This is a genomic window from Microbacterium mangrovi, assembly GCF_000802305.1.
Classification (GTDB): domain Bacteria; phylum Actinomycetota; class Actinomycetes; order Actinomycetales; family Microbacteriaceae; genus Microbacterium; species Microbacterium mangrovi.
This window is the reverse complement of record NZ_JTDK01000011.1, coordinates 169,076-212,789: the sequence shown is the minus strand read 5'-3', so window position 1 is coordinate 212,789 and position 43,714 is coordinate 169,076. Positions and strand designations below refer to the sequence as shown.

At 71.4% G+C, this 43,714-nt stretch carries 33 protein-coding genes and 1 riboswitch (1 of these 34 only partly in view); of the genes, 22 read left to right on the top strand and 11 right to left on the bottom strand.

Annotation, left to right across the window (positions count from 1 at the left end; genetic code table 11):
• The first annotated feature begins 459 nt into the window (after positions 1-459).
• A riboswitch (TPP riboswitch) is annotated at positions 460-549 on the top strand.
• The 4 genes from thiM (at position 540) to LK09_RS13330 (ending at position 4,436) form a co-directional block, all read left to right on the top strand.
• Positions 540-1,403: a hydroxyethylthiazole kinase gene (thiM, locus tag LK09_RS13345; protein ID WP_052226759.1), complete on the top strand. Its 864-nt coding sequence runs from the start codon at positions 540-542 to the stop codon at positions 1,401-1,403. Its footprint overlaps the riboswitch before it by 10 nt.
• Positions 1,400-2,065 carry a thiamine phosphate synthase gene (gene thiE, locus LK09_RS22185; protein WP_039400198.1) on the top strand — a complete coding sequence of 222 codons (666 nt, stop codon included), beginning with the start codon at positions 1,400-1,402 and terminating at the stop codon, positions 2,063-2,065. The genes thiM and thiE overlap by 4 nt, the downstream gene beginning before the upstream one ends.
• Positions 2,062-3,603 carry a bifunctional hydroxymethylpyrimidine kinase/phosphomethylpyrimidine kinase gene (locus LK09_RS13335; protein WP_052226758.1) on the top strand — a complete coding sequence of 514 codons (1,542 nt, stop codon included), beginning with the start codon at positions 2,062-2,064 and terminating at the stop codon, positions 3,601-3,603. The genes thiE and LK09_RS13335 overlap by 4 nt, the downstream gene beginning before the upstream one ends.
• Complete coding sequence (locus LK09_RS13330) at positions 3,603-4,436, top strand: mechanosensitive ion channel domain-containing protein (RefSeq protein WP_039400195.1); 834 nt, start codon at positions 3,603-3,605, stop codon at positions 4,434-4,436. Before LK09_RS13335 ends, LK09_RS13330 begins: the two co-directional genes overlap by 1 nt.
• 1 nt (position 4,437) lies before the next feature.
• Here LK09_RS13330 and LK09_RS13325 read toward each other — a convergent pair whose 3' ends face one another.
• On the bottom strand, positions 4,438-6,111 hold the full coding sequence (locus LK09_RS13325) for a SulP family inorganic anion transporter (protein WP_039400192.1): 1,674 nt from the start codon (positions 6,109-6,111) through the stop codon (positions 4,438-4,440).
• 19 nt (positions 6,112-6,130) lie between these two features.
• Complete coding sequence (locus tag LK09_RS13320; protein WP_039400189.1) at positions 6,131-8,473, bottom strand: arylsulfatase; 2,343 nt, start codon at positions 8,471-8,473, stop codon at positions 6,131-6,133.
• A 153-nt stretch (positions 8,474-8,626) separates the two neighbouring features.
• On the opposite strand from LK09_RS13320, the gene LK09_RS13315 reads away from it, so the two are divergent.
• Positions 8,627-8,848, top strand: a complete 222-nt coding sequence (locus tag LK09_RS13315) for a hypothetical protein (protein WP_039400186.1) — start codon at positions 8,627-8,629, stop codon at positions 8,846-8,848.
• 18 nt (positions 8,849-8,866) lie between these two features.
• Here LK09_RS13315 and LK09_RS13310 read toward each other — a convergent pair whose 3' ends face one another.
• The 3 genes from LK09_RS13310 to LK09_RS20825 are packed head-to-tail and all read right to left on the bottom strand — an operon-like array spanning position 8,867 to position 11,279.
• A complete protein-coding gene (locus LK09_RS13310) occupies positions 8,867-9,370 on the bottom strand; it encodes a hypothetical protein (RefSeq protein WP_052226757.1) in 504 nt (167 codons plus the stop codon).
• Positions 9,371-9,408: 38 nt separating this feature from the next.
• The gene (locus LK09_RS13305) at positions 9,409-10,341 is read right to left on the bottom strand and encodes a formylglycine-generating enzyme family protein (protein ID WP_269430939.1); all 933 of its coding nucleotides are present in this window, start codon (positions 10,339-10,341) and stop codon (positions 9,409-9,411) included.
• Positions 10,338-11,279, bottom strand: coding sequence for a DUF4190 domain-containing protein (locus LK09_RS20825; protein ID WP_156138809.1), 942 nt, complete (start codon positions 11,277-11,279; stop codon positions 10,338-10,340). The genes LK09_RS13305 and LK09_RS20825 overlap by 4 nt, the downstream gene beginning before the upstream one ends.
• A gap of 58 nt (positions 11,280-11,337) precedes the next feature.
• Here LK09_RS20825 and LK09_RS13295 point away from each other — a divergent pair, with 58 nt between their 5' ends.
• The 6 genes from LK09_RS13295 to LK09_RS13270 are packed head-to-tail and all read left to right on the top strand — an operon-like array spanning position 11,338 to position 20,250.
• Positions 11,338-12,033 carry a potassium channel family protein gene (locus LK09_RS13295; protein WP_052226755.1) on the top strand — a complete coding sequence of 232 codons (696 nt, stop codon included), beginning with the start codon at positions 11,338-11,340 and terminating at the stop codon, positions 12,031-12,033.
• Between the two features lie 52 nt (positions 12,034-12,085).
• Positions 12,086-13,357 (top strand): ion channel protein, encoded by a 1,272-nt coding sequence (locus LK09_RS13290; protein ID WP_039400180.1) that lies wholly within the window; start codon positions 12,086-12,088, stop codon positions 13,355-13,357.
• A complete protein-coding gene (locus tag LK09_RS13285) occupies positions 13,354-14,274 on the top strand; it encodes an HAD family hydrolase (RefSeq protein ID WP_039400177.1) in 921 nt (306 codons plus the stop codon). The genes LK09_RS13290 and LK09_RS13285 overlap by 4 nt, the downstream gene beginning before the upstream one ends.
• The gene (locus tag LK09_RS13280; RefSeq protein ID WP_052226754.1) at positions 14,271-15,911 is read left to right on the top strand and encodes a SulP family inorganic anion transporter; all 1,641 of its coding nucleotides are present in this window, start codon (positions 14,271-14,273) and stop codon (positions 15,909-15,911) included. The genes LK09_RS13285 and LK09_RS13280 overlap by 4 nt, the downstream gene beginning before the upstream one ends.
• A 47-nt stretch (positions 15,912-15,958) precedes the next feature.
• Positions 15,959-16,429 carry a MarR family winged helix-turn-helix transcriptional regulator gene (locus LK09_RS13275; RefSeq protein WP_052226753.1) on the top strand — a complete coding sequence of 157 codons (471 nt, stop codon included), beginning with the start codon at positions 15,959-15,961 and terminating at the stop codon, positions 16,427-16,429.
• Positions 16,426-20,250: an ABC transporter ATP-binding protein gene (locus LK09_RS13270; protein ID WP_039400174.1), complete on the top strand. Its 3,825-nt coding sequence runs from the start codon at positions 16,426-16,428 to the stop codon at positions 20,248-20,250. Before LK09_RS13275 ends, LK09_RS13270 begins: the two co-directional genes overlap by 4 nt.
• 51 nt (positions 20,251-20,301) lie before the next feature.
• On the opposite strand, the gene LK09_RS13265 is transcribed toward LK09_RS13270, so the two are convergent.
• Entirely contained in the window at positions 20,302-21,438 is a 1,137-nt protein-coding gene (locus LK09_RS13265) for a glycosyltransferase (RefSeq protein ID WP_039400171.1), read from the bottom strand.
• Positions 21,439-21,630: 192 nt separating this feature from the next.
• Between LK09_RS13265 and LK09_RS13260 the strand changes: the two genes are divergently transcribed.
• Positions 21,631-21,885 carry a glutaredoxin family protein gene (locus LK09_RS13260; RefSeq protein WP_039400170.1) on the top strand — a complete coding sequence of 85 codons (255 nt, stop codon included), beginning with the start codon at positions 21,631-21,633 and terminating at the stop codon, positions 21,883-21,885.
• Between the two features lie 27 nt (positions 21,886-21,912).
• Here LK09_RS13260 and LK09_RS13255 read toward each other — a convergent pair whose 3' ends face one another.
• Positions 21,913-22,290 (bottom strand): hypothetical protein, encoded by a 378-nt coding sequence (locus tag LK09_RS13255; protein WP_156138807.1) that lies wholly within the window; start codon positions 22,288-22,290, stop codon positions 21,913-21,915.
• Here LK09_RS13255 and LK09_RS20820 point away from each other — a divergent pair.
• From LK09_RS20820 to LK09_RS13225, 6 genes are all read left to right on the top strand, one after another.
• Positions 22,283-24,067, top strand: a complete 1,785-nt coding sequence (locus LK09_RS20820; protein ID WP_156138805.1) for a sensor histidine kinase — start codon at positions 22,283-22,285, stop codon at positions 24,065-24,067. The two genes, LK09_RS13255 and LK09_RS20820, sit on opposite strands and share 8 nt — an antisense overlap.
• The gene (locus tag LK09_RS13245) at positions 24,051-24,737 is read left to right on the top strand and encodes a response regulator transcription factor (RefSeq protein WP_039400163.1); all 687 of its coding nucleotides are present in this window, start codon (positions 24,051-24,053) and stop codon (positions 24,735-24,737) included. Before LK09_RS20820 ends, LK09_RS13245 begins: the two co-directional genes overlap by 17 nt.
• Before the next feature lie 9 nt (positions 24,738-24,746).
• Positions 24,747-25,622 carry a tryptophan 2,3-dioxygenase gene (kynA, locus tag LK09_RS13240; protein WP_039400160.1) on the top strand — a complete coding sequence of 292 codons (876 nt, stop codon included), beginning with the start codon at positions 24,747-24,749 and terminating at the stop codon, positions 25,620-25,622.
• Positions 25,619-26,590: an amidohydrolase family protein gene (locus LK09_RS13235; RefSeq protein ID WP_039400157.1), complete on the top strand. Its 972-nt coding sequence runs from the start codon at positions 25,619-25,621 to the stop codon at positions 26,588-26,590. The genes kynA and LK09_RS13235 overlap by 4 nt, the downstream gene beginning before the upstream one ends.
• Before the next feature lie 112 nt (positions 26,591-26,702).
• A complete protein-coding gene (locus LK09_RS13230) occupies positions 26,703-28,481 on the top strand; it encodes an aldehyde dehydrogenase family protein (protein WP_052226751.1) in 1,779 nt (592 codons plus the stop codon).
• Positions 28,478-30,109, top strand: coding sequence for a GMC family oxidoreductase (locus LK09_RS13225; protein ID WP_039400155.1), 1,632 nt, complete (start codon positions 28,478-28,480; stop codon positions 30,107-30,109). The genes LK09_RS13230 and LK09_RS13225 overlap by 4 nt, the downstream gene beginning before the upstream one ends.
• Positions 30,110-30,370: 261 nt before the next feature.
• Here the strand turns inward: LK09_RS13225 and LK09_RS13220 are convergent, their stop codons facing one another.
• The 3 genes from LK09_RS13220 to pip form a co-directional block, all read right to left on the bottom strand.
• On the bottom strand, positions 30,371-31,996 hold the full coding sequence (locus LK09_RS13220) for an HNH endonuclease (RefSeq protein ID WP_082008242.1): 1,626 nt from the start codon (positions 31,994-31,996) through the stop codon (positions 30,371-30,373).
• Positions 31,997-32,467: 471 nt separating this feature from the next.
• Entirely contained in the window at positions 32,468-33,832 is a 1,365-nt protein-coding gene (locus LK09_RS13215) for a glutamate decarboxylase (RefSeq protein WP_039400153.1), read from the bottom strand.
• Between the two features lie 118 nt (positions 33,833-33,950).
• A complete protein-coding gene (gene pip / locus LK09_RS13210; protein ID WP_039400151.1) occupies positions 33,951-34,925 on the bottom strand; it encodes a prolyl aminopeptidase in 975 nt (324 codons plus the stop codon).
• Between the two features lie 177 nt (positions 34,926-35,102).
• Here pip and LK09_RS13205 point away from each other — a divergent pair, with 177 nt between their 5' ends.
• The 4 genes from LK09_RS13205 to LK09_RS13190 all read left to right on the top strand — a co-directional run bounded on the left by LK09_RS13205 (position 35,103) and on the right by LK09_RS13190 (position 40,481).
• Positions 35,103-36,779 carry a sigma-70 family RNA polymerase sigma factor gene (locus tag LK09_RS13205; RefSeq protein WP_052226749.1) on the top strand — a complete coding sequence of 559 codons (1,677 nt, stop codon included), beginning with the start codon at positions 35,103-35,105 and terminating at the stop codon, positions 36,777-36,779.
• A gap of 414 nt (positions 36,780-37,193) precedes the next feature.
• Positions 37,194-38,207 (top strand): malate dehydrogenase, encoded by a 1,014-nt coding sequence (locus LK09_RS13200; RefSeq protein WP_039400150.1) that lies wholly within the window; start codon positions 37,194-37,196, stop codon positions 38,205-38,207.
• A gap of 4 nt (positions 38,208-38,211) precedes the next feature.
• A complete protein-coding gene (locus tag LK09_RS13195) occupies positions 38,212-39,942 on the top strand; it encodes a cation:proton antiporter (RefSeq protein WP_039400147.1) in 1,731 nt (576 codons plus the stop codon).
• Between the two features lie 89 nt (positions 39,943-40,031).
• Positions 40,032-40,481, top strand: a complete 450-nt coding sequence (locus LK09_RS13190) for a recombinase family protein (protein ID WP_052226748.1) — start codon at positions 40,032-40,034, stop codon at positions 40,479-40,481.
• A gap of 13 nt (positions 40,482-40,494) precedes the next feature.
• Here LK09_RS13190 and LK09_RS13185 read toward each other — a convergent pair whose 3' ends face one another.
• Positions 40,495-43,714, bottom strand: the 3' portion of a protein-coding gene (locus LK09_RS13185; RefSeq protein WP_039400145.1) for a type VII secretion protein EccC. Its footprint extends 770 nt past the window's final position; only the last 3,220 of its 3,990 coding nucleotides appear in the window; its start codon lies beyond the right edge, outside the window; the stop codon is at positions 40,495-40,497.

Below are 43,714 nucleotides of genomic sequence, written 5' to 3'. Positions count from 1 at the left end.
TCTCCGCACCGAACGCGACCGCCACCCGCGCCCGCGCACCACCGAGACCATCGACCAGCACGTCCAGGTCGGACAGCACCGGAGAGAGCCCACCGTGCGACGTGTCGGCCATGGCATCCCCCCTGGCTTCGTTGCAATGTTCGAACTGATACCTCCACACTATCGAACACGCATCCATAATGCAAGTGGATTGCAATGCGTCTTGGTTGCTCAGCCCGGGGCGAGCGTTTCGTCTCGCTACGCTCACTCAACGACCGGAGGTGTGTGGGCCTGCCCAAACCCGGGCGAGCGTTTCGTCTCGCTGCGCTCGCTCAACGACCGGGGGTGGGATACAACGTTTCGACTGGCTGCGCGGTTGCTGAGCGCCCGTGGGGATGCGGGGCGCTCGGCGAACGCGGGGACCGCGCCTCTTGCGACGACGCCGGCCGCGCACGTCGGGGAGGGTCCGCTAGGCTCGGCGGCAGTGACACGGGGTGCCGCACGGCTGAGAACAGACCCGTCGAACCTGATCTAGTTAGAACTAGCGAAGGGATGTCGCAATGCGCGATCGTCTTTCCATCGACCCTGCCCGCACGCCGGAGCTGCTGCAGCGGCTCCGCGACACGACCCCGCTGACGCACTGCATCACCAATGCGGTCGTCACGAACTTCACCGCCAACGCGCTGCTCGCGATCGGCGCCGCGCCCGCCATGGTCGACCTCCCGGGCGAGGCCGGCCTGTTCGCGGGCATCGCCGGCGGCCTGCTCGTGAACCTCGGCACGCCCCACCGGGAGCAGCGGGATGCCGCCCTCGAGGCGGCCCGGGCGGCATCCGAGGCGGGCACGCCGTGGGTGCTCGACCCGGTCGCGATCGGGGTGCTCCCGGTCCGCACCTCCCTCGCTCACGACCTGGCCGAGCTCCGCCCGACGGCGATCCGCGGCAACGCGTCGGAGGTCCTCGCCCTCGCCGGAACGGGTTCCGGCGGACGCGGGGTGGATGCCGCCGACACCACCGACGCCGCGGAGCCGGCCGCGGTCGACCTCGCCCGCCGCCTCGGATCGGTGGTCGCCGTCTCGGGCGCCGTGGACCTCATCACCGACGGCGACCGCGTCGCCCGGGTCGCGGGCGGGAGCGCCCTGCTCACGCGGGTCACCGGCGGCGGCTGCGCGCTCGGCGCGCTCACCGCCGCATTCCTGGGAGCGGCCCGCGGGTCGGAGCACGACGCCTTCGCCGCCGTCGTCGCCGCCCACGACGTCTACAGCGCCGCAGCCGAGGTCGCGGCATCCGGATCCCCCGGCCCCGGCACGTTCGCGGTGCGTCTGCTCGACGCGCTGCACGCCGTCGCCCCCGCCGACCTCGCAGGCCGCGACCGGGTACGGCTCGGCGGCACCCACGACCCGCGGCTCGCGGAGGCCGTCCGGTGACCGCCCTCGACCTGTCCCTCTTGCTCGTCACCGACGCCCGGCTCTGCGGCGAGCGCGGGGTGGCTGCCGTGGTCGCCGAGGCCGTCGCGGGCGGCGTGACCGCGGTCCAGGTGCGCGAGAAGCACGCGGACGACCGGGCCGTCCTCGCACTCGTCGAACAGGTCGCGGAGGCGATCGACGGCCGCGCGCTGCTGACGGTGAACGACCGGCTCGACGTCGCCGTGAAGGCGCGCGAGCGCGGCATCCGCATCGACGGCGTGCACCTCGGACAGAACGACCCGTCCGCCACCCGTGCCCGGACCGAGCTCGGGCCCGACGCGGTCGTGGGCCTCACCGCGAATCGTCCCGAGCACTTCGCCGCGGTCTCCGCGCTGCCGCCCGGGACCGTCGACTACTTCGGCGTCGGAGTGATCCGTCCCACCGCGACGAAGCCCGACCATCCCGAACCGCTCGGCATCGCCGGATTCGCCGCGCTGGCCGGCGCGTCGCCGCTGCCGTGCGTCGCGATCGGCGGGATCACCGCGTCGGACGCCCGCGCGCTGCGGGATGCCGGAGCCGCCGGGATCGCGGTGGTCTCGGCGATCTGCGCGGCCTCCGACCCGCGCACAGCCGCGGCGGGGTTCGTCCGCGCGTGGTCGGGTGCCGAGGCGGTGCGGCGATGATCCCGAACGTGCTGAGCATCGCCGGCAGCGATCCGTCCGGCGGGGCCGGCATCCAGGCCGACCTCAAGTCGATCGCCGCGAACGGCGGCTACGGGATGGCGGTGGTCACGGCGCTGACCGCCCAGAACACCCGCGGCGTGCGGGCGGTGCACGTGCCGCCCGCCGCGTTCGTCGGCGAGCAGCTGGATGCCGTGGCCTCGGACATCCGGGTGGACGCGGTGAAGATCGGGATGCTGGCGAACGCCGAGGTCGTGCGCGTCGTCACCGAGGCGCTGCCGCGTCTGGGCGCGCCGGTGGTCGTGCTCGACCCGGTGATGGTCGCCACGAGCGGCGACCGGCTGCTGGATGCCGTGGCCGTCGAGGCCCTCGGCGACCTGCTGCGACTCGCCGATCTCGTGACGCCGAATCTCCCCGAGCTCGCGATCCTCGACCGGCTGGCCGGCGGCACCGGGACTCCGGCCGCCGACTGGGCGGAGGCGATCGCGCAGGCCGAGACCGTGTCGGCCTTCTTCGGCGTGCGCGTGCTCGCCAAGGGCGGTCATCTCACCGGACCGGACGCCCCGGACGCCCTGGTGGATGCCGCGTCCGCCCGCGTCGTCGGGTTCGGCGGCGACCGCATCCCCACGACCGCGACGCACGGGACCGGCTGCTCCCTGTCGTCGGCGATCGCGACGCGCCGTGCGCACGCCGACGACTGGGAGACGGCCGTCGCGGATGCCCGCCGCTGGCTGCGCGAATCGCTGCGGCACGGCGACGACCTCGCCGTCGGCGGCGGCCACGGGCCCGTGCACCACTTCGCCGGGCTGTGGTCGCGCGGCGGCCTCGACACCCGGCCGACGCCCGCGGAGGTCGAGGCGCAGTGGTGGGACGACATCGCCGACGTCCGCACCGGCATCGACGACCTGCCCTTCATCCGCGGGCTCGTCGACGGCACCCTGCACGAGGCCGCGTTCCTCGGGTACCTCGAGCAGGATGCCGCCTACCTCGGCGAGTACGCGCGGGCGCTCGCCGTGGCGGCATCCCTCGCTCCGGATGCCGCGGGGCAGGCGTTCTGGGCGCAGTCCGCGCACGGGGCGATCGCGGTCGAGCTCGACCTGCACCGGTCCTGGCTCGCGCCGCTCGGGCGCGACGACGCCGACGCCATCGAGCGGTGGCCGACAACCGTCGCGTACCTCGACCACCTCCTCGCAACCGCGGCCCGTGGCGACCACGCCGTGCTCGCCGCCGCGCTGCTGCCCTGCTTCTGGCTCTACGCGGACCTCGGCGAGCGGATCGCGGCGGGCGCGTTCGGCGAGGTGACCGGCATCCCCGGGCACCCGTACGCGACGTGGCTGGCGACCTACGGCGATCCGGGGTTCGCGGCCGCGAACCGGGACGCGATCGACCTGGTCACCCGGATCGCGGCGAGCGCGACCGCCGACGTGCGGGAGCGGATGCGGCGCGCGTTCCGGGTGTCGGCGGAGCACGAGCTCGCGTTCTTCGCGGCGCCCCTGCTGCGCTCCCCCGGCGCACCGGCCGCCGCCACTACCGTGGGGTGATGGACCTCAGCAAGATCCTGCCGCAGGGCACGTCGTGGCTGCAGCTGCTCGCCGCCGTCATCGCGATCGTGGTGGCCTGGGTGATCTCGCACTACGCACGGCGCGGCGTGCTCGCCCTGGCCGCGCGGACGCCGGGCATCTCGAAGACGCTCGGCGACACCGCTGCCCGGGTGACGGGACTCACGATCCTCCTGCTCGGCATCGGGGTCGCGCTGGCGGTCATGGGCGCGAACGTGCAGCCCCTGCTCGCGTTCGTCGTGGTGGTGGGCGTGGTGGTCGTGCTGGTGCTGCGCGGCGTCGCCGACAATTTCGCCGCCGGGGTGATCATCCAGTCGCGGCATCCGGTGTCGCTCGGCGACGAGGTGCAGATCGAGGGCGTCGACGGCAAGGTGCTCGTCGGCACCGTGCTCGAGACGGAGTCGCGCGCGGTCATCATCCGCACGTACGACGGCCTGACGGTCCACGTGCCCAACAGCAAGTTCCTCAGCGACGTGATCGTCAACGACACGACGTTCGGAGCGCGGCGGAGCGCCGTCCGGGTGGGGATCGAGCGTGGGGACGCCCCGGTCGCGACCCTGCTCGCCCTCGCGCGGGATGCCGCGGCCTCCGCCCCCGGCGTGCACGGCGACCCCGCGGTCGCCACCGTGCTCGAGGCCGTGTCGCCCGAGCGCGTCACCACGGTCGTGCAGTTCTGGCATGCCCCGTCGGCGGGCGTCGCGACGACGGCCGCCGTGATCGGCGCGGTCGCGGCATCCCTCGAGGATGCCGGCCACCCCGCCTCGATCGCGAGCGCGACCGCCCCCTCGACGATGCAGGCGCCCGGCGGGGTGTGAGTCAGTCGGCCTTCGCCGCGGTCCGCTCGGCCTCCGCACGCGCGTAGGCGGTCACGATGGCCTGGAAGATCGTCGCGGTCGAGACGACGACGTGGTCCTCGCCGAGCTTGTCGAGCAGCTTCGTGTGCTCGAGCAGGGCGCGTCCTTCTTTCGTGACCCCGCAGACGTAGAAGGGGATGCCGCGGCCGTGCAGCTGGTCGATGACGCCCCCGAACATCTTCAGGAACGTCGCCGACGGCACCTCCATCGAGCCGCGCAGCGACAGCACGACGGCGGCGTCGGCGGTGTCGCTCATGTCGGGCCACTCCTGCCGGAACGCGGGCACCTCCGAGAAGAAACCGGCCCCCGAGTAGTGCAGGACCGTGGTGCGGCCGGAGGCGAGGGTCGGCGCCACCTTGTCCAGGTGCCAGCCACGCTCGTCGTCGTGGACGAGTTCGAGCAGCCGCCCCACCCGCGTCACCTCGACAGCGGTCAGCAGGATGGAAAGGCCCGCGCCGAGGAAGATCGCCTGCTGCAGGGGCAGCTGCGTGGTCGCCAGGAACGTGGCGATCATCGCTACCAGCGACAGCATCGAGGTGCGCGTGACCAGCACGATGTCCCGGCGGCGCTCGGCGAGCAGCTCCCCGCCGATGACGAGCATGAGTCCGCCGATGACCGCCATCGGGATGAGGCCGGCCAGCGGCCCGACGACGAGCACGATGACCGCGAGCCACGCACCGGCGAAGATGCCGGTCCACCGGGTCTGCGCACCGGCACTGGTGGCGACCCCGGTGCGCGACATCGAGCCGCCGGTGGGCAGAGCCGAGAAGAACCCGCCGGCGATGTTCGCGAGGCCCTGCGCGGTGAAGTCCTTGGACATGTTCGGCTGGGTGCCGTCGGGGTTCGGCACCGCCGACCCGATGCCGGCGGCCTGCGCGAGGGCGACGAGGGCGATCGCGACGGCCCCGGCCGCAAGCTCCGGGATCGCCGACACCTGCGGAAGCGTGAACGGGGGCAGCGAGCGCGGCACGGCCGCGATGTCCGACACGAGCTCCACGTGGATGTGCGCCAGGGCGACGATCGCCGTGGTCACCACGAGCGAGATGATCGTCGCGAGGCTCTTGAGCGGCTTGATCAGCCGCACCGCGAACCAGATCACGATGGATGCCGCAGCGACCGCCACCGTCCAGGGATCCCACTGGCCGACGTGGAGGAGCGCGTCGACGATCTTGCCGATCGTGTTCGAAAGCTGCGACGAGTAGCCGGTGGCATCCTTGATGACCCCGGCCATGATCTGCAGCGCGATGCCCGCGGTGAAGCCGGTCATCACCGCGGTCGAGACGAACGCCATCACCGAGCCGAGTTTCAGCAGACCCAGGATCAGCATCACGATGCCGGAGAGCACCGTGAGCGTCGCGATCGCCCCGACGTCGCTCGTCTTGAGCCCTGCCGCGGTGAGCACGCTGTGCGAGGTCAGGGCGATGGCGCTGGTCAGCGTCGTCACCATCAGCACGGTGCGGGCGAAGATCGACCCGACGATCGTCGGGACGATGCCCGACCAGAGGCCGAGCGGGGCGGCGAACCCGCCGATGGACGCGTACGCCATCCCTTCCGGGATGGAGAACAGGCCCGTGACGAACCCCGAGACGACGTCGCGGCCGGTCGGCTTCGCGAATCGTCGCTTCGGGGTCGTCACGGGCCCGCCTCGCGTGTCGTCAGTCGCGCGCCATGGCCGCGGCGAGGTGCGACTCCAGGTCGACGTACGTGTCGTCGGCGATGTCGAAGACGACCTTCGCGATCTCGCCGCCCGTGAAGTCGAACCCGTGGCCGTACAGCGACGACACCGGGTCGGCGCTGTCGCGGCCGATGGTGAGGCCCTCGCCGCACAGCGAGAAGTGGCCGAGCACGGTGCGGATCTGCTTCTCGCCGACCTGCTGGTCGTCGATGTACAGCCGCACCGGGCCCTTCGGCTCGCGGTAGTCGCCGGTGCCCTCCTTGACGAACTCGACGCCGATGATGTGCTTGCCCGACACCGGCACCGGGGCCGAGACGCGGTCTTCGGGCGGGATGCCGAGGAAGTTGTACACGTAGTGCACCTGGCCGTCCTTGACCACCAGCGCGTGCCCGCCGAACCGTGATCCGTGGGCGAAGATGACACCTTCCGTGTCGGCGGTGAACTCCACCTCGGCGGCGATCTTGTAGGAGCCGCCGTGCACGTTCGCGGCGGACCGCTCGGGCACCTCGCTGGTGCCCGGATAGTAGACGAACTGCCCGGACGGCGGAGCCGGCTGGTGGAACTCCATCTTGATGAAGGTCTCGAAGTCCTTCGGGTTGCCGATGATCTGCAGGTCGTTCAGCGGGAGCACGAGGTTGGTCTTCGCCTCCTGCATCCAGATCTCCTTGAGCTCCTCGAGCTTGTCCGGGTGCTCGGCGGCGAGATCGTGCGCCTCGGAGCGGTCGACGTCGGTGTGGTACAGCTCCCACACGTCGTCCGGGAAGTCGCCCTTGCCGCTGACCGGCCCGTGCACGGTGACGGCCTTCCAGCCCTCATGCCAGATGCCGCGCTGCCCGAACATCTCGTAGTACTGCGTCTGCTTCTGCGTCGGGGCATCCGGCGCCGCGTCGAACGAGTACGCCATCGAGACGCCCGACAGCGGGGTCTGGGCGACGCCCGAGTACGTGTCGGGGAACTCGACCCCGCACGCCTCGAGGATCGTGGGCACGATGTCGGTCGAGTGGTGGTACTGGTGACGGATCTCGCCCTTGGCCTTGATGCCGGCGGGCCAGCTGATCACCAGCGGGTCGCACACGCCGCCCTGGTACGTGTACCGCTTGAACATCTTGTACGGCGACGAGAACGCGGCCGCCCACCCGGTCGGGTAGTGGTTGTACGTGTCGGGCGAGCCGAGCTTGTCGACCAGGCGCAGGTTGTCTTCGAGGCTGTCCGGGTAGCCGCCGAAGATCTTGCCCTCGTTGACCGACCCGTTGGGCGACCCCTCGCCGGAGGCCCCGTTGTCGGCGCAGTAGATGATGAGGGTGTTCTCGAGCTGGCCGGACTCCTCCAGGTAGTCGACGATGCGTCCGACCTGGGCGTCGGTGTACTCGCTGAAGCCGGCGTAGACCTCGGCCATGCGCGTGAACATGTTCTTCTGCTCGTCGGACAGCGAGTCCCACGGCAGAACCTCGTCGGACTGCGAGAAGGTGCCGTCCGGCATCGGGTTGAAGGGCGTGTTGGCGGTGTCCTCCGGGAGGATGCCCTTCTCCTTCATGCGCTCCACGACCCAGTCGCGGTACGCCTCGTAGCCGTCGTCGAAGACGCCCTTGTACTTGTCGATGTACTCCTGCGGCGCGTGGTGGGGTGCGTGGTTGGCCCCGGGGCAGAACCACAGGTACCAGGGCTTGTCGGGCTCGGTCTGCTTGACGTCGCGGATCATCTTCAGCGCCTGGTCGGCGAGGTCCTTGGACAGGTGGTAGCCGTCCTCGGGCAGGTACGGCTGGTCGATGTAGTGGTTGTCCTCGGCCAGCGACGGGTACCAGTTGTTCGTCTCGCCGCCGATGAAGCCGTAGAAGCGGTCGTAGCCCTGCGCGAGCGGCCAGTGCTTCTTCGAGGCGCCGGCGGTCCACTCGTCGATCGGCACGTTGTGGTTCTTGCCCACCCAGAACGTCGACCAGCCGGCATCCCGCAGCACGTTCGCCATCGTCGCGTTGGACTCCGGGATGTGCGAGTTGTAGCCGGGGAAGCCGGTCGACGACTCGGAGATCGTCGCGAAGCCGTTCAGGTGGTGGTTGCGGCCGGTGAGGAACGTCGAGCGCGTCGGCGAGCACAGCGCCGTGGTGTGCCACTGCGTGTAGGTCAGGCCGTTCTGCGCGAGCTTGTCCATGGTGGGCATGTTGATGCGTCCGCCGTAGGGCGACCAGGCCGCCATCCCGGTATCGTCGTACAGCACGACCAGCACGTTCGGGGCGCCCGCGGGCGCCTTGCTGGGAAGGAAGGCCTCCCAGTCGCCGACGGAGTCGCGGACGTCGAGCTCGATCTTCCCCTGGAATTCGCGTGGCATGGTGCTCCTTCAATCGCCTGGAAGGGTGTCTCCCCCTGCACCCTATCGAGTCCCTGTGACGTGCCGGAAGACCCTGCACGGACGTGCGCCGTCCAGTCCACCGAACTCGAATTGGCCTCGATGGAAGAGTCCAATCCTGCGGTTCTATGGAATATGACTGTTCAGGAGATCGAGTACCGCGGATGGTTCGGCCGCTTCACCGAGCCCCGGAGCGCCAAGGCCGGGCGCGAGGACACTCCCGCCGAGCGCAGGATCACGCTGTGGCACTGGTCACCGCGCGGGCTGCAGGACCGCGGGCGCACCGCCGGCCGCGAGCAGGAGCGGGCATACGGCGACCTGCAGGCCGCGTTCGCGGCATCCGACTGGCGGCGCTGAGCGCGACTGCCTCGGGGGTCAGTGCACGAAGGCTTTCGCGACGATCATCACGAGGCCGAAGCCGGCCGTGGTGATCGCGCCGATGATGCGCATGTACCAGGGGGCGTGGCGGCGGGTGAACGCGATGAACCCGAGCACGGCGAGAACCGCCACGCAGGTCCACAGCGCCAGCCAGATCGTCACCGTGTCGTTGATCACGTCCGTGGCGCCGAAGAGCAGGATGAGGCACGGGATCGCCGCCGAGAACAGCAGCCCGAGCGAGTGACGGAACGCGGCGAAGAACGCGTCGCCGAGCCCCACGACTTCGCCCTCGGCGATGCCGTGCCCGGCGACCGTGCCCGCGTAGAGGTGGGCGAGCCAGAACACGACGACGGTGATGAGCACCGTCCAGAACACCGAGATCGCGGTCGCACCGTGCGAGCCGGACACCACGATGAGACCCGCCACGAGGATGACGCCGTAGACGGATTCCTCGGTCGCGAAGCTCGCCCGGATGATGCGCTGCGGCGTGAGGCGTTCCATGACGCCCAGCCTAGGGCCGCTTCTGAGCGGCGTCCGGCTCAGGCATCCGTCGCGCAGCGGAATCCGATGTGCGACATGCCGGTGTCCTCCGCCTGCGGTGAGCGCGCCGCGGGCCGGAAGCGCAGGCAGTACTCCGGCGCGCACAGGAACGACCCGCCCTTGAGCACCCGGCGCGGGATCGACTCCCCCTCGCGGGCGCTCGCGGTGGCGAGGAGGTTCTGCCGCTTGCCGGCATCCACGGGCTTGTCGCTCAGGCGCAGGTGGCGCGGCGTGTAGAAGTCGGTGGTCCACTCCCACACGTTGCCGATCATGTCGAACAGCCCGTACCCGTTCGCCGGGTAGGAGCCGACGGGTGCCGTGCCGCCGACGCCCCGGTTGTCGTAGGGGAAGCGGCCGAGCCACGAGTTCGCCTGCGGGACACCGTCCGGGTACGGCTCGTCGCCCCACGCGAACCGGGCGCCGTCGACGCCGCCGCGGGCGGCGTACTCGTGCTCGGTCTCGGTGGGCAGGCGCTTGCCGGCCCACGCCGCGTAGGCGGAGGCATCCTCGAACGCCACATGCACGACCGGATGCCGCATCCGGTCCTCGATCCCGGAGCCGGGGCCGAACGGCGCCCGCCAGTGCGCGCCCGGCTCCCAGCGCCACCAGTTGCGCCAGTCGCGCAGGTCGACGGGACCCGGCGTGGGGGTGAACACCATCGACCCCGGCACCAGGTCCGCGGTCGCCACGCCCGGATACAGCGCGGGGTCCAGCGGGCGCTCGGCGACGGTGACGTACCCGGTCTCGTCGACGAAGCGCGCGAAGTCCGCGTTCGTCACCTGGTACCGGTCGATGCGGAAGGATGCCACCTCCCGTTCGTTCACCGGCTGCTCGTCCGGGTAGAACTCGGTCGATCCCATGCGGAAGCTCCCCGCCGGGATGAGGACCGTCTCGCGCCCGTCGTCGGTCCGGGCATCCACGTGAGTGCTCACCAGGCCGCCCCGATCTCGCGTTCGAGCGCCGGCATCCCGGTCTTCTCCAGGGCACCATGGTCGTCGCACTCGACCGCGGTGACCACGGCGAGTTCCTCTTCGGTGGTGCGGAACACCCGCACCCACGCCACGCCGCTTCCGCCCTGCGAGTCCTCGAACGCCGACTGCACGACGTCGTACGACCCGGCCGGCTGCTGGGATGCCCCGCCCTCCTGCGTGAAGGCGGGCGCCGAACCGGTCGTGACCGGACCGGTGAGCTTGCTCGAGCCGTCGCTTTCGACCCAGCTGTTCAGCAGGTCGACCGAGAGGTCGTACAGCGGCCCGGCGGTGGGATCCTGCGCGTACATGTCGATGAAGGCGGTGCAGGTGTCGGCGGAATCGTCGTAGGTCGGGGCGAACTGCCCGTCCTGCAGCCCGGTGAAGTGACCGAGGGGCACGAAGGCGTCGGTCCACGGCGTCTTGTCCGAGGACGACCACCCGGCTTTGCTGAGCCCCTGATGCATCCCGACCGGCTCTCCGCCCAGCGGGAGGTCGTCGTCCGTCCCGAAGGATGGCGCCTGCGGAGCCGATCCGGTGGTGACGGACGTGTGGGAGATGACGGCGGGGAGTGTCAGCACCAGGGCGATGGCGAGGACCACGTCGATCGCGAAGCGCACCGCGCCGACGACGATGCCGGCGATCGCGAGGCCACGGCCGCGCTTGCCGGTGCGGTTCGCGTCGTGCAGGCCGAAGATCGAGAGCACGAGCCCGACGAGGCTGAAGAAGAACGCCACGATGAACCCGGCGATCGCCAGCGCGCTCCACGGCGCCGGCTGCGGCGGCACGGACCCGGGTGGTCCGTACACCGGCTGGGGGTAGCCGGGCGGGACGTACCCGGGCGGCACCAGTTGCGGGTTCGTCGGCTGTCGGTCCGGCGCACCCGGCTGCGGCTCACTCACACGATTACTCTATGGGCCGCATCCCTGCACGAGACCACCCGGCTGGGATGATGGCGGCATGGACCAGCCACGTTTCCACGGGGAGATCGAGTCGGATGCCGAACGCGCCTGGCGGCGGTTCACCCGCATCCCGCTCCCGGTGGCATCCGTCACATACCTCGTCGCTTACTCATGGAAGGTCATCGCCGACCTCCACGGAAGCTCGGCCGAGGTGCTGATCGCCATCATCCTCGTCTCGTGGGCGATGTTCATCGTCAACTACCTGGTGCGGCTGTCCCTGTCCCCGCACAAGTGGCTGTGGTTCCGCACGCATCCCGCGGAGCTCGCCTTCGCCCTCATGCCGGTGCTGCGGATCGTGCTGGTCCTGCGGGTCTTCACGGATCTGCCCGGCGTCTCGCACTCCCGCTCGAGCATGCGTCGCAACCGGTTGGCGGTCTACGGCGTCGGATCGGTCATCATCCTGATCTACCTCGGCGCCCTGTTCGTGCTCGACGTCGAGCGCAACGCACCCGGCGCGACCATCGTCAGCTTCGGCGACGCGATCTGGTGGGCGTGCACGACCGCGACCACGACGGGATACGGCGACTACACGCCGGTGACCATCCCCGGCCGCACGATCGGCGTCGGCCTGATGTTCGGCGGTCTGACGCTCATCGGTATCCTGACCGCGAGCCTGTCGTCGTGGGTCGCGGAGCGCAACCGGCCCCGCGACGCCGCCGATCGCGGCGACGACCCCGACGCCGGCTCACGATAGCCTCAGGACAGGAATCCCGTAGGAACCCTCCCGGCCGGCCGAAAGGATCGCCATGAGCGACGTCAAACCTGCACGCGCCAGCGTCCGCACGCTGGTCGCCGGAGCCGTCCCGGCGCTGCTCATCGGCATCGGCAGCGCGGTGACGCTGCGCATCATCGACCTGCTCTCCGACCAGGTCAACGCCCTGTGGTGGACGACGCTCCCGCACCTGTTCGGTGCGACGAACACGACGCCGTGGTGGATCTTCACCGTCCTGACGATCACCGGTGCGCTGATCGGCCTGGTGGTGTGGCTGGTTCCGGGCCACGGCGGCTTCGACTCGGCCGTCACCGAACTCGACGGTCCGTTCCCGAAGCTGACGGCGCTCCCCTCTCTCGCCCTCGTGCTGGTGCTCTCGCTCGCCGGCGGGGTGAGCCTCGGTCCGGAGAACCCGATCATCGCGATCAACGCGGCCCTGGCGATCGCCCTCATCTCCCGCCTGACGACGAGGATGCCCGCCCCGCTGCTGGCACTGCTCGCCCTGTCCGGAACGCTCGGCGCCCTCTTCGGCACACCCGTCGCCGCCGCCCTGCTGTTCACCGGGGTCGTCGCCGGGACGAACCTGCCGGGGTCGCTGTGGGACAAGCTGTTCTTCCCGCTGGTCGCGGCCGCCGCCGGATCGATCACGATGCTGATGCTGGGCGGGAACATCCTCGCCTTCAAGATGGCCGACACCGGCCCGTTCCAGCCGATCTGGCTGCTGACCGGTTTCGTCGTCGCCGCCGCGGCCGCCGTCATCGCGATCGCGATGGCCTGGGTGTTCCCCTTCGTGCACCGTGTCTTCCACAGCCTGCGCAACCCGTTCCTGTTCACCCTGCTCGGCGGCGCCATCCTCGGTGTCCTGGGCATGCTCGGCGGTCCGATCACGCTGTTCAAGGGCGCCGACCAGACCATCGAGCTGCTGCAGCATCCCTCGGACTACTCGATCACCCAGCTGGCGTCGTTCGCGGGCATCAAGATCCTGGCCCTCCTCGTCGCCGCCAGCGCCGGTTTCCGCGGCGGACGCATCTTCCCGGCGGTGTTCATCGGGGCGGCGCTGGGACTGCTGGCCGCGTCGCTCATCCCCGGGATGCCGGTGGCCCTCGCCGTCGCGTCGAGCCTCATGGGCGTGATGCTGGTCGTCGGACGCGACGGCTGGCTGGCGATCTTCGTCGCGGTGGCGCTCACCGGCGACGTCAACCTGCTCACCGTGCTGTGCGTCATCATCATCCCGGTCTGGCTGATCGTGACGAAGGCCCCCGAGATGGTGGTCAAGGTGAAGAACCCGGCGAAGGAGTTCGCGTGACCGGGCTGCCCTCGTGGCGTGACGGCGCGGCCCGACGGGCGATCGAGGAGTTCCTCGCCGCGGTCACCACGGGTCCGGATGCCGTCCCGGTCGCCGAGCGCGTGGCCGTGTTCGACAACGACGGCACGCTGTGGAGCGAGAAGCCCATGCCCACCCAGCTGCACTACATCGTGCAGGGCTGGCAGCGGGCCGTGCGGGACGACCCGGCCCTGGCGGCCCGGCAGCCGTACAAGGCCGTGGCATCCGGCGATCTGGGGTGGATCGCGGACGCCGTCGACAAGCACTACCAGGGCGACGACGGCGACCTGAAGACCCTGATCGGCGCACTCGTCGGACAGGTCGTCGACGTGAGCGTCGACGAGTACGCGGCCTCCGTCGCCGAGTTCTTCGCGACCGCCCTCCACCCCGTGCGGGGCGTGCCGTACGCCCAGACCGTCTACCAGCCCATGGTGGAGCTGCTCCGGCACCTCGAGGCGCACGGGTTCACGTGCTACATCATCTCGGGCGGCGAGCGGGACTTCATGCGCCCGATGACCGAGGGCAACTACGGCATCCCGCCGGAGCGCGTCGTCGGATCGGCTTTCGGACTCTCGTACGACGAGGACTCGGCCACGGTGCACTACACCGACGCGCTGTCGTTCTTCGACGACGGCCCGGAGAAGCCGGTGCGCATCTGGACGCGGATCGGGAGGCGGCCGATCTTCGCCGCCGGCAACTCCAACGGCGACATCGCGATGCTCGACTACGCCGCCCGCGGCGCCCGGCCCGGCCTCGCTCTGCTCGTGCACCACGACGACGACGCCCGCGGCGACGCCCCGTACGACAAGGGCGTCGAGCAGGCGCTGGATGCCGCAGCCGACCACGGCTACACCGTCGTCAGCGTGCGCGACGACTGGGCCACGGTGTTCGCCTCGTGACCGTCGCCGAGCAGCGCGCACGGCCCGGCTGGCTGGCGCCGACCCTGCAGGGATACCGCCGCGGCTGGCTGTGGCGCGACATCCTCGCCGGACTCTCCGCCGGGGCCGTGGTGGTGCCGCAGGCGATGGCGTACGCGACCATCGCGAACATGCCCGTGCAGGTTGGTCTCTACACGTGCATGGTGCCGATGTTCGTGTACGCGATGCTCGGCGGCTCGCGGGCGATGTCGACGTCCACGACCTCGACGATCGCCACGCTGACGGCCACCACCCTCGTCTCGGCCGGGGTCGCCGCCGGATCGTCGAACGCACTCGGGTCGCTGGTCACCCTGACCTTCGTGGTCGGGGTCATCCTGCTGATCCTGCGCCTGCTGCGGCTCGGCGGCATCGTCGAGAACATCAGCCAGCCGACGATCATCGGCGTGCAGATCGGCGTCGGGGCGACGGTCGCGATCGGCCAGCTGCCGAAGCTGCTGGGCGTCAGCGCCGACCTCGCCGGCAAGGGGTTCCTGCGCGCGCTCGCGACGCTCGCGACCACGCTCGGCGAGGTCAACGTGCCGACCGTGCTGCTGTCGGCCGGGTCGATCGCGGCCCTGTTCCTGTTCAAGCGCTTCGTGCCGCGGCTGCCGGGCCCGCTGCTGGTGGTCGCGGGCGGCATCCTGCTGGCCGCCTTCACCGGGATGACCGATGCCGGCGTCGAACTGATCGCCCCGGTCAAGGAGGGACTTCCCGGCATCACCCTTCCGAAGCTGGTCGAGTTCGCGCCGTTGCTCGGCGGCGCGCTGGCGATCGCCCTGATGGCGTTCCTCGAGTCGGTTGCGGTGGCGCGCGGCATCCGCGAGCAGAACGACCCCGCCATCGACAGCAACCGGGAGCTGCTCGCCCTGTCGGCGGCGAACATCCTCGGGTCGCTCTTCACCGTGCTGCCGGTCGCGGGCGGGTTCTCGCAGAGCGCCGTCAACAAGGGCGCCGGGGCGAGGTCGCAGCTCGCGCAGCTGGTCACGGTCGTGCTCGCGGTGCTCATCGCGCTGTTCCTCGGCCCGGTGCTGTCGCTGCTGCCGCAGGCGACGCTGGCCTCCCTCGTCTTCGTGGCGGTGGTCGGGCTGATCAAGCTCGGCGACCTCTTCCGGCTGGCGCGCATCAGTCCCATCGACTTCTGGGTGGCGCTGACCACCGCGCTGGTCGGCATCACCCTCGGCCTGCTGCCGGCGGTGACGATCGGCGTGCTCATCACCCTCGTGCTCGTGCTGGCGGAACTCAACAAGCCGCGCGTGCGGGTCGGCAAGCGACGCGGGGACGCCCTGGCGATCCACATCGACCGCGGCCTGTACACGGCCAACGTCAACGGGAACCTGCGCGTGGTGTTCCAGGAGGCGGTCGCGGCTCAGCCCCCGATCACCGCCGTCGTCCTCGACCTCTACCGACTGGAGGCGGCGACGATCACGGTGGTCGACGCCCTCGCCGAACTCGACCGCAACCTCGCCGCGGAGGGGATCACCCTGCACCTCGCGGCGCTCCCCGATCGCGCGCTCACCGTCGCCCGTCGCATGGAGTGGTTCCAGGGGGTCGAGGCATCCGGACGCGCCCACCCGTCGGTGCACGACGGCCTGTGCGCTGCCGCGTCCGCCCCCGCCTGATCCCACGTTCCGGCGCCGCGGGGCGAATCCGGGCGCATAATGGTTCAGTGATCGAACCATCTTCGCCGGAGCTGACCGAGGCGCAGCGTGCCGTGCGGGCGATGGCACGCACCGCGCGCCTCATGGAGCGCACCTTGCCGGCACGCCTGAGCATGGCGGACTTCCGGATGCTGTCCGCCATCGGCGACGGCGAGGCCCGGGCATCCCGCCTCGCCCGCCGCCTGGCGCTCGGCAAGCCCGCCGTGAGCGCCACCGTCGAGTCGCTCGTCAAGCGCGGCCTGGTCACCCGCACCGCGCACGGATCGGACCAGCGCGCCGTCGACCTCGCCCTGACCGCCGAGGGCGTCGCGACGCTCGCGGATGCGGATGCCGCCCTCTGCCGCACGGTCGAGCGGATCGCCGACGCCACTGCCGGCCCGGACGCCACCGTTCGGGTCCTCGCCGACCTCGGCCCGGCGCTGGACACCCTGCTCGCCGCCCGCGAGGCCTGCACCCCCTCCCCGGCGGGTCGGGCATGACCGGGGATGCCGCCCGTCGTCCCGGATCCGGCTGGCTGCGCCGCCTCGGCGGCTACATGATGCGCCACCGCGGCGACCTGTTCCTCGGACTCGGCGCGGCCGTGCTCGGATCGGTCTGCGCCACCCTGACCCCGCTCGTCGCGCGCGCGATCATCGACGACGTCATCATCGCCGGCCACGACACGCTCGTGCCGTGGCTCACCCTGCTCCTCGCTCTCGGCGTCGCCGGATTCGGGTTCTCCTACGTGCGCCGCTACCGCGGCGGCCGGATGGGCCTGGCCGTGCAGAACGATCTGCGCGTCGACATCCACGACCACCTGCAGACCCTCGACGCCGCCACCCTGGACACGATGTCGACCGGCCAGCTGGTGTCGCGTGCGAACAGCGACACCGCCCTCGCGCAGGGGCTGCTCGGCTACGTCCCGATGCTGTCCGGCAATGTGCTCACCCTCGTGCTGTCGCTCGTGGTGATGATCGTGCTGTCGCCGCCGCTGGCGCTCATCGCGCTGCTCATCGTTCCGACGCTTCTGGTGCTCAGCATCCGGATGCGGCGTCGGGTGTTCCCGGCCAGCTGGGACGGCCAGCAGCGCGAGGCCGACCTCGCCCAGATCGTCGACGAGGACATCACCGGCGTCCGGGTCGTGAAGGCGTTCGGGCAGGAGCAGCGCGAGCTGCGCCGCCTGACCGACGCCGCCTCGGACCTGTACGGGTCGCAGATGCGCACGGTGCGCATCCAGGCGCGGTACGCCCCCCTGCTGCAGGCGGTGCCGGTCTTCGGGCAGGTCGCGGTGCTCCTGATCGGCGGATGGATGACGCTCACCGGCGCGATCACCCTCGGCACGTTCCTCGCGTTCACGACGTACCTCGGGATGCTGCTGGTGCCGGCGCGCATGCTCGCCGGCATCCTGACGATCGGCCAGCAGGCGCGGGCCGGCGTCGAGCGGATCTTCCAGCTCATCGACCTGAAGCCGGCCATCGCGGATGCCCCGGACGCGGTCGACCTCCCGGGCCGGCCGGGCGACATCGTGTTCGACGACGTGTCGTTCGCGTACGCCGGGGACGAGGACGACGAACGTCGCGGCATCCTGAAGCACTTCTCCCTGACGATCCGCGCCGGCGAGCGCGTCGCGCTGGTCGGGGCGTCCGGCAGCGGCAAGTCCACCGCGGCGCGGATGCTGACCCGCACCTACGATCCGACGGCCGGCGCAGTGACGATCGGCGGCGTCGACGTGCGCGGCATCCGGCTGACGTCCCTTCGCCGCACGGTCGGAGTCGCGTTCGAGGACGCGTTCCTGTTCAGCGAGAGCGTGCGTGACAACATCGCGTACGGGATGCCGGATGCCACCGACGACCAGATCGAGACGGCCGCGCGCCAGGCTCACGCCCACGCGTTCATCGAGGCGCTCCCCCACGGCTACGACACGGTCGTCGGCGAGCGCGGGCTGAGCCTTTCCGGCGGCCAGCGGCAGCGCATCGCGCTGGCCCGGGCGCTGCTGCGCGACCCCGGCATCCTGGTGCTCGACGACGCGACCAGCGCCATCGACGCGCGCACCGAGCAGGGCATCCACGACGAGCTGCGCTCCGTGTTCGCGGACCGCACGGTGCTGATCGTGGCGCAGCGGCACTCCACCCTGCGCCTCGCCGATCGCATCGTGGTGCTCGACGCCGGGCGCATCGCGGCGGAGGGGACCCACGACGAGCTCATCGACTCCAGCGCCGTGTACCGGGCCCTGTTCGGCGACGACGAGACGCGCCTCGAAGCGCAGCGGCGCGGCGAGGTGGACGCCCTCGCGAACGGGCGCGGGGCGAACGGGGGCGATGCAGCGCGCGGCCGCGACGGGGCAGGACGAGACGCGCTTCGTCTCGCTTCGCGACCGGGATCAGCTCCGTCGCTCGGGATGGGACTCGGCGGCCGGGCCGGCATGCGCAACATGCTCGCCCCCACCCCGGAACTGCTCGCCCAGGTCGAGGCGCTGCCGCCGATCGTGGACCGGGCCGGGGTCGACCTCGAGACGGAGGCGCGGCCGCAGCCGGGGTTCTCGCTGCCCGGCGTGCTCCGCGAGTTCCGGAGGCCGCTGCTGATCGCGCTCGTCTTCGTGGTGATCGACGCGATCGCGGGCCTCCTCGGCCCGGCGGTGGTCAAGGCCGGCATCGACCAGGGAGTGGTGGCCGGGAGCGCCACCGTGCTGGTTGCGGCATCCGGACTGTACCTGGTGATCACGATCGCCGGGATGTTCGTCGACATGGGCGAGGCTCGGGTCACCGGCCGTGCCGCGCAGCGGATCATGCTGTCGCTGCGGGTGCGGATCTTCGCCCAGCTGCAGCGCCTGTCGCTCGACTACTACGAGCGCGAGATGTCGGGGCGCATCCTCACCCGGATGACGACCGACGTCGACCAGTTCGAGTCGCTCCTGCAGAACGGGCTGCTGGGCGCGCTCGTCGCATTCGTCACGTTCGTGGGGGTCGGGGTGGCGCTCATCGTGATCGACCCGCCGCTCGGTCTGGCGGTGATGACCGTCATCATCCCGCTGTCGATCGCGACCGTGTGGTTCCGGCGTCGCGCCTCCCGGCTCTACGACCTCAGCCGGGAGCGGATCGCGATCGTCAACTCGTCGTTCCAGGAGTCGGTGGCCGGCATCCGCGAATCGCAGGCCTTCACCCACGAGCCGCACACGATCGCCCGGTTCCGCGAGCAGAGCGCGGCCTACCTGGAATCGCGCACCGGCGCGCAGCGGCTGGTGGCGATCTACTTCCCGTTCGTGCAGTTCCTGTCGTCGGTCGCCGATGCGATCGTCCTGGGCCTCGGCACGGTGCTCATCGCGAACGGCCAGCTCACGTCCGGGGCGCTGATCGCCTTCCTGCTGTACATCGACATGTTCTTCTCGCCCATCCAGCAGCTGTCCCAGGTGTTCGACGCCTGGCAGCAGACGCGCGTGTCGGTGCGCCGGGTGGCCGAGCTCATGAAGCTCGAGTCGCTGACGCCCGCCGCCGAATCCCCGGTGCCGCTTCCGGATGCCGGCGGCGCCATGCGCCTGGAGGCGGTGCACTTCTCATATCCGACCGGCCCGGTCTCGTCCGACATCCGCGGCCCGCGGGATGCCCGCGGCACCACGGCCGCGATCAGCCTGGCCCCGCCGGAGGCGCTGTCAGGCGTCGACGTGCACATCCGCGCGGGCGAGACCGTCGCGCTCGTCGGCGAGACCGGCGCGGGCAAGTCCACAGTGATGAAGCTGGTGGCCCGGTTCTACGATCCCGACCGCGGGGAGGTCAGTGCCGCCGACATCGACCTGCGCCGGCTCGACCTCGGCGAGTTCCGCCGCACCCTCGGGTACGTGCCGCAGGAGTCGTTCCTGTTCCCCGGCACGATCGCCTCCAACATCGCCTACGGGCGGCCCGAAGCGAGCCACGAGGAGATCCGGGCGGCCGCGGCCGCGGTCGGCGCGGACACCATGATCGAGAGCCTGCCCGACGCATACGACACCCGGATCGCGCAGCGCGGGGCATCCCTGTCGGCCGGGCAGCGTCAGCTCATCGCCCTCGCCCGCGCCGAACTCGTGCAGCCGCGCGTGCTGCTGCTCGACGAGGCGACCTCGAACCTCGACCTCGCCAGCGAAGCCCGCGTCACCGACGCCATGCGACGGTTGTCGCACGGCCGCACCACGGTGCTCATCGCGCACCGGCTGCAGACCGCGATGACGGCATCGCGCATCGTGGTGCTGGACGGCGGACGCGTGGCCGAGCACGGCACCCACCAGCAGCTGCTCGCGCAGGACGGACCCTACGCGGCGATGTGGCGGGCGTTCGAACTGGCCACGACGTGAAGCGGCGCGGGCCCGCAACCGGGGAGAAACGGGCCCGCGCCTCCGCGACGATCAGGCAGCTGGGGTGTCCAGACCGTCGACGGCGTCGCGCGCCGGCGCGGCCGCGACCTTGTTGGCCTCGGAGGGTCGGTAGACGACGAGCGAGTTGAAGACGAAGCGCACCACGAACGCGACGGCGAGCGTGATTCCTGCCGCGATGACGCTCTGGATGTGCCACGTGTTCACGAGCAGGGCGATCACGGGGATGCGCACGACGAGCTCGAGGTTGTTGAACAGGCCCGCCTTCATGAAACGGCTCCACACCCCGGAGGATGCCGACCCGCGCATGTCCTGGAAGACGAAGCGCTCCTGCAGGAGGAAGTTGGCCACGATCGTGATCTCGGCCGAGACGATCGCCGCGACGATGTACTCGACGCCGAGGTGGATGAGCCCCCACATGATGAGGAGGTTGGCGATCGCACCGAGTCCGCCGATGATCGCGAACGCGGACATCTTGCCGAATCGCAGCGCGGTCAGCTGGGCGAGGAAGTGCAGGCCCTGGGCGAACGACGCCTTCGACTCGCCGGCGTGCCGGTCGGCGAAGCGGAACGGCATCTCGGCCACGCGCATCACCTTGCGGGCCAGGATCTCGAGCAGGATCTTGAAACCGCGCGGGCGGAGAGTGTCGAGGTCGATCGTGCGGCGGTCGACGAGGAAGAACCCGGTCATCGGGTCGGTGACGTCCTTGAGCTTGATCGGGAACATCGCCTTGGTCAGCATCGTGGAGCCGCGCGAGACCAGCACGCGGCTGCGATCGGCCAGACCCGACGCGTCGCCGTCGCCGACATAGCGGGAGGCCACCACGAGGTCGACGTCGCCGCGGCGGTAGCGGTGCAGCAGCGCGGGGATGTCCTCCGGCGGGTGCTGCAGGTCGCCGTCCATCACGACGCACACGTCGGATTCGGCCGCCGTGAAGCCGGCCACCACGGCACCGCCGAGGCCGCCGGTGGCGTGCTCGCGGTGGATGAGGCGCACCGGGATCGGCGCCGTCTTCGCGATCTCGGCGATGACGCGCGGGGTGTCATCGCTGGAGTCGTCCACGAAAACGATCTCGGCTTCGACATCCCGCACCGCCAGCGCGACGCGACGCACGAGTTCGGGCACGTTCGGTGCCTCGTTGTACGTCGGGACGACGATTGACAGCTGCATGGAAACTCCGATCCGGGGACACGCTCCGTGTTTCATGGTGTCACGCGAACTACCGCTTTTCCGGGGATTTCCCCGGTTCCATAGACCCGGGAGCGAAACTCACGGGGGCCGTACAGAATGGGTGAATTCTGAGAAGGCCGGTGCCCTGCGCCGCGCAGAGCCCGTCCAGGCGGGATACGGGAGAATGGAGGGATGACGGACACGACCCTCACGATGTACGGCGCCGACTGGTGCCGCGACTGCATCCGCACGAAGAAGCAGCTCGACGAGCTCGGTGTCGACTACCGCTACGTCGACCTCGTCGCCGACCCGGCCGCCGCCGACGTCGCCCGCGACATCTCCGGACGCACCAACATCCCGGTCGTCGTGTATCCCGACGCCTCCCACCACGTCGAGCCGTCCAACGCCGACGTCGAGTCGAAGCTGCGCGAGCTCAGCCTGATCTGACGTCGGCGTCGGACGAGGAACCCCGGCTCAGCCGACGGGCACCTTCCGCACGGCCGACGCGGTGTCCCGCGCCCTCTCCTCCCGCACCAGGAACCACGCCTCGGCCGCGAACCCGCCGATGAGCAGGGCGTTGGAGAGGATGCCGCCGACGAGGTCGCCGGCCGAGCCGAAGACGCCGGCGAGCGCGTCCACCGGGCCGCAGAGCGCGATGGCGATCGCCGCCCAGCGCGGCCCGACGCCCGCGCGCCAGAAGCCGACCCCGAGCATCACGGCGGCGAGCACCAGCACGTAGTGGCCGGTCAGCGCCACCGGCGCGAGGGGGCTCGCCATGATCTGCTCCGTCGCGTGGACCATCTGCGCACGGTCGAGCGACGGGGCGGCAAGCGCCTGGAATGCGATGTTCACCCCGAGCAGCACGGTGAGCGGAGCGGTCGCCGCAGCGACCCTGGGTTTCCTCGTGGTGTTCCCGGACGGCAGCTATCGTGCACCGCTCGACCGTCGAATCGCGCGCGCCTTCGGCGGCGTCGTCGCCGTCGCGATCGCGGGTGAGCTGTTCGCGTCGCCCGTGCTGACGTCGCAGGACTGGGTGTGGAGCGCGCAGGTCAGCGCGCCGAATCCGATCGCGCTGCCGTCGCTGGCCGCGGTGGGCCTGATCGCGGAGTGGACGCTGCGGCTGTGCTCTCCGGCGGCCCTGGCCCTCGGGGCGGGGCTGCTGCTCGTGCGCTGGCTGAAATCGGATGCCTCGGTCCGCCGCCGGATCCTCTGGCCCCTCGTCGCCGCGGGAGCCACGCTCGTCCTGGAGTCGGCGATGGGGACGCTCGGCCAGTGGGGCCTGCCGATCCCGCCGTGGCTGCTCATCCTCGCGTACGTCCCCATCGTCTTCCTGATGCCGGCGGCGCTGCTCATCGGCATGATCTGGTACGACCTGCTCGACCTCGGGGTGGTGGTGCGGCGCTCCCTGCTGTACGCCGGGCTCTGGGCCGTGATCGCCGTCTCCTACGTGGTCCTCGCCGAACTCGCCGGCGTGGTGGCGGCGCAGCGTCTGCCGCTCGCCGTGGCGGTGGCGACCACCGTCGTGCTGATCGCCGCGGCGGCATCCGGGCGGCGGCGTCTGACCGCGCTCGCCGACCGCGTGGTGTTCGGCCGCAGGCTGCGCGGGTCGGCGCTGATGATCGACGCCGGACGACGCCTCGAGGCCGGATCGACCCCCCAGGACATCGCCCAGGCGGTCGCGGACGCCGTCCGCCAGGGCGTCCGGGCCGAGTGGGTCCGGGTGGACCTCGCCGAAGAGTCCGCCGCGGCGGGCCGCAGTCGCGGCGGCGACGAACCGTCCCTGATCGCCCCGCTGCGCACCGAGACGGCGGAGCTGGGTCGGATCGTGTGCGGGCCCCGGGAGATCGGGCGATACGGCGAGCGCGATCGCGCCCTGCTCGAAGCCCTGGCGCGGCAGGCGGCGCTGACGACCGCGAACGCCGCGCTGTCCGCCGAGCTCGCGGTCAAGGTCGATGACCTGGAGGCATCCCGCATCCGGATCATCCGCGCCGAGGAGGCCGCGCGGCGCCGCCTCGAGCGGGATCTCCACGACGGTGTGCAGCAGGAGCTGGTCGCCCTGCTGACGCGTCTCGGTCTGGCGGCGAACCAGCTCAAGCGCGACCCGGGTCTCGCCGGCGACACCCTCGCCGAAGCCCGCACCGACGCGCGCCGCGCGCTCGAGGACCTGCAGGAACTGGTGCGTGGCATCCATCCGACGCTGCTCACCGACCGCGGGCTGGTCGTCGCCGTCGAGGAGCGCGCCGCCCGCATGCCGGTGCCGACGCGCGTGATCGCGGATTCCGCCGTGCGCGCGGAGCGCTTCGGCGCGGAGGTGGAGGGGGCGGCGTACTTCGCGATCTCGGAGTGCCTGACCAACGTCGTCAAGCACGCGGGGCCCGTCGATGCGACCGTGGACATCGCGCGCTCCGGCGGCACGCTGCGGATCGTCGTGGCCGACTCCGGCTGCGGGTTCGACGCCGCGACGGCGGTCGGCTCCGGAGTAGTCGGCCTGCGGGACCGGGTGGAGGCCCTCGGCGGCGGGTTCCGGATCGACTCCGCGCCGCAGCACGGGACCCGGGTCACGCTGACCCTGCCGGTCCCGTCGCCCGGTCTGTTCCACGAGGAGGCGGCGGATGCCGGAACGGGCTGAACGGCTTCGCGTCGTCATCGCGGACGACAGCTACCTGGTGCGCGAAGGCACCCGGCGCCTGCTGGAGGACTCCGGCGAGGTCGACGTGGTGGCGGTCGTCGAGAACGCCGAAGAGCTGCTGCGCGCCGTCCGCGAGCAGCTGCCCGACGCGGTGCTCACCGACATCCGGATGCCGCCCACCCATACCGTCGAGGGAATCGCCGCGGCGCACGCGATCCGCGCGGAGCATCGCGCGATCGGCGTGGTGGTGCTGTCCCAGTACTCGGACGCCGACTACGCCGTGCAGCTGCTCGAGAACGGCACGGACGGACTCGGCTACCTCCTCAAGTCCGGTGTCGGCGATCTCGACGACATGCTCCGGGCGCTGCGCGAAGTGGCCGCCCAGCGCTCGGTCGTGGATGCCGGAGTGGTGCAGCGACTCGTCGAGCTGCGAACCGCCGGCGCCAGCTCACCGCTCGCGGTGCTCGCCCCGCGAGAGCTCGAGGTGCTGCGGGAGATGGCGGAGGGCAAGACGAACGCGGCGATCGCGCAGACGCTGCATCTGTCCGAGTCCACGATCGAGAAGAACGTGAACGCGATCTTCACCAAGCTCGCTCTGTCGGACGAGCCCACCCCGAGCCGGCGGGTCGCCGCCGTTCTCTCATACCTCCGCGACAGCGGCCGTCGGTAGGCTGGGCGCGTGGACGACGGCGTGCAGGACAACACCCGGACGATCGAGCAGACGGTCATCACCGACCTCGCCGACCGCATGACATACGGCGGCTACCTGGAGCTCGGCACCCTGCTGGATGCGCAGCATCCCCTGTCGGTTCCGGAGCACCACGACGAGCTGCTGTTCATCATCCAGCACCAGACCACCGAGCTGTGGCTGAAGCTGGTGCTGCACGAGCTGTCGGCGGCGTGCGCGCACCTGCGCGCCGACGAGCTCGCCCCGGCGCTGAAGTGCATCGCGCGGGTCAAGCACATCCAGAAGACGCTCACCGAGCAGTGGTCGGTGCTCGCCACCCTCACCCCCACCGAGTACGCGCAGTTCCGCGGCGTGCTCGGCAACGCGTCCGGATTCCAGTCGGCGCAGTACCGAGCCGTGGAGTTCACCCTCGGCAACAAGCATGCCGGGATGCTGCGGGTCTTCGCCGCCGAACCCGACAGCCTCGCGCTGGTGACCGCCGCATTCGAGGCGCCGAGTCTGTACGACGAGTTCCTGCGGCTGCTCGCCCGGTCCGGGTACGACATCCCGGCATCCGTGCTGGAGCGCGACGTCACGGCCGCGTGGACGTTCACTCCGGAGCTGGTGCCGGTGTTCACCGCGATCTACGCCGACACGGCAAACCACTGGTCGGCATACGAGACGTGCGAGGAGCTCGTCGACCTCGAGGACAACTTCCAGCTGTGGCGCTTCCGCCATCTCAAGACGGTGGAGCGGATCATCGGGCTCAAGCCCGGCACCGGAGGTTCGAGCGGCGTCCCGTTCCTGCGGCGGGCGCTCGAGCTGACGTTCTTCCCGGAGCTGTTCGCGGTGCGCACCGAGCTCCCCGCCCCGTCGGTGCGGCCATGAGCGACCTCGACGCCCTGCAGGCCTGGCTCGGCCCGGGGGCCCGTCCGGCCCGGCATGCGCTCACCGGCCAGGTCGGCGTCGCTCTGCCCCCGTTCGTCGACCACCACGTGCACCTGCACCTCTTCGACCCGGCGAAGCTCGCCGAGCACGGCATCGCGGGCGTGCTCGATCTCGGCGGCGACCCCGATGCGCTCGCGCGGCGCGAGTGCGGCATCCCCGAGGTGGCGTATGCGGGTGCCCTTCTGACGGCCCGGGGCGGATACCCCGTCGGCCGGGCGTGGGCGCCGGATGCCGTCGTCCGCGAGGTCGCGTCGTCCTCGGCCGCACCCGGGGCACCCGGCGGTGCCCGGACGGCCGTTGACGAGATGGCGGATGCCGGCGCGTCCTTCGTGAAGGTCGTGCTGCATGCCGGCGCTCCGACGCTGTCGGATGACACCCTGTCGGCGATCATCGAGGCGGCCCGGACGCGCGGGCTTCCGGTCGTCGCGCACGCGGAGGGTGCCGGAATGGCGCAGCAGGCGGTGCGGCACGGGGTCGATGCGCTGGCGCACGTGCCGTTCACGGAGCATCTGCACGGCGAGACGATCGCCGCAGCCGTCGCCGACGGCATGCTGTGGATGTCGACCCTGGCGATCCATGCCGGGTCGGAGGCCGCCGCCGTCGCCCGGTCGAACCTGGAACGCTTCGCCGCCTCCGGCGGCCGCGTGCTGTACGGCACCGATCTCGGCAACGACCAGGCCGGGCCCCAGGCAGTCGGCGTGAGCGTGGCGGAGCTTTCGGCCCTGCAGGATGCCGGCATCCGCGGTCCGGAGCTGGTGCGCACCCTCACGGATGCCTGGCCGCGTGGTGTCGTCGCCGGACTCGCGTCGTTCGTGGCCGGGGCTCCCCCGGCTGAGGAGCACGCCCTGCCCGAGTGGTTGGCGTCGGCCCGCGTCCTCCCCGCCGAGGAACTCGTCGCGGCGCCCTGAGTCGCCGCGGCGGGACGGGTGGGCACGAGGTGGCCGAGGCGGCCGGTCCGGAGACCGAGGGCCCGACATACACTTGCTGGAACACGCCCACCGTCGAGCGCAAGGAGACCGCATGCCCGCGAAGGCCGCCCCCAAGTCGCCCCGCAAGAAGACCACCGATCCCGGGCTCGCTGCGCCGGTGCGTGAACCGCTCGACCGGGCGATCGCCGAGCTGGGCGACGGCGCCCGCGTCTGGTCGCGGCTGAGTGTCGACCAGCGCGCCAAGCTCCTCGATCGCGTCCGCGCAGCGGTCGGGACCGTCGCCGATGAATGGGTGGATGCCGCCTCCGCGTCGAAAGGGCTCGGGCCCGGGCATCCTCTGCGCGGCGAGGAGTGGATGTCGGGACCGTACGCGGCGCTCGGCGCCCTCGACGGCTACATCGCCACCCTTACGGCCCTGGCCGAGGGGCGGAGTCCCCTCGATCGGGTCGGACTGGGCGTCGCCCCGGGTGGTCGCACCCGGGTGAAGGCGTTCCCCACGGTCGGGATGGACCGCATCCTGCTGTCCGGCTTCAGCGGCGAGCTGTGGCTGGAACCCGGGGTGAGCGCGGACGAGGCGCGCGCCGAGGCCGGTCTCGGCCAGCGCACCCCGGGCGAGGAGGCCGGCGTGGGTCTCGTGCTCGGTGCCGGCAACATCACGTCGATCCCGTTCCTCGACGTGCTCTACGAGCTGCTGGCGTTCAACCGGGTGTCGATCCTCAAGGTCAATCCCACGCAGGATGCCGTCGTCCCGGTGTTCGAGCGGGCGCTGGCCCCCCTCATCGAACTCGGATTCGTGCGGATCGTGCGCGGCGGCGGCGACGTGGGCGCCTATCTGACCCAGCATCCCGGGATCGGGCACGTGCACATCACCGGCTCCGCGGTCACGTTCGACGCGATCGTGTGGGGCACCGGCGAGGAGGCCGCGACCCGCAAGGCGGCGGGCACCCCGAAGCTCACCGTGCCGATCACCGCCGAACTCGGCGGGGTGGCGCCGATCATCGTGGTTCCGGGCGCCTGGACGGAGGCGGACCTGCGTTTCCAGGCGCAGCACATCGTCACGATGCGCCTGCACAACAGCGGGCACAACTGCATCGCCGGGCAGGTCGTCATCGTGAGCCGCGACTGGCCGCAGCGCGACCGGTTCCTGAGCGAACTCCGCAAGGCCTACGCGGCCGCACCCGAGCGTCCGGTCTGGTACCCGCGCGCCGATGAGAAGCTGCAGGCGGCCGAAGAGGCGTATCCGGACGCCCAGCGCCTCGGCGACGGCACCCGGCTGCTCGTGGAGATCACCGGGACCGAGGACCCCACCGCCGTCGAGACCACCGAGTACTTCGCGCCGGTCCTGGGTGTGGTCACGCTCTCGGGCACCGGGCAGGAGTTCTTGGACACCGCCGTCGCGCACGCGAACGACGAACTCACCGGCACCCTCGGGGCGAACGTGCTCATCGATCCGGCCACCGAGGCGGCACTCGGCTCGGGGTTCGAGAAGGCGATCGCAGACCTCCGGTACGGCGGCATCGCGATCAACGCGTGGACCGGGGTGGTGTTCGCGACGCCCATCCTGTCGTGGGGCGCGTTCCCCGGCGCCACGCTCGAGGACGTGCAGTCGGGTCTGGGCGTGGTGCACAACACCCTGCTGGTCGACCGGGTGGAGCGCTCGGTGATGCGCGGACCGTTCCGGCCGTTCCCGCGCGGGGCTGCCGGATTCCTCCAGCCGCGCGGCCTCGCGCAGGGCACCATCCTGCCCAAGCCGCCGTACTTCGTCGACTCCCGCACCAACACCGAGGTCGCGGCGGGCCTGACCCGCTGGCACATCGGACACAGTGTGCCCGGGCTCGTGGCCACGCTGACCAAGGCGATGAAGTCGTGAGCGCACCCGACCTCACCGCCGACTACGTCATCGTGGGCGCCGGTTCGGCGGGAGCCGCCCTCGCCGCCCGGCTCTCGGAGGATCCGGCGGTCTCCGTGCTGCTGCTCGAGGCGGGCGGACGCGACACCGACCTCAACATCCACATCCCGGCCGCGTTCGGCAAGCTGTTCCGCGGGCCGAACGACTGGAACTACGACACGGTTCCGCAGCCGCAGCTGAACGACCGGACGGTGTTCTGGCCGCGCGGCAAGGTGCTGGGCGGGTCGTCGTCGCTGAACGCCATGATGTGGGTGCGCGGCTTCGCTGCCGACTACGACGAGTGGGCGGATGCCGCGGGGCCCCGGTGGTCCTGGGAGGAGCTTGTTCCCTACTTCCGGCGGGTGGAGCGCACGGACGACCCGGACGAACCGACCCAGGGTGCAGACGGCGTCCAGCCGGTCGAGCATCAGCGCGACCCGCGCCCGCACACGGCCGCCTTCCTGCGCGCGGCGGCCGAGGCCGGGCACCCGGTGGTGCCGGCCAACCTGCCCGATCGTCCGGGGTTCAGCCAGACGATGGTCACGGAGCACCGCGGTGCCCGGGCATCCACCGTGGACTCGTACCTGAAGCCGGCCGCGAAGAGGCGCAACCTGCGCATCGTGACCGGCGCGTTCGTGCGTCGCGTGACGTTCGACACGAACGCGGATCCGGATGCCGCACCTCGCGCCACCGGCGTCTACGTCGACCTGGACGGCGTCACCCGGCATGCCCGTGCCAAGCGCGAGGTGATCCTGTGCGGCGGTGCGGTGAACACCCCGCAGCTGCTGATGCTGTCGGGCATCGGCCCGGCGGAGCACCTGTCGGAGCACGGCGTCGGCGTCGTCGTCGACTCCCCCGAGGTGGGCGCGAATCTGCAGGACCACCTGCTCGCCGGGCTCGCCCCGGCGGCCATCGGCGGCACGCTGTACGGCGCCGAGCGACCCGCCGAGCTCGCGAACTACTTCGCCCGGCGACGTGGGATGCTGACCTCGAACGTCGCCGAGGCGTATGGCTTCATCCGCACCTCGGTCGCGGACTCTCGCGGCGAACCCGACGGCCTGCCCGACATCGAGATCATCTTCGCGCCCGTCCCGTACGTCGGCGAGGGACTGGTGCCGGTTCCCGACGAGGGCGTCTCGGTCGGGGCGATCCTGCTGCGGCCGGTCAGTCGCGGCACGATCCGGCTGGCTTCCGCCGACCCTCACCGGAAGCCTCTGATCGACCCCGCTTACCTGTCGGATGCCGATGGTCACGACGCCGGCGCGATGATCGAAGGGCTGCTCGAGTGCGATCGGCTCCTGCAGACGGAGGCCCTGCGGGAGCACCTCACCGGCGGGTGGATCCAGCCGGCCGGCAGCGACGGGCTGTCCCCCCGCGAGCGGGCCGAGCTCACCCTGCGTCAGTATTCGCACACCCTCTACCACCCGGCCGGCACGGCGCGGATGGGGGCGGATGCGGCATCCGTCGTCGATCCGGAACTGCGCGTCCGGGGCGTCGACGGGCTGCGCGTCGCCGATGCCTCGATCATGCCGACCGTGATCCGCGGGCACACGAACGCGCCCTCGATCGTGATCGGCGAGGTCGCCGCCGACCTCGTGCGCGGCCGCTGAGCCGCCGCGAGCCCTGAGCCCCCGCCGGGCGCCCTGAGCTTGCCGAAGGGCAGGCGTGCCGGGGCGTTGGGCTTCGACAGGCTCAGCCCGCCTGGCCGGGCGCCCTGAGCTTGTCGAAGGGCAGGCGTGCCGGGGCGTTGGGCTTCGACAGGCTCAGCCCGCCTGATCGGGCGCCCTGCGCTTGTCGAAGGGCAGGCGTGCCCGGGGCGTTGGGCTTCGACAGGCTCAGCCCGCATGGCAGGCGTCCCTGGCGCATGGGTGTCAGGCGGCGGGTTGGTAGTCGTGGCGGCGTCGTCCGCCGCGCCGGGGTGTGCGGGTCGGGTCGATGTGAGCGGGCGGGAGGAACCACACCCCGGTGTCATCGATGGTGATGTCCCAGTCGTGTTTGTGGATCGTGTGGTGGCAGCTGGTGCACAGCAGGATCCCGTCGTCCAGGTCGGTTCTGCCACCGCGGGACCACCAGGTCAGGTGATGGACTTCACACATCCCCGGTGGGGCGGCACAGGACGCGCATCCGCCGTCACGTTCCACCAGGGCGATCCTTTGCGCTTTGGAGAACAACCGGCGGGACCGGCCGTAGTCGAGGACCTCACTTTTGCTCCCGAGGACGATCGGGATGATCTCCGCGTCCGCGGCCATGCGGCGGGCGGTGCCGGCGTCGACGGGTTGGGTGAGGCCGTCGATGGTCGCCACCCCGGTCCCGGTGGTGAGGGCCTCCAGCGGGATCCGCACCACCACGGTCGTGGTCGCCAGCGGGGCGGGGGCGTTCTCGGAGCCGAGTCCGATCTTCGCGAGAGCGGACAGCGCGTCCGCCTGCAACTGCACGATCGTGCGCCGCTCCACCGGCCCACCCACACCCGCACCAGCACCAGCACCGGTCGTTCCCGCATCACCTGCACCACTCGCGCCGCTACCGCTCGAGCCGTCATTGCTCGCGCCGGCATCGCCCGCACCGGCATTACGCAGACCGGGATCAGCCGCATTGGCATTGCTCGCATCGGCCGCGGGTGCGCCGTCAGCAGCCGTGGCGGGCTTGCCGCCGTCGCTCCAGCTCCATCCACCGTCGCCCGCTGCCCCGTCCCCGGCTCCGTGGTCGGGGTGGTTGTGGCCGCGCATGGCGCGGATCTGCGCGGTCACCAGGGCGTCGATGGCGGCTTTGATCGGGGCGCCGGTCGCGGGGTCCAGGCGTCCGTCGAGGTTGATCATGCCGTGCTGGTCTTCCCAGATCCTCAAGAACCGGGCATCCCGCAGATTCTCGAGCTTCGGTTCCAGCCCGTCCGGGTCCAACCACGCCTCCGCCCGCCGCAACACCACCTGCAACTCGGACAGCGACAACCCGGCCGCCTGCTCCACCAGAGTCTGCTCCGCCTGCGCCAGCAGGGCCCGGTCGGCCCGGCACGCCACCCGATCCAGCAGGGTCGTGATCGCACCCGCGCACGCCACACTCAACGACCCCGCCTCGATCGCCGCGGCCACGTGCGGGTGCCTCGCGGGGGCGCGTTCCCCACTGAACGTCATCCGCCCCGCGGTGGCATCCCCGACCTGGACCAGCTTCTTCGCGTCCCCGACATGACCGCCCGTGGTCGCCGCGATCAGCTTCTCCGCCGACCGGAACCCGGCCTTGCGGGCCAGACCATCCACACCCAGTTCCCGGGCCGACCGCCTGCTGATCCCGTGCGCGATGCGCGCCTGCAACGCCTGCACCCGACGCGCCACCCCCGCCAACGCCTCATTCACCGCGAGCAGGCCCGCGTCGGTCATCGCCTCCACATCGTCATCGACCACCGCCGACGGAAACCCGCCACCGAGCGCGGACAGCCAGCCGGCATCCACACTCTGCACCGCCTCCACGAGCGGTTCCAGATGAGTGACGGTGACTTCGACCATGCCACAAGCCTACGCAACGCAAGCGGGATGCACAAGGGATAGTCTCGAACATAAGAACGAACTCATGCACTGCGGCAACCCATCCGCACCACGTCCCGCGTTGTGAGCCATTGGGCTTCGACTAGCTCAGCCCGCCCGGGCCGACGCCAAGGACCGGGCGCCATTGGGCTTCGACAAGCTCAGCCCGCCCGGGCCGACACCCAAGAACCAGGCGCCATTGGGCTTCGACAAGCTCAGCCCGCCCGGGCCGACACCCAAGAACCAGGCGCCATTGGGCTTCGACAAGCTCAGCCCGCCCGGGCCGACGCCCAAGGGCCGGGCGACATGCGGCTTCGACAAGCTCAGCCCGCCCGGGCCGACGCTCAGCCCGCCCGGACCAGCCCCCTCAGACCGGGCGCAGCATTGGCGGCTGAGCCGGTCGAAGAACCTCCGCCTTCGGGGCCCTTCGACCGGCTCACGCCGCCGCCGCGCTCAGTGGGCGAAGTGCGGGGTCTGTCCCTCGACCGGCATCGGCGACTCCAGCTTCTCGAGGTAGTCGACCTCGGCGGCGATGTCGTTCAGCAGCTTGTCGGCCATGTCCCGGCTGAAATCCGCTCGGACCACGACCCGCTGCACGAGGATCTCTTCGAGGTCCGGCGGCATCGGGTAGGTCGGAACCAGCCAGCCGCGCATGCGCAGCCGGTCGCTGAGGTGGTAAAGGTTCCAGTTGCGCTCCACCGACGAGTCCAGCTCCCACGCGAACACGGGGATGTCGCTGCCGGTCGACCGCAGCTTGAAGGGTCCCATCTCGGCGATCTTCGACGAGAGGTGCTCGGCGACGGCGCGCGAACCGCCCTGCATGGCGCGGAACCCCTCGTGGCCGAGGCGGAGGAACGCGTAGTACTGCAGCAGCACCTGGGCGCCCGGGCGCGAGAAGTTGAGCGCGAAGGTCGGCATCGAACCGCCCAGGTAGCTCACCCGGAAGATCAGGTCGTCGGGAAGCGCGTCGAGGTCGCGCCAGACGACCCAGCCGAGACCCGGGTACACGGCTCCGTACTTGTGCGCCGACGTCGAGATCGAGTGCACACGCGGCACGCGGAAGTCCCACTCCAGCTCGGGCTGCAGGAACGGCGCGATCATCGCGCCCGATGCCCCGTCGACGTGGATCGGGATGTCGAGCCCGGTGGAGGCCTGGATGGCATCCAGCGCGTCCGCGACCTTCTGCACGGGCTCGTACGCGCCGATGTAGGTCTGGCCCATGATGACGACGACGCCGATCGTGTTCTCGTCGACGTACTTCTCGAGGTCGTGGCCGTCGAGCACCGGGTGCTCCTCGGAGACCGGCACGTAGCGCGCCTCGACGTCGAAGTAGTTGCAGAACTTCTCCCAGCACACCTGCACCGCGCTGGACATGATGAGGTTGGGCTTCTCGGTCGACTTGCCGGCCGCCCGGCGCGCGTGCTGCCAGCGGCGCTTGAACGCGAGCCCGCCGAGCATGCACGCCTCGCTCGACCCGGTCGTGGAGCAGCCGATCGCGTTCTCGACGCTGGGCGCGTGCCACAGGTCGGCGAGGATGCGCCAGCAGTGCTCCTCGACCGACGCCGTCGAGGGGTACTCGTCCTTGTCGATCATGTTCTTGTCGTACGACTCGGCGTAGAGCCGGTTGGCGTGGTCATCCATCCACGTCGTCACGAACGTCGCGAGGTTGAGTCGCGCATTGCCGTCGAGCAGCGACTCGTCGTGCACCACCTGGTACGCGGTCTCGGGAAGGAGCGACTTCTCGCCCAGCCGATTGCGCTCGATGGAGTCGGACCCGACCAGACGGTCGAAAACAGGGATCAGCTCTTCGTCTGCCATGAGCCCATACTGTCGGCGAAGCGCGCCGCGCGCCAGAGTGGATTCAGCCCGCAACCGGCTGTTCAGGTGCCGACTTCCGCGGGTTCATCGCGCAGAAGATGACACCCGAACGGGCGCGTCAGCGGGCGAAGCGGTCGGTTGCCGCGCGCAGCGCGCGGGCGATGCCGGGTTCGGATGCCGCGTGTCCGGCATCCGGCACGATCACCAGCTCGGCCTCCGGCCAGGCCCGGTGCAGATCCCACGCCGTCATGATCGGCGTGCACACGTCGTACCGCCCCTGCACGATGACGCCCGGGATGCCGCGCTCACGCAGCGCGCCGACGTCTTCGATCAGCTGCTCCGGGCGCAGCCAGCCGCCGTGCATGAAGTAGTGGTTCTCGATGCGCGCGAACGCGGTCGCATGGCGCGGCTCGCCGGCATCCGCGATGCGCTGCGCGTCCTGATGCAGCGACACCGTCGCCGCCTCCCACTGCGACCAGGCGACCGCCGCCGGCACGTGCACCGCCGGGTCGGGGTCGCTGAGCCGCCGGTGGTACGCCTCGATCATGCGCGAGCGCTCCAGCACCGGGATGGGCGCGACGAACCGCTCCCACTCGTCGGGGAACAGCACCGACGCACCGCCCTCGTAGAACCATTCCAGCTCGTGGCGGCGCAGCGTGAACACGCCACGCAGCACGATCTCCGACACGGAGTCCGGATGCGTCTCGGCGTACGCCAGCGCGAGCGCGGACCCCCACGACCCGCCGAACACCTGCCAGCGCGGGATGCCGAGGTTGCGTCGCAGCAGCTCGAGGTCGGCGACCAGGTGCCACGTCGTGTTGAACCGCAGCTCGGCCCCAGGATCGGCGACGTGCGGAAGCGAACGCCCGCATCCGCGCTGATCGAAGAGCACGATGCGGTACTTCTCCGGGTCGAAGAACCGGCGGTGCCAGGGCGCCACCCCTCCCCCGGGACCGCCGTGCAGGAACACCACCGGCTTGCCGTCCGGGTTGCCCGACTGCTCGTAGTACAGACGGTTGCCGTCGCCGACGAGCAGCATCCCCTCATCGAACGGTTCGATTTCGGGATACAGGATCTCGTCGAACGTGGGCATCGAAAATACCGCCTTCCCCCCTGGTCGGTCTTCTCCACCGTACCGTGCAGGCGGCGGAGGGCCCGGGAGGCCCGCGTGCACGGTTCCAGCATTCCCCGAGCGTTTTCGCGTGAGAATGGAGTCCGGCGCCCGTCTCATCAGTGGAGGGCACGCGCACTCCACGATGAAAGGGGACACATGCGCAACGACGCGGACCTCTCCGACGCATCCCTGATCGAGGCCACGCGCAAGGGGCGGGATGCCGCGTACGCCGAGCTCTGGCGCCGCCACAACGCCGCCGCCCTCGCCGCCGCACGTGCCTACCCCGCCCTCGACGCCGACGATCTGGCCCAGGAGGCGTTCGCCGCGGTCTACTCCGCGATCCGGCGCGGCAAGGGCCCGACCACATCGTTCCGCGCCTACCTGCTCACGTCGGTGCGCAACGTCGCCGCGAGCTGGCACCGCGCCCACCGCGAAGACGCCGACGACGAGCTCGACACCCGGCCCGATCCCGCCACTGAGGATGCCGAGGCCGACGCGGCCCTGGATCGCTCGACGAGCGCGCAGGCCTTCCGGTCTCTTCCGAGCCGCTGGCAGGAGGTGCTCTGGTACACCGAGGTCGAGGGCATGAAGCCGGCCGAGGTCGCCCCGCTGCTCGGGATGTCGACCCGGGCCGCGACCCAGCTGGCGTTCCGCGCGCGCGACGGTCTGCGCGAAGCGTGGGTGCAGGCGCATCTGCGGTCGCTGTCCGACAAGCCCGAGTGCCGCTGGACTGTCGAACGTCTCGGCGCCTATGCGCGCGGCAACTCCTCGGCGCGCGACACGGCGAAGATCGAGGGGCACCTGAACGGCTGCGTCGCGTGCACGATGGTCGCGGCCGAGGCCGACGAGGTGAATCGGCGTCTGGCGTTCGTGCTGCTGCCGCTCGTGCTCGGCGTCACCGGCGCGGGCGCATATCTTGCCCATCTGCAGACCGGTGCCGGGGGCGCCGTCGCGATGGGTGCGGCCGGGGCTGCCGGGATGCCGGCATCCGTCGTGTCGGGCGGCTCGGGTTCGTCGGGCTCCGCATCGGCGGCGGCGTCGGGCGCGCCGGCGGGGGCCACCGTGCTCGTCGCATCGGTCGTGACGCTCGCGGTCGCGACGGCCGCCGTCGGCACGGTCGTCGCGCTGCGACTGGTGCAGCAGACCCCGCCGGCCGCCTCCGCCGCCGCCGGGGGCGCTGCGCCGCCCGCCCTGGACGCTCCGCTGAACTCGGCCGCGGCACCCGGCGCCGGGGCATCGCCGGCGGCAGGGACCACACCTCACGGCTCCGCCCCGCTGCCGACGCCGCCGGGATCGACCCCGCCCGGGGCGGGTGCGGCACCGTCGCCCGCACCGACGGCGCCGGCATCCGGATCCGCCGCGACGCCGCAACCCACCGCCCCGTCCGTTCCGACCGCAGCGCCGACGGGAAGCCCGCAGCCGACGGGAAGCCCGGCTCCGAGTCCGACACCGACCCCGAGCCCGCAGCCGACGGGCGGCCCGACCCCGACCCCCACGCCGACGCCGACTCCGACCCCGACGCCGACTCCGACCCCGGGACCGGTCGCCGCGCCGGTGCTGAGCTCCGTCCACGTCTCCCTCACCGGCCACGGCACCCGCATCTCGTTCTGGGTGACCGCCGATCCGGCAACGACCGTGCAGACCTCCGTCGGCGGACGCATCGCGCAGCAGGACGCCGTCGGGCCGAACGGCGCCGTGCACGTGGTGCTGCAGCCGACCCTCGCCGAGCTGCTGCGCGACGACGAGGTCACGGTCACCGCGACGACCTCCGACGGGGCGTCGGCGACGACCACCACCACGCTGAATGCGCTGCTCTCCGGCCTGATCGGCTGACGACCGACCGGCACGGACCGACCGGCCGCACGATGAGTTCGGCGCTCGATGCGAGGTCCGGCGCGGAGGCCCTCAAATTCCTCCGCACCGGACTCTCACGTCATTTCCCCCGAAATGACGGCGGATGCCCCCCGAGGCCGATACGTTCGGGGCGACCGACACTCAGACGATTTGCGACTGGGGATCGCGCCCGTCTTCATCCGCTCACAGAAGAGACGGCATCCCCCGCGAAGTGTCACGCGGTTTCCCGAACTTTTTTCAACCGACAAGATTTGCGCCTTCTCCGCGCCGTTCTTGTCGGTGGAGCAGGGGCCTCGAACGCTCCACCGACAAGAAGTGCACGCCGACGCGACCGATGTTGTCGGTGGAGGCGGCACCCTCGGCCGGCACCACCCCGCTGAGTAGGCTCAGGGCATGGATGCTGCGACGACTGTGACCATCACCGGGGCGGGAGGGCAGATCGGGTACGCCCTGCTGTTCCGCATCGCGGCCGGCGACATGCTCGGACCCGATCGCCCGGTGAAGCTGCGGCTGCTCGAGATCCCGCAGGGGGTGCGGTCCGCCGAGGGCGCGGCGCTCGAACTTCAGGATGCCGCCTTCCCGACGCTCGCCGGCGTCGAGGTCACCGCGGACCCGGCGCAGGCCTTCGCCGGCGCGAACATCGCCCTGCTCGTCGGCGCCCGGCCGCGCACGGCCGGCATGGAGCGGTCCGACCTGCTCGCCGCCAACGCCGGGATCTTCGGCCCGCAGGGCGCGGCGATCCAGGAGCACGCGGCATCCGACGTGCGGGTGGTCGTCGTCGGCAACCCGGCCAACACCAACGCGCTCATCGCCCGGGCATCCGCCCCCGACCTACCCGACGACCGCTTCACCTCGATGAGCCGTCTCGACCACAACCGGGCGATCGGCCAGCTCGCCGCGACCTTCGACGTCGGAGCGGGCGCGGTGCGCAATCCGATCATCTGGGGCAATCACTCCGCATCGCAGTTCGCGGACGTCGCGCACGCCACCGTCTCGGGGCGCCCGGTCATGCCGATGCTCACCGAGCGCATGGCCGGCTACGACACAGCTCTGGCCTGGCTCGACGACGAGTTCGTGCCACGGGTCGCCAAGCGCGGAGCCGAGATCATCGAGGTGCGCGGGTCGTCCTCGGTGGCATCCGCGGCCTCCGCCGCCATCGACCACACGCGGGACTGGGTGCTCGGCCGCGACCCGGCGGCCGGCTGGGTGTCGGCCGGCGTCGTCTCGCACGGCGAGTACGGCGTGCCCGAGGGCCTCGTGTCGTCCTTCCCGGTCACCTCCGACGGGTCCGGCTATCGCATCGTGGAGGGGCTCGCGCTGGATGCCCGGGCCCGCTACCGCATCGACGTGTCGGTCGCGGAGCTCGTCGCCGAGCGCGAAGCGGTGCACAGCCTCGGCCTCATCTGACGCCATGCCCGTCCTGTTCATCGTCCTGATCGCCGTCATCGCGATCGCGGTCGTGACCGCGTGGTCGCAGCGACTCGGCGTGGCCGGGCCGCTGCTGCTCGTCGCTCTCGGCGCGATCGTCGGGCTGATGCCGTTCGTGCAGGTGCCGGAGATCAAGCCGGAGTGGATCCTCGCCGGCGTCCTGCCCCCGCTGCTCTACTCGTCGGCGGTGAACCTGCCGGCGATCGAGTTCCGCCGCGACCTCCGCGCGATCGGCGGACTGTCGGTGCTTCTCGTGCTGATCAGCTCGCTGCTGCTGGGGGTCTTCTTCTGGCTGGCGATCCCGTCGGTGGGTCTGCCCCTCGGAATCGCGCTCGGCGCCATCGTGTCGCCGACGGATGCCGTGGCCACCTCGATCGCGAAGCGCCTGGGCATCGCACCCCGCGTCATCACGATGCTCGAGGGCGAGAGCCTGCTCAACGACGCCACCGCCCTCGTGCTGCTGCGCACCGCGATCGTGGCGATCGCCGGCAGCTTCTCGCCCTGGGGCGCGCTCGGCGCGTTCGCCTGGGGCATCCTCATCGCCGTCGTCATCGGCGCAGTCGTCGGTCGCCTCCTCGTGATGCTGCGCGGAGTGGTGCGCAATTCGGCGGCGAGCACCGCGATCGGGTTCACCGTCCCGTTCCTGGCGTACCTGCCCACGGAGGCGCTGGAGGGGTCCGGCCTGGTGGCCGCCGTCGTGGCCGGCATCGTCGCCGGGCAGGGCGCACCGGTCTTGTTCACCCCCGAGCAGCGCCTCAGCGACCGGCTGACCTGGCGCACCGTCGAGCTCGTGCTCGAGGGGGCCATCTTCCTGCTGATGGGCCTCGAGCTGAAGGACATCGTCTCCGCGAACCTCAAAGCGAACGAAGACCTGTGGACGCCGATCTGGGTGGCGATGGTGGCCCTGGTCATCATCCTCGCGACGCGCACCGGGTACGTGTCCTGGCTGGTGTGGCGGCAGGGCAGGCGCGCGGATCGGATGAACCGCGCCGCCTTCGAACGGCTCAGTCACCGGATCGACCGGGTCGCCGCGGGCGAACTCGAGCTGCCTGCCCGCAACGGTGCACCGAAGAACCCGGAGCATCAGCAGCGCCGGGCGCGCAACTGGCAGTCGCGCGTGACGCGCGCCCTCAACGACATCGACTACTACCAGTCGACCCGGCTCGGGTGGAAGCACGGCACGATCATCGTGTGGGCGGGCATGCGCGGTGCCGTCACCCTCGCCGCTGCGCAGACCCTCACCGACGATCAGACCCACCAGCACCGGGCCCCGCTCGTCTTCATCGCTTTCCTGGTGGCGGTGGTGAGCCTCATGCTGCAGGGGTTCACCCTGCCCTGGCTCGTCCGCAGGCTCCGGATGGATGCCGGCGACGCCGAGGACGACGACGAGGAGCACCTGCGGCTCGTCTCCCAGCTGTGGGATGCCGGGCAGGCGGCCCTCGGCGATCCCGGTCTCGTGGACCGCGCCGGCAACCCGTTTCCGTCCGACATCCTCTCCCGCATGCAGAAGCGCGTGCAGGTACGGGCCGAGGACGACGACGGGTCGATGATGCACACCATCGGCGAGCTGCGGCTCGCGGTGATCGCCGCGCAGCGCAAGGAGCTCACCAAGCTCGCCGCCGGCGGCCAGTACTCCAGCGCCGAACTCCGCCGCGCCCTGAACGAGCTCGACGCCGAACAGCTGAGCCTGCAGGTGCGGATGGGCGAGGAGTAGCCCGCGCGGTTCCGTCTTTCGGCGACATCGCAGGAAATCGAGACGGATCCGGTGATACGGGAGGGGCCGAAGACTGCGAGAATGGTCGGATGACCGACCAGGATGCCGTGGCCCACGCTGCCGCCGAATGCCCCGAGTGCTTCGTCGAGCTGCAGCGCGACCGTCACTGGTGGCTGGCGCGACCGGCGGGCGCGCGGCTGGTGGGCATCGTCGTGGCCCGCGACGACATGCCGCCCATCAAGATGCAGCGCGACGACCTCGCCGCCTTCGGCGTTCCGATCGAGGGGTTCCGGCATCCGGCCCCGGAGACGCTCGAGACCTGGGAGCAGCGCCTCGTGCGCCTGTTCGGCACCCTGGCCCGCGGCGACGTCGTGGTGGTGGCATCCGTGCACGCCCTGGGCCGGGATCGCGACGAAGAGACCCGCACGCTGTCGGCCCTGCGCGGCCGCGGCATCGTGGTGAAGGTCCTCGACCACGGCGAGCGGCACCTCTCCGACGCCGCTCAGAGCGCGACGCACGGCGCCGGGGCCTCCGCGTAACGGGGCGGCGCGCTCAGCCCTCGCTGGGCGGACTGAACGCGAGCTGCGCGGCGACGAGCCCGCTCTCGCGGCTGACGATCTGCGCCCGGCCGGGAGCGGACGGCACCGGCTTGACCCGGCCGATCAGCGCGCCCTCCTCGGGGTTGCCGCCGAGCAGGATGCCGGTGACCCCCAGGTCGGTGAAGCGCTGGATGATCGGGTCGTACGCTGCCCGGCTGGCGCCCCCGGCGCGCCGGGTGAGGATGACGTGGAGCCCGAGGTCGGATGCCTGCGCGAGCAGCGGCTGCAGCACCGCCACCGGATTGCCCTGGCTGGTGGCGACGAGGTCGTAGTCGTCGACGAGCACGAATCCTTCCGCCCCCTTCCACCAGCTGCGCTGCCGGAGCTGCGCGGGCGTGACGTCGGGCCCGGGGATGCGGCCGCCGAAGAAGGCGGCGAGCTCCGTGAGGCCGCCGGTCGCCTGCTCGTGCCCGCTCAGGTACGCCCCCAGGTAGTCCTGCGCGATGTCGCCGAGCAGCGCCCGGCGGTAGTCGACGACGAAGATCTTGGCGGCATCCGGCGGGTAGAGCCGCGTGATCTCGCGCACGACGCCGCGCAGGAACGACGACTTGCCGGTGCCCGCGTCGCCGTACAGGTAGAGGTGCGGCTCCTGGCGCAGGTCGACGCCGAACGCGCCGAGGTGCGCCTCCTCGATGCCGAGCAGCAGGCGCGGCGACTCGGGGGCGAGCGCACGCACCTCGTCGAGGGTGATGAGCCCGGGCAGCAGGCGCAGCTCGGGTCCGGCGGGACCCGGCCAGGCGGCGGCGACGCGCGCGGTCAGGTCGTCCACCGCGTCGGCCAGGGTCGCGGGATCGCCCGATCCGTCGATGCGCGGAAGCGCCGTGAGCATCTGCAGCCGCCGCGCACTGAGCCCGCGCCCGGGCGCGCCGATCGGGACGTTCGCGGCCTGCTTGCGATCGATCTCGGAGTCGGACGGGTCGCCGAGCCGGAGCTCGAGCCGCGTCTGGATGAGGTCCTTGAGGTTGGCGCGGATCTCCAGCCACCGGTTCGCGGTGATGATCACGTGGACGCCGAAGCTGAGCCCGCGCGCGGCGATCGCCTGGATGCGGTTCTCCAGCGCTTCGTATTCGGTGCGCAGCGTCGCCCACCCGTCGACGACCAGGAACACGTCGCCGTAGCCGTCGTCCGCCGCGCTCTGCGCCCGACGGGCGCGGTACGTGTCGATCGAGTCGATGCCGTGCCGGCGGAAGTACTGCTCGCGGGCGTCGATGACCGCCTCGACCTGCGCGACGGTGCGGCGCACGGCCTCGTCGTCGGTGCGCATCGCGACGCCGGCGACGTGCGGATGCCGCTGCAGGCCGGCGAAGGTTCCGCCGCCGAAGTCGAGCACGAAGAACTGCTGTTCCAGCGGCGTTCCCACCAGCGCCAGCGCCGCAACCAGGGTGCGGGCGAGCGTCGACTTGCCGCTGAGCGGGCCGCCGACGATCGCGACGTGCCCGGCGGCGCCGCCCAGCGAGACGGTCAGGTGCTCGCGCCGCTGCTCCAGCGGCACGTCCACGATGCCGATCGGCACGGTGAGGGCGCCCGCCGCTCGCCAGCCGGGCGAGGTGAGACCCAGCCGCGGGTCGACGACGAGGTCGGGCATGAGCTGATCCAGGGAGGCGGCATCCCGCAGCGGCGGCAGCCACACCGGGTGGGCGGCGGGCCCGCGACCCGCCATCCGCTCGACGGCGATCTCGAACGTCGAGCGTCGGTCCTTCGGCTCCGGCGCCGGTGCGGCGGCGCGTGCCGGTGCGATGGTCTCGGGAGACCGCTGGGCGGCCGCCGTGAACAGGGCGACGTCCGCGGCATCCTCCGCCTCCGCGCCGGCGGCCGAGGCCGTCGCCCGTGCCCTCGGCGGACCGGACACGTACGCCGCGCGGAACTGCACCAGGTTCTCGGTGTCGGCCTTGAGGAACCCGACGCCGGGCTCCTGCGGCAGCGTGTACGCGTCGGGCACGCCGAGCACGGTGCGGGACTCCGCGGCCGAGAAGGTGCGGAGTCCGATCCGATACGACAGATAGGTGTCGAGCCCGCGCAGCTTGCCCTCTTCCAGCCGCTGGGATGCCAGCAGCAGATGCACCTGGAGGGACCGGCCCACGCGGCCGATGTTCACGAAGCTCTCCACAAACTCGGGCTTGGCGGCGAGCAGCTCGGAGAACTCGTCCGCGACGATCAGCAGCGCCGGGAGCGGTTCGAGGTCGGGGCGGCCGTTCCTGCGCGCCTTCTCGTAGTCGGACACGTTCGCGAAGTTCCCCGCGGCGCGCAGCAGCTCCTGCCGCCGCACGATCTCGCCCTGCAGGGCATCCTGGAAGCGGTCGACGAGGGCGAGTTCGCTGCCGAGATTGGTGATGACGGCCGACACGTGCGGCATCCCCGCCATCCCGGCGAACGTCGCGCCGCCCTTGAAGTCGACGAGCACGAAGTTGAGCTGCTCGGGCGAGTGGGTCAGCGCCAGGGCGAGGACGAGCGTGCGCAGCACCTCGGACTTGCCCGAGCCCGTCGCACCGATGAGCACGCCGTGCGGACCCGAGCCCAGCTGCGCGGCCTCCTTGAGATCGAGCACGAGCGGGGCGCCGGTGGTGTCCTGCCCGATCGGCACCCGGAGCCGGTCCCGTTCGAGGCGTCCGCTCCACGCCCGGTCGAAATCGATGTCGCGCACGTCGGGAAGACCGAGGAGGTCGACGAGTTCTCGCTGCCCGGAGGCGGCATCCCCGCGGTCTCCGACGCTGCCGGTGTGCAGCGGGAGGAGGCGCCGGGCGGTCGCCTCGGCCTCGACGATCGAGACGGCGTCGGGGGTGATCGTCTCGCTCGCCCGGCCGAGCTGCACGAGCTCGGCCGTCGCGGGAGCGGAGGCCACGAGTCCGGATGCCGCGGCACGGTCGCCGAGCGCGATGCGCAGCGTCGAGGGCCCGTCGAGTTCGCCCCAGCGCTCGGGGAGCTCGAGCACAGTGACGCCCTGCATCCCCTCGCCGCCGACGATCGGGTCGCCGAACGGCAGCCGCACCCCGTCGACGACGATGAGCACGTGGGGCGACTGCCGCGGGGCGCCGCGCCCGAACCGCGGGCGCTCCCGCAGGTCGGCGGGCAGCATGTCCTCGAGGTCGGCGAGCGACGATCCGATCATCCGCGCCGGACCGAGCCGGTCGGAGGCGACGGTCGACTGCACGTGCGGCAGCCACTTCGCCCATTCC

Excerpts from the sequence above, each read along its gene's own strand:
- LK09_RS13215 (WP_039400153.1), bottom strand. The coding sequence starts at position 33,832 with ATGGCAGACGAAGAGCTGATCCCTGTTTTCGACCGTCTGGTCGGGTCC.
- LK09_RS13260 (WP_039400170.1), top strand. The coding sequence starts at position 21,631 with ATGACGGACACGACCCTCACGATGTACGGCGCCGACTGGTGCCGCGAC.
- LK09_RS13315 (WP_039400186.1), top strand. The coding sequence starts at position 8,627 with ATGACTGTTCAGGAGATCGAGTACCGCGGATGGTTCGGCCGCTTCACC.
- LK09_RS13230 (WP_052226751.1), top strand. The coding sequence starts at position 26,703 with ATGCCCGCGAAGGCCGCCCCCAAGTCGCCCCGCAAGAAGACCACCGAT.
- LK09_RS13205 (WP_052226749.1), top strand. The coding sequence starts at position 35,103 with ATGCGCAACGACGCGGACCTCTCCGACGCATCCCTGATCGAGGCCACG.
- LK09_RS13310 (WP_052226757.1), bottom strand. The coding sequence starts at position 9,370 with ATGGAACGCCTCACGCCGCAGCGCATCATCCGGGCGAGCTTCGCGACC.
- LK09_RS13200 (WP_039400150.1), top strand. The coding sequence starts at position 37,194 with ATGGATGCTGCGACGACTGTGACCATCACCGGGGCGGGAGGGCAGATC.
- LK09_RS13320 (WP_039400189.1), bottom strand. The coding sequence starts at position 8,473 with ATGCCACGCGAATTCCAGGGGAAGATCGAGCTCGACGTCCGCGACTCC.
- LK09_RS13235 (WP_039400157.1), top strand. The coding sequence starts at position 25,619 with ATGAGCGACCTCGACGCCCTGCAGGCCTGGCTCGGCCCGGGGGCCCGT.
- LK09_RS13295 (WP_052226755.1), top strand. The coding sequence starts at position 11,338 with ATGGACCAGCCACGTTTCCACGGGGAGATCGAGTCGGATGCCGAACGC.
- LK09_RS13330 (WP_039400195.1), top strand. The coding sequence starts at position 3,603 with ATGGACCTCAGCAAGATCCTGCCGCAGGGCACGTCGTGGCTGCAGCTG.
- LK09_RS13195 (WP_039400147.1), top strand. The coding sequence starts at position 38,212 with ATGCCCGTCCTGTTCATCGTCCTGATCGCCGTCATCGCGATCGCGGTC.
- LK09_RS13220 (WP_082008242.1), bottom strand. The coding sequence starts at position 31,996 with ATGGTCGAAGTCACCGTCACTCATCTGGAACCGCTCGTGGAGGCGGTG.
- LK09_RS13270 (WP_039400174.1), top strand. The coding sequence starts at position 16,426 with ATGACCGGGGATGCCGCCCGTCGTCCCGGATCCGGCTGGCTGCGCCGC.
- LK09_RS13290 (WP_039400180.1), top strand. The coding sequence starts at position 12,086 with ATGAGCGACGTCAAACCTGCACGCGCCAGCGTCCGCACGCTGGTCGCC.
- LK09_RS13265 (WP_039400171.1), bottom strand. The coding sequence starts at position 21,438 with ATGCAGCTGTCAATCGTCGTCCCGACGTACAACGAGGCACCGAACGTG.
- LK09_RS13245 (WP_039400163.1), top strand. The coding sequence starts at position 24,051 with ATGCCGGAACGGGCTGAACGGCTTCGCGTCGTCATCGCGGACGACAGC.
- thiM (WP_052226759.1), top strand. The coding sequence starts at position 540 with ATGCGCGATCGTCTTTCCATCGACCCTGCCCGCACGCCGGAGCTGCTG.
- LK09_RS13190 (WP_052226748.1), top strand. The coding sequence starts at position 40,032 with ATGACCGACCAGGATGCCGTGGCCCACGCTGCCGCCGAATGCCCCGAG.
- LK09_RS20820 (WP_156138805.1), top strand. The coding sequence starts at position 22,283 with ATGTTCACCCCGAGCAGCACGGTGAGCGGAGCGGTCGCCGCAGCGACC.
- LK09_RS13335 (WP_052226758.1), top strand. The coding sequence starts at position 2,062 with ATGATCCCGAACGTGCTGAGCATCGCCGGCAGCGATCCGTCCGGCGGG.
- pip (WP_039400151.1), bottom strand. The coding sequence starts at position 34,925 with ATGCCCACGTTCGACGAGATCCTGTATCCCGAAATCGAACCGTTCGAT.